Origin of the sequence: Aquincola agrisoli, from assembly GCF_036621135.1 — a bacterium.
GTDB classification, from domain to species: domain Bacteria; phylum Pseudomonadota; class Gammaproteobacteria; order Burkholderiales; family Burkholderiaceae_C; genus Aquincola; species Aquincola agrisoli.
Genome location: NZ_JAZIBG010000023.1, coordinates 1 through 54,165, shown reverse-complemented (window position 1 = coordinate 54,165; position 54,165 = coordinate 1). Strand labels below are relative to the sequence as shown.

Here is a 54,165-nt window from a genome sequence, read left to right as displayed (position 1 = left end):
CATCATCGCCATCCTGGGCATGGACGAACTGTCGCCGGAAGACAAGCTGGCCGTGGCACGCGCCCGGAAGATCCAGCGCTTCCTGTCGCAGCCGTTCCACGTGGCCGAAGTGTTCACCGGCTCGCCCGGCAAGTACGTGCCGCTGAAGGACACGATCAAGGGCTTCAAGGCCATCGTCGCCGGCGAGTACGACCACCTGCCCGAGCAGGCCTTCTACATGGTCGGCACCATCGAAGAAGCGGTCGAAAAAGCCAAGAAGCTGCAGTAAGCGAGGGCACCGACCATGGCTACCCTACACGTGGATGTCGTTTCGGCGGAGGAGCTCATCTTCTCCGGCGAGGCGAAGTTCGTGGCACTGCCGGGCGAAAACGGCGAGCTCGGCATCCTGCCGCGCCACACGCCGCTGATCACCCGCATCAAGCCGGGCGCGGTACGCATCGAGCGTGCCGACAACGGCGAGGAAGAGTTCGTTTTCGTGGCGGGCGGCATCCTCGAGGTGCAGCCCGGCACCGTCACGGTGCTGGCCGACACCGCCATCCGCGGCCACGACCTCGACGAGGCCAAGGCCAATGACGCGAAGAAGGCTGCCGAAGATGCGATGAAAAACGCCAAGAGCGACATCGATTTCGCTGCCGCGCAGAGCGAATTCGCGGCCATGGCAGCCCAGCTGGCGGCGCTGCGCAAGTTCCGCCGCAAGTAAGCCGTGCGGCGAGCTGCCCTTCCGGGGCAGCCCCAATAAAAAAGCGGGCCGAGGCCCGCTTTTTTCATGCCCCGGAACGAGGCGGCCGATCAGTTCGAGCGGCGGCGTGCGGTCAGGAAGCCGATGGCCCCCAGGCCGGCCAGGAACAGCGCGTACGTTTCGGGTTCCGGCACCGGCGTGACGGTCGATGCGAGCGAGTAGTAGCCCGTGCTCGCGCCGGACGTGCCGAACACCAGGTAAGAATAATCGCCGGCGGCAAGAGTTGCCGTAATCGGGGAGCTGAACGACCCTTCGGCGACCAGCCCGGAGGTGCTGTACAGCGCGAAGCTGCCGGTCAGGCTGGTCGAAGGCAGGACGTTCGTCAGGTAGGTCTCGACGCTCGACAGGCCCGACAACGAGAACGTGTAGGTGTCGAAGAACGAGCCCATGACCTGGGTCAGCGCGGACTCCGTCGCGGCTTCCACCCCGTCGGAGAACGAGTCGAACTGCTTCACCGACGCAGCGTTGGCTTGCCCGCAGGCCAGCACGACAGCGCCCAGTAGCAGGGTCTGCTTGAAAAATGGCTTCATGAAAGTGGCTCCTCCTGATGTGCCACTGCAACACCGGCCTGACCATCAGACCCGCACAACATTGCAGCAGCGGCATCACGCCGGTTGCAGTGCAGCAAGATCAGCGCCAGAGCCCCTGGTTACCCCCTAGTCCCATGGCAAGTGGAACAGGATGTATTTGCCGTCAGCCCACCCATGGCGAATCGGGGAGTTCGTTCGGCGTCCGTGCGCCGGGCTGCAGCGGGAACCGCTCGGTCAGAAGCCGGTCGACCTCGTCGATCGCGGCGTTCAGGCCCTCTTCGAAGCGGCCGGCGCGGAACGCTTCCCGCATGCCGCCGACGATCGCCTGCCATTGCGGCGCGTCGATCTCCCGGGCGGCCGCGCGGTCGGCGACCACTTCGATGGCGTGCTCGGCCAGCAGCAGGTAGATCAGCACGCCGTTGTTCTGCTCCGTGTCCCACACGCGCAGCTTGCCGAACAGCGTGATCGCCCGGGCGCGGGCGGGCAGGCCGCGCCAGAGGTAGGACAGCGGCAGCCCGGCCTCCACCGCGAGGCGAATCTCGCCGCTGTGCCGCTGTTCGCTGGCCTCGATGCGGGCCTGCAGGCGCCCCATTGCGGCATCGTCGAGCGCGCGGCGCACGTCGGACTCGTCCAGCAGGCGGTGCCGCAGCAGCCGGCGCCAGCGCGAAGTCTGCAAGGGGCGCTGTCCCGCCATCACCAGTCTCCCGAGGCGCCACCGCCGCCAAAATCGCCACCGCCGCCCGACGAGAACCCCCCGCCCCCGCCGCCGCCCCAGCCGCCCCCACCACCTCCACCGCCCCAGATGATGGGCGGAACGCCGGCCCGGCCGCCGCGCCGAACCCCGGAGGACGCCCGCCGCCCGGCGGAGGCGCCGATGCCGAACAGCCCGACCAGCACCAGGGCGAGCACCGCCGCGGCGCCGGCCAGCAGGGCGCTGGCCGAAATCCACCAGCCGATCCCGCCTGCCGCCGCCGCCGTCGCGACTGCGCCGAGCTTGCGCCCCATCACGCCGGTGAGCACGGCGCCGATGATCGGCACGGCGGCGAAGAAGAAGATGAGCAACTCCTCCCACTGCAGCCCGGGTTCGGCGCCGCTGCGGGCGCCCGGCTGCGGCGCGGGCAGGCCCTCGCCCTGCACGCGGGCGATCAGCGCGTCCACCGCGGCGTTCAGGCCGCCGGCGTAGTCGTCGGCGCGGAAGGCCGGGCGGATCCGCTGCTCGATGATCTGGCGTGCCGCCAGGTCGGGCACCGCACCCTCCAGCGACTTCGCCGGCGCGATGCGCACCTTGCGGTCGTCCTTGGCCACGACGAGCAGCAGCCCGTCGCCGACGTCGCGCCGGCCCAGCTGCCACGCGTCGCCCAGCCGCTGCGTGAAATCGGCGATGTCTTCGGGCAGCGTCGTGCGGACGATCACGATCACCATCTGCGGCCCGTGCTGCGCCTCGAACGCGGCGAGCTTGCCGTCGAGCGCCGCCGCCTGCGCGGCCGTCAGCGTGCCGGTCTGGTCGATGACCCGCCCGCTCAGCGCCGGAACGGGCTGCAGCGGCTGCGCATGCAGCCCGGCGGCCGGCCACGCCAGCAGCACCAGCAGCGCCAGCAGCGCGGCCAGCCCATGCCGGGCCGCCCTGGGGACGGCGTCGTACCGGCCGGAGCCGGGCAGGGCGGCGTGGAGCATCGGGTGCCTACTTGGATGCGGCGGGGGCCGCGGGCCGGCCGAAGTCCACCGTCGGCGGCGTGGAGATCTGCGCCTCGTTCTGCACCGTGAAGGTCGGCTTGACCTCGTAGCTGAAGACCTTCGCCGTCAGGTTGGTCGGGAAGCTGCGCGCCAGCACGTTGTATTCGGCCACCGACTTGATGTAGCGGTTGCGCGCCACAGTGATGCGGTTCTCGGTGCCTTCGAGCTGCACGCGCAGGTCCTGGAAGCCCTGGTTGGCCTTCAGGTTCGGGTACTGCTCCGACACCACGAGCAGCCGGCTCAGCGCGCCGCTCAGCTCGCCCTGCGCCGCCTGGAACTTCTGGAACGCCTCGGGGTTGTTGATCAGCTCCGGCGTGGCCTGGATCGACGTCGCCTTGGCGCGCGCCTCGATCACGCGCGTCAGGGTCTCCTGTTCGAAGTTCGCTTCACCCTTGACCGTGTTCACGATGTTGGGGATCAGGTCGGCGCGCCGCTGGTACTGGTTCAGCACCTCGCTCCAGCCGGCCTTGACCTCCTCGTCCAGCCGCTGGAAGTCGTTGTAGCCGCAACCCGAGAGCATCGCGGCGGCGCAGAGCACCGTGGCGGCCAGCGCGGCGCGGGAGCGTGGGGGGATCAGGTTCATGGGGGTTCCTCCTCCTGGGACGCCGGGATGCTAACGCCGTGCTGCATGCGGATGCACACCGCGCGGGGTCCATACTGCGCCGATGGACTCGCTGCAGAACGCGCTGCGCGGCGCGCAACACCCGCGTCCCGCGGCCCCCCTGGCACGGCGCGCGGTGGTGGCCGGCGCGGCAGGCGCACTGGGTGCCGCCGTGCTCGAGCAGTTGCTGGGGCGCGGCGGTTTCGCGGCGGTGGCGGTCACCACCCTGCAGCCCCTGCATCCGACGCCGCGCGGCATGGCCACGCTGCCCTGGCCCGGCGTCGTCCCGCACCTCGCGGCCTTCGGGGCGCAGACGGGGGTGATCGTGCTTGACGCGCCGCGGCTGGCGCATGGCCGGGAAGCGGCGCTGCACCGCCCGCTGCCGCAGGACCTGGCCGCCGTCGCAGCCGCGTTCCACCAGGGCGGGATCGACGACCTGCTCGTCGTGCTGCCGCACGATGCCGCCCGCGTGCCCGACGCGCTCAAGGCCGGCCTCGCCAACCTCGACGAGCAGGCCGTCGCATCGCTCGGCTTCCGCCACGTGGTCTTCATGCGTCCGGCGCGGGCGCCGCAGGAGGGCGCCGCCGACGGCGCGCTGCAGCGCGTGGCGCAGCTGATGCTGTCGCAACTGCGCTTCATGGTGCCGCAGCGGGACCGGCCGGTGCGCGCGGCCAAGGTCGCCGAGTTCGCGGCCGAGCTGGCGCGCGGCCTGGCTCAGGCGCCCGGCGGCACGCGGGTGGTGCCGGCCGAACTGGTGTGGCAGGCCTCGCAGCAGCGGGACGCGACCGCGCTGGCCCAGGCCTGGCTGGCCGGGGAGGCCCTGCCGCCGCCGCATGAGCGCGCCGAACGCATGTAGCCCCGGCGTCCGGCTGGCACGCGAGGGCGGCACCGATAATCCGCCGATGTTTGCCCCCCTGCTCAACGACAGCTTCCTGCGCGCCTGCCTGCGCCAGCCCACCGACCACACGCCCGTCTGGCTGATGCGCCAGGCCGGCCGGTACCTGCCGGAATACAACGCCACGCGCAGCCGCGCGGGCAGCTTCATGGGCCTGGCCACCAGCCCCGCCTACGCGACGGAAGTGACGCTGCAGCCGCTGGAGCGATTTCCGCTGGACGCGGCGATCCTGTTCTCCGACATCCTCACCGTGCCCGACGCGATGGGCCTGGGGCTGAGCTTCGCCGTGGGCGAGGGCCCGCGCTTTGCGCATCCGGTGCGCGACGAGGCGGCCGTCGATGCGCTGGCCGTGCCCGACATGGACAAGCTGCGCTACGTGTTCGATGCGGTCGCCTCGATCCGCAAGGCGCTGGCGGGCCGGGTGCCGCTGATCGGCTTCTCCGGCAGCCCCTTCACGCTGGCCTGCTACATGGTCGAGGGCGCGGGCAGCGACGACTACCGCCGCATCAAGACGATGTTGTACGCCCGCCCCGACCTGCTGCACCGCATCCTGGCCATCAACGCCGAGGCGGTGGCCCGGTACCTCAATGCCCAGATCGAGGCCGGCGCGCAGGCCGTCATGCTCTTCGACAGCTGGGGCGGCGTGCTGGCCGACGGCGCCTTCCAGGCCTTCAGCCTGGCCTACACCGAACGGGTGCTGGCAGCGCTCAAGCGCGAACACGAAGGCACGCGCATCCCCTGCATCGTGTTCACCAAGGGCGGCGGCGCGTGGCTGGAGCAGATCGCCGCTCTGGGCCCCGACGTCGTCGGCCTCGACTGGACGACCGACCTCGGTGCGGCCCGGGCACGTGTCGGGGACCGTGTCGCGCTGCAGGGCAACCTCGACCCGATGGTGCTCTTCGCCGGCGAGGACGCCGTGCGAGCCGAGGCGCGGCGCGTACTCGACCGCTTCGGTGACCCGCGTGGCGGCGGCCACGTGTTCAATCTCGGGCACGGCATTTCCCAGTACACGCCGCCCGAGGCCGTGGCGGTGCTCGTCGACGAGGTCCACCGCCATTCCCGTCAATGGCGCGGTGCAGCGTGAAGCGATTGCTTTTGCCTGAAAACCGCTCGAAATGGTCTGGAAGACTTGACTTATCCCCAAAAACGACCTGCCGGTCAGCGTCATTTTGGGGACGCGCGCGCTGGTCCCGGCGCGCGAGCACATGTGCTAAGTGATTGATTTTCTTGAATTTCACCGGCTGCCCCAAGAACAGGCAACCTAGGGTGGCCCCCAGGGGAATCAAGCATTTAGCGCGTCTGCCTCCAGCTTGTGCACAAAGATATCCACAGAAAGTCTGGGTAACCCCGTAGAAGCCCTGAGAGCGCAGCCGATCGTCGACGTCACCGCGGCAGGCCCATCGACAAAAAAAGTTCTCGGGGGCTTGACTTATCCCCATCGTGCTGGTCCCCACTTCGCAGCCTACGGCCGCCCGTCAGTTACCGCACAACTTTTATTCTCGATATCTAAGTTGTTGATTTGATTGAAAAAATGACGATGCCTCAAGAGCAGGCAATCTGGCGAAGATCCCCGGTGCATCAAGCAGTTAGCGCGGCTGCCTCCAGCTTCTGCACAAAGTTATCCACAGAAAACTGGGGCAACTTCAAAAAGCCGATGCCGATCAAGTACTTAGGGCAGGTCGATGTGGCGTCGGCCCGCCGCACGGCGCATCCCCCGGCCTGAAAGCGCTGCGAAGCCCTTGACTTATCCCCAAAAAGCAAGCCTGGGAAAGTCAGATGCTCGAACATCGCCGCCTGCCATCAGGAATACCCGAAAGCGCGCTAAGTTGTTGATTTTTCGAGCTTCGGCCTTTGCTGCAAGCTTGGGCAAACCAAGGGGAAGCCTTGGTGAATCAAGTATTTAGCGCGTCTGCCTTCAGCTTTTGCACATAGTTATCCACAGAAATTCTGGGCAACCGGTGAAAGTCTTTTGTCATCAAGAACTTAGGCGCGATCGGTGAGGTGGAACCGAGCTTTGCGATGCAAGTAGACCTCGTCACCGTCGCCGTCGCGGTGGAGACCCCGCAGCACACCGGGCTGGGCGCACCCCTCGACTACGCCAGCACCGCGCCCGGCTTGCCGCCCGGCACCCTGGTGCGTGTGCCGCTGGGCCGGCGCGAGGTGCCAGGCATCGTCTGGGAGCGCCCCCCAGGGGATGCGCCGCCCGAACTCAAGCCCGTGCGCGAGGTGCTGGCATCGCTGCCCCCGCTGGGCGACAGCTGGCGCCAGCTCGTGGGCTTCGCGGCGGCCTACTACCAACGGGGGCTCGGCGAGCTGGCGCTGGCCGTGCTGCCGCCCGAACTGCGCAAGCTGGACGACGTACAGCTCACCCGGCGCATCGCGCGCCTGCACCGGGCCGAGGCGCCCCCGGCCGCGGCGCCGGGCGATCCGCTGCACGGCCCCGCGCTGAACGACGAACAGCGCGCCGCCGTGGAAGCCATCGGCGCCGCGCCGGGCACCTACCTGCTGCACGGCGTCACCGGCAGCGGCAAGACGGAGGTCTACCTGCACGCCGCCGAGGCCGCGCTGGCGGCCGGCAGGCAGGTGCTGGTGATGGTGCCCGAGATCAACCTCACGCCGCAGCTCGAGGCGCGCTTCGCGGAGCGCTTCGCCGGCCGCCGGCTCGTCTCGCTGCACAGCGGCCTCACGCCGGCGCAGCGCCTGCGGCACTGGATGCTGGCCCACCTGGGCGCGGCCGACCTGGTGCTCGGCACCCGGCTCGCCGTGTTCGCTTCGTTGCCGCGCCTCGGACTGATCGTGGCCGACGAGGAGCACGACCCCTCCTTCAAGCAGCAGGAGGGGGCGAGGTACTCGGCGCGCGACCTGGCGGTGTACCGCGGCCACGTCGAAGGCGTGCCGGTGGTGCTCGGCTCCGCGACGCCGTCGCTCGAAACCTGGCAGCGGGTGCTCGAGGGGCGCTACCGCCGGCTTGCGCTGCCGCAGCGCATCGGCGGTGGCGTGCTGCCGCGGGTGCGGCTGTTCGACATGAACACCCTGCCGCGCCAACGCGGCAGTGCCGGCCCGGCGCTCGCGCCGCCCCTCGTCCAGGCCATCGCCGAACGCATCGAGCGCGGCGAGCAGAGCCTGCTGTTCCTCAACCGCCGCGGCTACGCGCCGGTGCTGCATTGCACCGCCTGCGGCTGGAAGAGCGGCTGCCCGCACTGCAGCGCCTGGCGCGTCTTCCACAAGGGCGACCGCAGCCTGCGCTGCCACCACTGCGGTTTCACCGAGCGCGTGCCGCGGGCCTGTCCGGACTGCGGCAACCTCGACATCGCGCCCCTCGGCCGGGGCACCGAGCGCCTGGAGGAGCAGATCGCCGAACTGCTGCCCGGTGCCCGCGTGGCGCGCATTGACGCCGACACCACCCGCACCAAGGGCTCGCTCGAAGCACAGCTCGGCGCAGTGCACGCGGGCGACGTCGACGTGCTGGTGGGCACGCAGATGATCGCCAAGGGCCACGATTTCCGCCGCATCACGCTGGTGGCGGCGGTCAACCCCGACAGCGCGCTGTTCGCCAGCGACTTCCGCGCGCCCGAGCGGCTCTTCTCGTTGCTGATGCAGGCCGCCGGACGCGCCGGCCGCGACGCGGAACAGGCGGCGCGCAGCGAGATGTGGGTGCAGACCTGGCACCCCCGGCACACGCTGTATGCGGCGCTGCGCCGCCACGACTACGAGGCCTTCGCCGCCGGCCAGCTGGAAGAGCGCCTGGCGGCGGGCCTCCCGCCCTTCGCCAGCCTGGCGCTGCTGCGCGCCGAAGCCCGGGAGGCGGCGGTGGCGCAGGCCTTCCTGCGCGCCGCGGCCGAGCGGGTCCAGGCGCAGGCCGAGTCGATGGGGGTGACGATCTACCCCCCGGTGCCGCCGCCCGTGGCACGGGTGGCCGACGTCGACCGCATGCAGATGCTGGTCGAGTCGCCGACGCGCGGCGCGCTCCAGCGACTGCTGGCCGGCTGGCTGCCGCAGATGCACACGCTGCGCGCGCAGCACAAGGGCGTGCTGCGCTGGGCGGTCGACGTCGACCCGCTGGCGATCTAGCCGAGAGCCGGCGGCGGTGCGGGCCTGGCTTCAGTCGATGAAGCTCGCCCGCACCAGCCGCCACTCCTGCTTGCCGCCGTCGAGCGTGACCGAGCAGCCCAGCGGCTGGGGCTCCGCGCCGGGTGCCAGCTCCGAGCGCGAGCGATCGCCCGTGCCGACGCCGCGGTAGACGCGGTCGAGGTACACCCGCAGCGTGCGCGTCGGGTGCGTGTTCTTCACCTGGATCTGCACGCCGTTGCGCGATACGCAGTTGGCGGTGAAGTCCTCGGCGAACTGGACGTAGCGGGCGGCCTCGCCGGCGGGCGGTTCGGCCTGCGCGGAGGCAACGGCCGGGACGGCGCAGGCCGAGGCGCAGGCCACGGCCAGCAGGTGCCGCGGCCAGCGGCGGCGGCAGGGGGCAGGCGGGGCATTCACATGCGGTCTCCTTCGGTGCCGGCCCGGGCGCGGCGGACGCCTCGGTTGCCGGCTCGGCCCGCCATCTTGCCTGCACCGCCGTGCCGATGCCGTGCGGCCATGCCATGCTTGCCGTCCACGCAAGGAGACGACGCATGACGCCCCCCGCACCGCAAGCCCTGATCTTCGACGTGTTCGGCACGCTCGTGGACTGGCGCAGCTCGATCGCCCGCGAGGCCGAGGCCCTGCTCGGCGCCCAAGGCGTGCAGGCCGACTGGCACGTCTTCGCCGACGACTGGCGCGACCAGTACCAGCCGGCGATGGAGGAGGTGCGCACCGGCCGCCTGCCGTTCAGCAAGCTCGACCTGCTGCACCGGCGCAACCTCGACGTGGTGCTGCAGGCCCTGGGCCTGGGCCATGTCGGCGAGGCCGTGCGCACGCGGCTCAACCTGGCATGGCACCGGCTCGATGCCTGGCCCGACGTGACGCCCGACCTCGCGCGCCTGCGCGAGCGCTTCCTGCTCGCGCCGTGTTCCAACGGCAACGTGTCGCTGATGGTCGACCTGGCGCGGCACAACCGCTGGCATTGGGACGCCATCCTCGGCGCCGAATTCGCGCGCGACTACAAGCCCAAGCCGGCCGTCTACCTGGCCGCGGCCGACGCGCTCGGCCTGGCGCCGCAGCAGGTGATGATGGTGGCCGCGCATTCCTCCGATCTCGCCGCCGCCGCACGTGCCGGCCTGCAGACCGCGTTCATCGCTCGGCCCGACGAACACGGCCCCGGCCTCGGCGAACACACGCCCACGGTGCCGGTGCGCATCGCGGTCCGGCGGCTGGAGGAACTGCTGCAGCTCTAGGCGCCGGACGCGGGGCCGCGGGCCCCGCGGGGCGCCGCTCAGTCCTTCAGCGCCGACAGGAACGACTGCAGCTCCGGCGTCTGCGGTGCGCCGAAGATCGCCTGCGGCGGCCCCATCTCGTGGATGCGGCCGGCGTGCATGAACACCACGCGGTCGGCCACCTTGCGCGCGAAGTTCATCTCGTGCGTCACCATCAGCAGGGTCATGCCCTCCTCGGCGAGCGATTCCACCACCCGCAGCACCTCGCCCACCAGCTCGGGGTCGAGTGCCGAGGTGATCTCGTCGCACAGCAGCACGCCCGGCTCCATCGCCAGCGCACGCGCGATGGCCACGCGCTGCTGCTGGCCGCCCGAGAGCTGGTCGGGGAAGGCGTCGAACTTCTCCGCCAGTCCCACGCGCTGCAGCAGCCGGCGCGCCAGCGCCTCCCCCTCGGTGCCGCCCCGCTTCTTCACCAGCGACGGCGCCAGCATCACGTTGCGTCCCACGCTCAGGTGCGGGAAGAGGTTGAAGCTCTGGAAGATCATGCCCACGTGCTGGCGCAGCGCGCGCATGGCCTTGGGGTCGTCGTAGCGCAGGTGCTGGCCGTCGACGGTGAGCGCGCCGTCCTGGAACTCCTCCAGCCCGTTGATGCACCGCAGCAGCGTGCTCTTGCCCGAGCCGCTCTTGCCGATGATGGCGATCACTTCGCCGGGTTGCACGGACAGGTCGATGCCCTTGAGCACCTCGTTCGTGCCGTAGCGCTTGCGCAGCGCGGTGATCTCGACGATGGGGCGGCGCGTGACGGCCGATGCCGCGGCCACGGCTTGCGGTTCAGCGAGCACGGTGCAGTTTCCTTTCGAGTTGGCGGCTCCAGGCCGAGATCGGGAAGCACAGCGCGAAGTACATCAGCGCCACGCAGGCATACACGGTGAACGGGCGGAAGGTGGCGTTGCTGATCATCGTGCCGGCCTTGGTCAGCTCGATGAAGCCGATCACCGAGGCGAGCGCGGTGCCCTTGACCACCTGCACCGCGAAGCCCACGGTGGGCGCGATCGCGATGCGCAGCGCCTGCGGCAGGATCACGTGGCGCAGTTGCTCGCCAAGCGACAGCGCCAGGCTGCCCGAGGCCTCCCACTGGCCCCTGGGGATCGAGTTCACGCAGCCGCGCCAGATCTCCGTGAGGTAGGCACTGGCGTACAGCGTGAGCGCCACGCCCGCCGCCGTCCACGTCGACACGTTGAGCCCGATCAGTGCGAGCCCGAAGTACGCGAGGAAGAGCTGCATCAGCAGCGGCGTGCCCTGGAAGAGCTGCACGTAGCCCCGCACGAAGCGGTCGGCACCCGGCCAGCGGGCGATGCGCGCCACCAGCAGCGCCAGCCCCACGAGGCCGCCGCCGACGAAGGCGATGAGCGACAGCGCCACCGTCCAGCGTGCGGCCAGCAGCAGGTTGCGCAGGATGTCCCACAACGAGAAATCGACCATGTCAACGTGCTCCGCTTCGGCCGAACAGGAAGCGCGGCCCCGCCCACTGCAGCAGGTGCCGCAGCGCCACGGCCAGTGCCAGGTACAGCACGGTCGCGACGATGTAGGCCTCGAACGCGCGGAAGTTGCGGCTCTGGATGAGGTTGGCGTAGTACGAGAGCTCCTGCGTGGCGATCTGCCCGCACACCGCCGAGCCCAGCATCACGATGACGATCTGGCTCACCTCGGCGGGCCACACCCGCTTCAGCGCCGGCGGCAGCACCACGCGCAGGTAAGTCTGCGCCGGCGTGAGCGCCAGGCTCGCCGCGGCCTCGAACTGGCCGCGCGGCGTGGCCTCGACGCCAGCGCGGACGATCTCGGTGGAGTAGGCACCGAGGTTCAGCACCATCGCGATCACCGAGGCCAGCTCGGGCGTGAGCTTCACGCCCAGGCTCGGCAGCCCGAAGAACACGAAGAAGAGCTGCACGATGAACGGCGTGTTGCGGATCAGCTCCACGTAGGTACCCATCGTCCAGGCCAGCCAGGCCGGCCCCTGCGAGCGCGCCCACGCGCCGAACACGCCCACGGCCAGGCCGATCAGCGTGGAGATGGCCGTGAGCATCACCGTCATGCCGATGCCGCGGGCGAGCATCGGCCAATCGACGAGCACGGCCAGGAAGTCGAGCTGCAGCATCGTGCGCCCTTTCTTCGTCGGGAGAGTGGGGCGCTTATTCGGGCAGCGCGCCGGCCGGGCGGCCGAGCCACTTCTTCGACATCGTGTCGAGCTCGCCCGAGGCCTTGGCCGCGGCGATGATCTCGTTGACCTTCGCCTTCAGCTTGTCCTCGCCCTTGGCGATGCCGATGAAGTTGGGCGAGTCCTTCAGCACGAACTTGTATTCGGCGTTCAGGCCCGGGTTGCGCACCATCATGTTGCCGGCCACCGAGGCGCCGGTCGCGATCGCCTGCGTCTGGCCCGAGACGAACGCGGCCACGGTGGCGTTGTTGTCCTCGAAGCGCTTGATGTCGACGTTCGACGGCGCGACCTTCGACAACTCCTGGTCCTCCATCGCGCCGCGGGTCACGCCCACCGTCTTGCCCACCAGGTCGGCCGGCGTCTTGATCGCGATGTTCTTCGGGCCGAACACGGCCTGGTAGAAGGGCGAGTAGGCAGCGGTGAAGTCGATCACCCGTTCGCGCTCCGGGTTCTTGCCCAGCGTGCTGATCACCAGGTCGGCCTTCTTGGTCTGCAGGTACGGGATGCGGTTGGCGCTGGTCACCGGCACCAGCTCGGCCTTCACGCCCAGCTTGGCGGCGATGAGCTGCGCCATGTCGATGTCCAGGCCCTGCGGCTTGAGGTCGGTGCCGACGAAGCCGTAGGGCGGGTAGTCGGTCGGGATCGCGATCGTGATGACCTTCTTCGTGGTGATGTCGTCGAGCGCGGTCTGCGCGGCGGCGGGCTGCGCGGCGCCCAGCACGAGGACGGCGGCCGCCGCGGCGGCGGCGAGGAAGGGACGGCGTTGCATGGTCAAGGCTCCTGCAGGTGGGATGGATCGAAAGCGGTGGGGGCCCCGGCCGCCGGCTCGGCGACCAGGTCGGTGAAGAGGCGCCGGCGCGGGCGCGGCTTGCGCGCGGCTGCCGGCGGGGCGGCCGCGTCGGCGGCCGCGTCGGCGGCGGGGTGCAGGGCCAGCGCCGAACGCAACTGCGCCAGCGGGTCGTCCTCGGCGGTGGCCTCGGCATGCAGGTGGTAGACCACGCTGCCCAGGTGCTCGCGCATGCGCTGCACCGCCAGCGGGATGTTGCCCGCTTCCAGGGCGGCCACGATCTGCACGTGTTCGGCGCACGATTGCCGCGCTTCGTGCGTGCTCTGGTAGAGCGTGGCGATCAAGGTGGTGCGTGCCGTCAGGTCCTTCAGGATGTCGGCCAGCAGCGAGTTGCCGGCGCAGTCGGCCAGGCACACGTGGAAGTCGCCGAGCAGCCAGCTGCGCTCGCCGGTGTCGGCCGCGGCGGCTTCGGCTTCCGTCTTCTCGATGGCGGCCAGCTCCTGCGCGAGGTGGTGCTTCAGCCGGCCGATGGCGCCGGCCGGCAGCGGCGCGGCCAGGGCCTGCAGCAGGCCGGTCTCGATGACCTCGCGCGCCTCGAAGGCCTCGCGTGCATCGTCGGGCGAAGGCTGCACCACGAACCAGCCGCGGCGCGAATTGACCTCGACCATGCCCCGCGCCGCCAGCCGCGCCAGCGCCTCGCGCACCAGCGTGCGGCTGACGCCGAACAGGTCCGCCAGCGGCTGCTCGCCCAGGCGCTGCCCGGGCGAGAGCTTGCGCGCGAGGATCGCGTCCACGATGCGGTCGGCGATCTGCTCGGGGCGGATGGCGGTATCGGGGGCGGCGGACAAGCGGCGTGCTCCGTGGCGGTGCGTGCGGGGTTGGTGCACACGGCTTGTATGCAAGGGTGGTGCCAGGCAGTGCCTGCGCGTGATCGGTGCACCTCGCAGGGCGCGCCGCGAGAATGCGCCGGCTCGATGAAGCATCAACAAACCCCGAGGGAATCCATGTACATGTCTAGAGGTGTCGTCTGCGCCGCGGCCGTTGTCCTGGCAGGTTGCGCGTCGGTCAACAAGCAGCCGGTGTCGGCCGGTGCGAAATCCGAGCTTCGCGATCAGCGCGTGGCGACGACGAAGCGCGCCGTCCCCGACTTCGCCGCCATGACCGCCGGCAAGGCGGCGTTCGCCGTGTTGGGCGCGTTGGCGATGATCAGCGAAGGCAACGGCATCATCGCCCGCAACAAGGTGGCCGATCCCGCGGATGCCATCGCGGCCGGGCTCGTGGCATCGCTGGCCGGCGGTTATTCGGCACGGGCGGCCGATCAACCTGTTTCAGTGGCCGTCGACGACGTGGCTGGCGTGGCCACCGCTGCGAACGGGGCGGCCCGGTTCATCGTGGACGTGCAGACGCTCAACTGGAGCTTCGGCTACTTTCCCAGCGACTGGACGCACTACCGCGTCATCTACACCGCCAAGGCACGCCTGATCGACGCCCAGAGCAAGTCGGTCGTCGCGGAAGGCTTCTGCAAGCAGATACCCGAAACGAACGAAGGTGCGCCGACCTATGACGAACTGCTGGCCGGGCAGGCGGCGCTGCTGAAGGCCAGGTTGGCGGCTGCCGGCGAGGCGTGCTTGCAAACGCTGAAGGCGGAGATGCTTTCGCTTTGACCGGCGGGGCTCGGCAGCATCGATGCGCGCTCGACAAGTGCTGGGCCGGTCGTGCTTGTCCGCAGGTACTGGCTGCGGCGAGGCGTAGCACGAATGTGCTATGTTTTGCCGACCTGTGAGTTGTTCCCGGAGACGGCCATGTCCACCACCACGATTCGGCTCGATGACGAGATGAAGATGCGCATCACCAAGGCGGCCGAGCGTGCCGGCAAGACATCGCATGCGTTCATCGTCGAGGCGATCGCGCAGACGGTGGAGCAGGCCGAGCGCAGCGATGAATTCCATCGTGTGGCCGACGAGCGCTGGGCGCGGATCGTGGCGACCGGCCAAACCAATTCATGGGAAGAGATGCGGGCGCAACTGCAGTCCCGTGCGCAGGAGATCGACCGACCGAAACCCGCCGCAAAGAAGGCTGCGCGCAAGGCGTCTCCCCCGAAGCCGGCCCGCGGTCAGGCCGGCCGATGACCCGTATCGAAGTGGCACCCGAAGTCGGGCAGGACTTCGACCGATTTTTCGAGCACGTCGCCCAGTTCGATCCAGGGGCCGCGGTGGCGCGGCTCGATGAACTCATGCGCGTAATCGACGCGTTGGCGACCAGCCCGCTCATCGGTCGTTCTGCGCGAGCCGGGCAACGCGAACTGGTGATCGGCCGTGTCGTGCGAGGCCATGTCGCGCTGTACCGGTACGTGCCCGAGATCGACACGGTGTTCCTGCTCGCACTGCGCAGCCAGCGGGAAGCTGGCTACAAGCACGGCGACTGAGGCGTCGCGCCATGGCGCGCACCGCCTCGCACGTTCAATCCGCCGCTTCCGCCCCCCGCACCGCCACCCATAGCACCCGGTTGGCCGGCGTCTTCACCCCCAGCCGCTCGCCCTGCCGCACCACGTAGCCGTTGAGGTGGTCGATCTCGGTGGGCTTGCCGCGGGCCAGGTCCTGTGCGGTCGACGAGCGTTGCGCCGGCATGGTCTGCGCGATGCGCAGCACGGCCTGCCACACCACCTCGTCTTCCAGCGTGGTCACGCCGCTGGCGTGGGCCACGGCCAGGCATTCGTCGACCAGGTCGCGCATCGTGGGCACCATGCCCGTCACCTGCACCAGCCGGCCGTAGGGCAGCTGGGTGAGGGCCGACAGCGCGTTGAACGCGCAGTTGAGGATGAGCTTGGTCCACAGCGCGGCCATCGCGTGGTCCGACACCTCCACCGGGATGCCGGCCGCGCCCAGCAGGGCCGCCACGCGGTCGCTCTGGGCCGACGGGCCGATCACCAGCTCGCCGCGGCCATGGTGCTTCACGTGGCCGGGGCCGGCCATCTCGGTGGCCACGTAGACCACCGCGGGCAGCACCGGGCGGCCCAGCGCGGCCTGCAGGCGCTCGGCGTTGTCGACGCCGTTCTGCAGGCTCAGCAGCACCGCGTCGGGCGCCAGGTAGGGTGCCATCGCCGCCGCGGCGGCGTCGGTGTCGGTCGACTTCACGCACACCAGCACCAGCGCGGCGCCCTGCACGCCGGCGGGCTCGGTGCTGCCCTGCACCGGCACCACGAACTCCACGCCGTCGGCGGTCGACAGGCGCAGGCCGTCGCGCTGCATCGCCTGCACGTGCTGCGGCCGGCCGATCATCGTGACGGCGTGGCCGGCCGCGGCCAGCAGCGCGCCGTAGTAGCAGCCGACGGCGCCGGCGCCCATCACGGCGATCTTCACGGGGGCGGTGGCCGCGGCGGCCTCGGCGGCGGTGGGCAGGGCGGTGTCGTTCATGGGGTGTATTCCACGGGATCGCGGTAGGCGGGTTCGTCGTGCATCGCCCAGTACGCGTCGTACAGGCGGGTGGTGGTGGGGCCGGGGTGCGCCAGGCGCAGCGGCTGGCCGTTGACCTTGGCGATGGGCAGCACGCCGCCGCCGGTCGAGCTGAGGAAGACCTCGTCGGCCGCCAGCACGTCGGCCACCGGCACGGGCTCCTGCCGCAGCGGGATGCCCAGCCGGTCGCACAGCTCGATGACGGTGCGGCGCGAGATGCCTTCGAGCACGCCGCGGTCGGGCGTGCGCACCACGCCGCCGCGCACGACGAAGATGTTGAAGCCCGGCCCTTCGGTGATGTTGCCGCGCTCGTCCACCACGCAGCTCGTGTCGCGGCCGCGGTCGTAGGCCTCGAACATCGACTGCACCAGGTCCAGCCAGTGGTAGTTCTTGACGGTCGGGTCGACCGACGCGGCCGGGATGCGCAGCCGCTCGCTGATGTGCATGTCGATGCCCGCGAGCTGCTTGTCGCGCGGGGCGATCCACACGAAGGGCAGTGCGTAGGCGTAGAAGCGGTTCTCGGCCAGGCGCGGGTCGCGCGCGCCGCGCGGCGGCACGCCGCGGGTGCACACCATCGCGACGTAGGCGTCCTTCAGCCCGCCGGCGCGCACGCAGCCATGCAGGATCTGGCGCACCTGCGCGCGGCTGTACGGGATCGTCATCCGCAGCTTGCCGAGGCTGGCGAAGAAGCGGTCGAGGTGGTCGTCGAGGCGGAAGAAGGCGCCTTGCCAGGTGCTGGCCACGTCGTAGGTGGCGTCGGATCGGGTGAAGCCCCAGTCGAAGAGCGAGATCTTGGCCTCCGACAGCGGCACGTAGCGGCCTTCGCAGAACGCCGCGCCGCCCTCGAAGCGGCCGGGGGCGGTGCTCCGTGCGTCATTCAGCGCGTCCATGCGTCCTCCGTGCGCTGGGGGTCCGTCGCCGGGGTTGGCGACGACGCTGGGAGGCGTGCGGCGCGTGCGGCACGGGCGGCGATCGGACGGTTCATCCTCGGGCTCCTCGGTGGCGGGCCGCCGCCGCAGGCGCAAGGGCCTTGGCGGTCAGCGGCTCAGGTGATGGCGGCGGTGCCAGTCTGCCAAGGATTCGTCGGGATACGTGTCGGCGATGCTGTCGTCGCGGTCCACCTGCAGCGCCACCCACGAGGGCTTGCTGCCCAGCATCATGTGCGTGACCACCGGGGGCGTGGGCAGCGGCGTGTCCACCGCGCCGGCATGCGGGTGCACCAGGTCGGGCCAGCTCGGGTCGTAGAGCCACAGCGCACTGCCGCACTCGCGGCAGAAGTGGCGCTGCCCGGTGCTGGTGCGGCCGTCCTCCATCCGGGCGCGGTACACGCCCAGGTGCTCGCGGCCTTCCACCTCCAGCGTGCGGAAGTCGGCGCCCAGGTTGATCGCGAAGCCGCCGCTGCCGGCGGTCTTGCGGCAGATGCTGCAGTAGCAGCGCATGAAGGGCACGGGTTCGTGCGACTCGACCGAGAAGCGCACGGCGCGGCAGTGGCAGGAGCCTTCGAGCAGCATGGCGGGACCTTTTTCAGGGGGCAGGGCAACTCCCTTGGCAGGCGCCGTGCCGCGCCGGGGGCCTGTCGCAAAAGGACACGACCGGGCGGGGCGGTGGCGCCGCGGGTGCGCCTCAAGGCAGGCGGACGAGGGGTGCCGCAGAGCCCCTGGGCACCGCGGGGCTGCCGACGCCGAGGGCCGACGCAGCAGCCCGCGCCATTCGCGACACATGGTGTGCGGCTTGGTCCACGACGCCCCGGCTGGAGGTGTAGATGGCCCGGTAGCGCACATGCCCGCCGCTTTCCCGGCGCGTGTCGCCCGCCACCGCGTCGACGGCCACTTCGTTCACCAGGCCGTCCATGTCGAGCAGGTCTTCGGTGTCCGCGTCGGTCACCAGCGGGTACTCGCCGGGGTGGGTCTTCTGGTGTTCGAGGATGCGCCGCTCGAGGGGCGAAAGCCGCATGCTTTGCGGGAGGGGCGGGAGTTGGCGGTTGGGCTGGCGTTGCCGATGCGCCTCCCACCGGGCCTCGCTCTGGCGCAGCGCGGCCTCACGCCGCTGCGCCTGCCGGATCTTGTCCAGGCGGTCCTGCGCGGTGATGGGACCCGTCATGTAGAAGGAAGCGTGGGAGTCGTGCACCAGGTCGTCGAACATGTGCTCGAACGCGGGCGTCGTCGGGCTGCGTGTCGCGATGCGGAAGTCCTGGTGCGCATCGCTCGTCTTCGCCGGCTCGACGGCCTGCCTGCAGAAATCCAGCTCGCTCTCCCAGAGGTCGATGCGGTCCTGGGCCGACGCGGCCTTGTAGCTGCCCAGGGTGGCGATGCCCGTGCCCGGTGCAGCCGGCAGGCCCGTCCGTGCCTGGGGCGTGCGCAGCCGCACCGACTCCCGCCACTGCCAGTAGCGCAGCATGTGCCCGCGGACCTGCTGCGCCAGCGGGCCGGCCGGCGCCCGGAGCGCGGCCAGGTAGGCCTTGAAGCGGGCGATGGTGTCGGGGTGGATCTGGAGGTCTTCGATCGCTCCCTGTCCCGCGGGCCCTTGCTGGCCGAGCTCTTCAAGGGTCATCAGAGGGACCCCCTCCTTGTAGGCCGCCATGTACATGTTGACGAGCGCCACCTGAGACAGCAGCCGCTGGCGCTCGCCCACCGCCTTGCCCTGGTCGCCCGGGGCGTAGCCGCCGCCCACGTCGGAATGCGCGCCCGGGAAGACGATCTCCGTGCAGCCGGGCGGGTACACCTCGCCGTCGCGGATGCTCGACAGCGGGAAGGCCTTGCGTATCTCGTGTGCCGCGACGTAGTGCACCGTGCGCCGTACCAGCGGCGTCGGGATCTCCAGCGTGCCATTGGCCCAGCCGCCGAAGCCTCGGAACGGGATGTAGCCCGCCGCGTCGGCCACGCCGACCGATGCCACGGTGTCGAACAGCCCGAGGAACTCCACCCGCAACGGGATGCCCGCGAGCTTGTGGCCGCGATCCAGCAGGTGGTGGAGGAAGAAGCAGAAGGCACGGGCCTGGGCAGCGCCGCGCGAGAAGCCGAAGACGCTGAGGTGGATCTGCGCGATGCGGGGCAGGCGCGGGCGGCCATCCTCCTTGGTCAGGGACGCCCGAAGCCGTTTGGCCAACATGGCGAAGGCCAGCCGCTTGCCGGCGAGGTTGTTGTCGGTCGTGCCGACGGCGTGCAGGGTGCTGGACGTGATCAGCGAAAGAAGTTCAGCCGGATCGACCAAGCGCTGCCCGCCGTGGCAACGCCGATGCACCGCATTGAGGAGTTGCACCAATGCCCAGTTGATGCGCGCATCCCCTCCCTTGCCCTGGCTCTTGCCTGACGGCAACTCCCCATACTCCCCGATGTCCTCAAAACGCGTGCCGACACCCGGGGCATAGAAGCTGAAATAGCCGTCCTCCCACGCATCTCGGGTGGCCCGGTACAGCACGGCCACGTTGCTGTGTGCGTTCAGGCCGCGGTCGCGTTCGAGGTTGTTGTTGGTGCCATCGAAGAAAAAGCTGACCCAGATGGGCACTTCGCATCGATCGGCTCGCGTGCCACCGTCCCCTAACAGTTGGAGGCGTGCCGCTGCCTCTTCGGTATTCAACGGCCGCACCTCGAACTCCGGCGCGTGCAGCGGTTCGACGCTCATCATCGTTCCTCCGGGGGGTTGGGATCACGCGGGTACGGGCGGCCGGAGGGGTGCTCAGAGTCGACCGGCAACGAGCGATAGACCCAGGCCTCGATCTGATCGTCCGGGAGGAAGAAGATCTGGATGTCCTCCAGCCGGTCGTACTTCTTCACCGGCACGGTCTTTTCGAGGGAGCGTTGGGTCCAGCAGCAGCGGCCTTCCTCCTCGATGCTCAGGTGCTTGCGGTAGGACCAGGGCCGCGTGTAGTGCCCGATGGTCCACTTGACCGTGACGGCGAGGCCAGGACGCCAGGTGCGGGGCAGCATCACGCAGCAACTGGTCTTGCCGCCGCCGCCATACGTCGGCAGGTTGGCCCCCCAGGCGCCGTCGACGAAGAAGTCCTGCACGCCCTCGCCGGTGTAGTTGATGCCGGTGATGGACACCCCGATGAGCGCGTCGGGGTCGGGCGGGGCAGGGCGGCAGGCGCAGAGCAGGCTCAGCAGAGCCGTCGCGGCGATGGCCATGCTGCGACGCGTTGGCGTGGTCGCCACGGGCTGCCGCTCGCAGGGATTGGGGGGTCGAGGTCCCGTGGCCATCATTCCTCCTCGGGCGGGCGCGGGTCGCGGGGGTAGGGCCGGCCGGACGGGTGGGCAGGGTCGACCGGCAACGAGTGGTGGACCCAGGCCTCGATCTGGTCGTCCGGGAGGAAGAAGATCTGGATGTCCTCCAGCCGGTCGTACTTCTGCACCGGCACGGTCTTCTCGAGGGAGCGTTGGGTCCAGCAGCAGCGGCCTTCCTCCTCGATGCTCAGGTGTTTGCGGTAGGACCAGGGCCGGGTGTAGTGGCCGATGGTCCACTTGACCTTGACGGTCAGGCCAGGACGCCAGGTGCGGGGCAGCATCACGCAGCAACTGGTCTTGCCGCCCCCGCCATAGGTCGGCAGGTTGGCCCCCCAGGCGCCGTCGACGAAGAAGTCCTGGACGCCCTCGTCGGTGTAGTTGATGCCGGTGATGGAGACCCCGACGAGCGCGTCGGGGTCGGGCGGGGCGGGGCGGCAGGCGCAGAGCAGGCTCAGCAGAGCCGTCGCGGCGATGGCCATGCTAAGAAGGTGCGTCGGCGTGATTACCTCGGGCCGCCGCTCGCAGGTGTTGGAGGGTCGAGGCTCGGCGTCCATCACTCCTCCTCAGGCGGGCGTGGGTCGCGGGGGTAGGGCCGGCCGGAGGGGTGGGCAGGGTCGACCGGCAGGGAGTGGTGGACCCAGGCCTCGATCTGATCGTCTGGGAGGAAGAAGATCTGGATGTCCTCCAGCCGGTCGTACTTCTGCACCGGCACGGTCTTTTCGAGGGAGCGCTCAGACCAGCAGCAGGCGCGCTGCTCCATGACGGGGATGTGCTTGCGCAGCTTGTAGGGCCGGGTGTAGTGCCCGATGGTCCACTTGACCGAGACGGCGAGGCCGGGGCGCCAGGCGCGGGGCAGCATCACGCAGCAACTGGTCTTGCCGCCGCCGCCATAGCTCGGCAGGTTGGCCCCCCAGGCGCCGTCGACGAAGAAGTCCTGCACGCCCTCGCCGGTGTAGTTGATGCCGGTGATGGACACCCCGATGAGCGCGTCGGGGTCGGGCGGGGCAGGGCGGCAGGCGCAGAGCAGGCCCGGCAGAGCCGTCACGGCGACGGCGATGCTGAGACGGCGCGCCGGCGTGGTCTTCACGGACCGCCGCTCGAAGGGGTTGGAGGGTCGAGGCTCGGCGTCCATCACTCCTCCTCGGGCGGGCGCGGGTCGAGGGGGTAGGGCCGGCCGGAAGGGTGGTCGGGGTTGGGTGGCGTGGCATCGAAGACCCAGATCTCGAGCTCGTCGTCCGGCAGGAAGAACACCTGCAACTTGGCGGGCTTGGCGTACTGCTGCACCGGCACGGTCTTTTCGAGGGAGCGCTCAGACCAGCAGCAGGCGCGCTGCTCCATGACGGGGATGTGCTTGCGCAGCTTGTAGGGCCGGGTGTAGTGGCCGATGGTCCACTTGACGGTGACGGTCAGGCCAGGACGCCAGGTGCGGGGCAGCATCACGCAGCAGGTGGTACCACCGCCCCCGCCATACGTCGGCAGGTTGGCTCCCCAGGCGCCGTCGACGAAGAAGTCCTGGACGCCCTCGTCGGTGTAGTTGATGCCGGTGATGGAGACCCCGATGAGCGCGTCGGGATCAGGCGGGGCGGGGCGGCAGGCGCAGAGCAGCACCGCGGCGGCGAGCGCCGGGGCCCAGGGCGTTGCGCAGGTCATGCCGGTGCCCCGGAGGCCAGCCACCCGATGCACTCGGCCACCAGGGCCGGCACGTCGTCCCGCGGCTTCGGCTGCCGCCACAACCAGCACTGCACCGCGTGGTACAGCTCGGACGGCCTTCGTGACTGCAGCAACTCGGGCCGGTGCAGGTGCACCTGCGACAACAGCAGGTCCGCCTCGCCGGCCTCGAGCAAGGCGCCCCACCGCGCCGCGTCCAACGGCCGGACCGGGGCGTCCGCCGGCGTGCCCTCCACGTCGGCCCAGCGCAGCAGGCCGTCTCGCGCGGGATACCAGATGCGCCCGGGGGCCGGCAGCAGGGTCGGCCCGGCGACCGCCGCCAGCAGGGCCAGGCCATCGGGCAGGCAGCGGGTGTCGGCCAGGTTCAGCAGGTACCGCGCCCCCGGCTCGTCGTCGGCGGCCACCTGCATCGCCTGGCACCACTGCGTGCGGATCGCTTCGGCGTCCGCGGCGCAGGCGATGAAGCTCAAGGCCGGCTTGTCGCGAAGCCGCCGCACGAGCTGCCGCGCAGCGCCGGCCGCGGCGGGCGGCAGCACCAGCAGCGGCCCGGCCTGTGCGAGGCGCTGGAACGGCCCTTCGTCGAACACGCCGCGGAAGGGGATCGCCTGCGCCTCCAGGTGCGCTGCGAGGCCGTCGTCGGCCGCGGCGTTCACTACGGCCAGCAGAGGCAGGCCGGGCCGATCCTGATTCAGGCGGCCGTGGTCGGCCAGCACCTGGTCGGCGAAGCCCTCCGCCAGCGGGTCCTGCGCGAAATAAAGGGGCGGGGCCATCAGCTCACCCGGATGAGGCGGCTGCCCGCCGCGGTGGCCGCCGCCAGGCACTCCAGGCACACATCCTCGACGTCCATGCGCCCCCACCAGGCCAGCGGCCCGTCTCCGACGCTGCCCGATCCCGCCCCCCAGTCCTGCGCGCCGCCCAGGTCGATGCCGCCGGCCTCGACGATGAGCTCGCGGTCGGCAGTGATGGTGAGCACGCCGTCCTGCGTGAGCTCGATGCGCGCGCCCTCGCTGGTGAGCAGCCCGCGTGCACCGCGGAACTCCAGCACCACGTCGCCCTGCGCCACAAACCGTGCGCTGCCCTCGCGCACCTGCACCTCGTCCGAACCGTGGCTGATGACGTCCACCCGCGCCCCGCCCTCGCCCGCACCCTGCGGCGCATGGCCCTCGGTGTGCCAGGCCAGGCCCTCGCGGGCGTACAGCCGCACCTGGTCCGCGCTGGCCAGCTCCAGGCAGCCCTGCGCACTGGCCAGCAGCGTGTGGGCCGCGGTGAGCTGCGGCCCCGGCGTCAGCTGTGCCCCCTGCGCCGCACTCGCGTACTGCAGCAGCGGCGCACGGCTGCGCGCCGCGTCCCGGCCGAGCTGCAGCGCCGGCGCCAGCGCGGCCAGCGTCCCGAGCCCGGCCTGCGCGGCCGCGTCGCTGCGCTGCTGCGCCGCGGCCAGCGCCCCCTGCAGGTCGGCGTGGCCCGGGTGGTGCAGCAGGTGCGCCGGCGCCGCGGGGGGTGCGCCGTCGTCGGCGAGGCGCCCGCGCACCTCGGCGGCATGGCTGGTCACCAGCAGTCCCTGCGCCGCGCGCAGCGTGGCCACCGCCTCGGTGCGCAGCTCCCAGCCGCGGCCGCGCAGCCGGCCCCGGCCGTCCGCCAGGTGGCCCAGCTGCAGCGCGCTGCGCGCCTGCGGGGTGGCGAGCTGCACATGCTCGCGGCCGCGGCGGTCCTCCAGCCGCAGCTGGTTGCGGGCCGCGGTGCGCAGCAGGTGGCGGCTGGCGTGGGCCGCGCCCACCGGGTCCGGGCGGCGGTGGTCGTGCAGCGCGCGGGCGCTCATCGGGGTGTCGGGGTGGCCGCCGTGGAAGCTCAGCAGCACCTCGGCGGCTTCGTGCAGCGGCAGGTGCCAGCCGTGGTCGGCCCCGGCATGGCTGCGCAGGTGGCGCACCGGGCGGCTGCTGGCGCCGGGCACCGGCTGCAGGTCGGCGGCGAGCGCGACCTGGTAGCGCCCGTGGGGATCGAGCCGTGCGTAGGGCTCGCCCCCGGCGCCGATGCACGCCTGCTCGAAGTCCAGCCGCGGTGCGGGCAGCGGCTCGGGCACCCAGCCCAGGGACGACCACGCGGCCTCGGGGCTGGCCTCGAAGCGCAGGCCGGCGCGCCCGGGGTCGGCGGGCGCGTCGCCGGCCAGCGCCGGCCCGACGTCGCTGCCGGCGTCCACCGCGGTGAGCAGCCAGCGGCCCTGCAGCGCCGCGGCCACGCCGCCGGCCTGCAGCGTGACGGTCTGGCCGCAGCGCCACAGGGCCGCGGGGCGGGTGGCCACCAGCAGCTGGCGGCGCTGGCGGTGGCGCTGGTCGCCCAGGCGGGCCTGGCGCGCGAGCCAGGCGGGCACGCCGAGCGCCTCGCCGTCGAAGACCAGCGCCTCGGCCCCGGGCAGGTAGGCCTCCCAGGTGCGGGGCGCGCCGCCGGGCGGCGGCGGGGCGTGGGGGTCCTCGGCCTCGGCCGAGAAGCTGCGGCCCTGGCGGGGATCGTAGGCGACGGTGCGGCTGCGCTCGGGGGCGCTGGCCAGGCGCAGCTCGGCGTCGAGCAGGTGGTCGGTGCCGGGCGCGGGCAGGCCGGTGGGCGGCGCGAAGGCCAGCGGGGCCGCGTGCGCGGCGCGCGCGCCCAGGCCTGCGCTGCCGATGACCAGGCGCTCGCCTTGCGTGGCATCGGGCTCGCACCACAGGCCCAGGCCTTCGTCGGCGAGGATGCGCTGCACGAAGCGCAGGTCGCTCTCGAAGTCGGCGCGCCCGGGCTCGCGCGACTGGGTGCGCTGGCGCCAGCGGGCCAGCGGGGGCAGCGCGCGCAGTTCGGCCGCGAGGCCGTGCTCGGCGAGCACGGCGGTGGCGATCTCGGTGCAGGTGCGGCGCTGGAAGACCCGGCAGCGCCGGGTGCGTGCCAGGGCGGCGACGCCGGGCTCGAGCTGCAGGCGGTGGGCGACGCCGTCGGCCGAGGCGCGGCCGCGGCCAAGCAGGGCGATGCGCCCGTGCAGGCCGGCGAAGCCCGCCCCGCAGCGCTGCCAGAAGACGGCGGCCTGGCCGAGCAGGTCCGCGGGCAATGGCGCGGGGCACTGCAGCGTCAGCGTGAGCTGCCAGGGCTCGTGCAGGCGCTGCCGGTAGTGCCAGTGGGTGACGTGGCCCGCGGCGCCGGCGCCGGGGCCGCCCAGCGCCAGGCCCACGGTGGCGGCATCGGCGGCGCCGGTGGCCAGCCGCTCCCGCACGGCGGCCAGCAGCTCGGCGGCCGACCAGCGCGGCGGTGCGCGGTACACCGTCGACTCCTGCATTTGCGCCTCCCGGACGAATCCGAACCACACTCAATGTATGTGAAGCTGCAAATTTGATTCAGCGAATTCGGCGGAATCGGCGGGTCATTTCGAGCGATGGCCGAACGGCGTCATCCCACCTTGAACGCCGCGGCCAGCAGCGAGAAGGTGCCGAAGGCCAGCACGGTGGAGCACATGATGATCCGCGCGACGCGGCCGTTGTCCGCGCCAAAGCGTTCGGCGAGCAGCGAGACGTTGCTTGCGCTCGGCAGGGCCGCGGCCAGTGTCAGCGCGGTGAGCTGCAGGTCCGTCAGCGGCAGCCCTGCCGCCTGCGCCGCGCGGCCCAGGCTCCATACCAGCAGCGGATGCACGACGAGCTTGATCAGCGCCACCGGCAGGTAGCGCCGCACCGGCGTGCGGGTGTGTGCATGCTGCCCGGCGTGCCAGAGCACCGCGCCGATCGTGAACAAGGCCACCGGCGTCGCGGCGTCGCCCAGCATGCGGATGATCGAGTCAACCGGGCCGGGCAGCGCGAGGCCGCTCGCCCCGGCCACGGCGCCGGCCGCGATCGCCCAGGGCAGCGGGTTCGAGGCCACACCGCGCAGCGCCCTCAGCGCGGCGGCGCGCCGGCCCTGCCCGCTGGCCTCGTGCGCCTGCGCGAGCGCGATGCACAGCGACGAGGTGAACACCATGTCGGTCAGCATCGTGCTGATGACCGGCCCGGCCGCGGCCTGGCCCAGCAGGGTGGCCACGAGCGGCACGCCCATGAAGCCGGAGTTGGGGAAGGCGGCCACCAGGGCGCCGAAGGCGGCGTCCTTCAGGTGCACGTGCGCCGAGCGGGTGAGCCATACCGTGCCGAACACGATGACCAGCGCACTCACTGCGTACACGCCCAGCACCACCGGGTTCAGCAGCTCGGCCACCGGCAGGCTGCGGCCGGCGCGGAACAGCATGCACGGCAGCGAGAAATACAGGACAAACGCATTGAGCCCGGAGACCGCGCTCTCGGGCAGCACGCGCTGCCGCGCGGCCAGGTAGCCGCACAGCACCAGCGCGAAGAACGGGATCGTGACGGCGAAGATCTGCTGCATGGCGCACCGGCCCGGGAGGGGGCCGAGTGTGCCAGCGGCGCCGGCCGTTTCGGCGGCGCAAAACGCCCGCTTTCGCAAATGCGAATGGCGCGGCGGCCGGTCGCACGCGATGCTATGGGCCATGACTGCTCCCCTGGATGACTTCAGCCCCTGGGTCGGCCGCAGCGAACGGCGCACCGACCTGATCACCGCCGCGCCGCTCGCCGCGCTGGCCGCCACCCTCGACCGCGAGGACCCGGCGCCGCAGGCCGGCACCTCCGTGCCCCCGCTGTGGCACTGGATCTACTTCACGCCGCAGGCGCTCGCCCGCGACATCGGCGACGACGGCCACGCCAGGCGCGGCGGCTTCCTGCCGCCCGTGCCGCTGCCGCGGCGCATGTGGGCCGGCGGACGGCTCGCGTTCCACCAGCCGCTGAAGGTGGGCGAGCCGGCGGTGCGCACCTCCACCATCACCGAGGTGCAGACCAAGTCGGGCCGCAGCGGCTCGCTGGTCTTCGTCACGGTGCGGCACGATTACGCCGGCGCCGCCGGCCCCGCCCTCACCGAGGAGCACGACATCGTCTACCGCGACGCGCCGCAGCCCGGGGCGCCGGTGCCGCAGCCGCAGGCCGCGCCGGCCGATGCCGCCTTCGAGCGCGAGATCGTGCCCGACCCGGTGCTGCTGTTCCGCTACTCCGCGCTCACCTTCAACGGCCACCGCATCCACTACGACCAGCCCTACGTCACGCAGGTCGAGGGCTACCCGGGCCTGGTCGTGCACGGGCCGCTGATCGCGACGCTGCTGCTGGACAACCTGCGCCGCCAGCGGCCCGGGGCCGGGGTCCGGCGCTTCGAGTTCAAGGCTGTGCGGCCGATCTTCGACATCCACCGCTTCCATGTCTGCGGCAGGCCCGACGGCGACGGGCGGTTCGCGCTGTGGGCGCGTGACCACGAGGGCCTGCTGGCGATGCAGGCCACGGCCGAACTCTCATGACCCGGACCCGCCCGAGATGAACCACCACACCCCCGACGAGCACCAGGACATCCGCGACGCCGTGCGCGCGCTCTGCGCGGAGTTTCCCGACGAATACCACCGCCGGATCGACGAGCAGCGCGCCTATCCGGAGGCCTTCGTCGATGCGCTGACGCGGGCCGGCTGGCTGGCCGCGCTGATCCCGCAGGAGTACGGCGGCTCCGGCCTCGGCCTGACCGAAGCCTCGGTGATCATGGAGGAGATCAACCGCTCGGGCGGCAACTCCGGCGCCTGCCACGGCCAGATGTACAACATGGGCACGCTGCTGCGCCATGGCAGCGCGGCGCAGAAGCAGCGCTACCTGCCCCGGATCGCCACCGGCGAGCTGCGCCTGCAGTCGATGGGCGTGACCGAGCCGACCACCGGCACCGACACCACCCGGATCAAGACCACGGCGGTCAAGAGGGACGGCCGCTACGTCGTCAACGGCCAGAAGGTCTGGATCTCGCGCATCCAGCATTCCGACCTGATGATCCTGCTGGCGCGCACCACGCCGCTGGCTGACGTGAAGAAGAAGAGCGAGGGCATGTCGATCTTCGTGGTCGACCTGAAGGAGGCGGTCGGCAAAGGCATGGAGGTGCGGCCGATCCCGAACATGGTCAACCACGAGACCAACGAGCTGTTCTTCGAGAACCTGGAGATCCCTGAGGAGAACCTCATCGGCGAGGAGGGCCAGGGCTTCCGCTACATCCTCGACGGCCTCAACGCCGAGCGCACGCTGATCGCGGCCGAATGCATCGGCGACGGCTACTGGTTCATCGACCGCGTGACGGCCTACGTGAAGGACCGCGTCGTCTTCGGCCGCCCGATCGGGCAGAACCAGGGCGTGCAGTTCCCGATCGCCGAGAGCTACATCGAGGTGGAGGCGGCCAACCTGATGCGCTGGAAGGCTTGCGCGCTGTTCGACGCGCAGCAGCCCTGCGGCGCGCAGGCGAACATGGCGAAGTACCTCGCGGCCAAGGCGAGCTGGGAGGCGGCGAACGCCTGCATCCAGTTCCACGGCGGCTTCGGCTTCGCGAACGAATACGACGTGGAGCGCAAGTTCCGCGAGACGCGGCTCTACCAGGTGGCGCCGATCTCGACCAACCTGATCCTGTCCTACGTCGCCGAGCACCTGCTCGGCCTGCCCCGGAGCTTCTGAGCATGGCCCGGACCCTGCCGTTGAAAGGCATCACCGTCGTCACGCTGGAGCACGCGATCGCGGCGCCCTTCTGCACGCGGCAGCTCGCCGAGCTGGGCGCCCGCGTGATCAAGGTCGAACGGCCGGGCGTCGGCGATTTCGCGCGCGGCTACGACGAGCGTGTCAACGGCCTGGCTTCCCACTTCGTGTGGACGAACCGCTCGAAGCAGAGCGTCACGCTCGACCTGAAGCACCCGCAGGCGGGCGCTGTGCTGGCGAGGCTGCTCGCGCGGGCCGACGTGCTGGTGCAGAACCTGGCGCCCGGGGCCGCGGCGCGGCTGGGCCTGTCGTTCGAGGCGCTGCATGCCAGGCATCCCCGGCTCATCGTCTGCGACATCTCCGGCTACGGCGACGATCCCGAACGCCCGGGCGCCTACCGCGACAAGAAGGCCTACGACCTGCTGATTCAGAGCGAATCGGGGTTCGTGTCGATCACCGGCTCGCCGGACGAGCCCGCCAAGGCCGGCTGCTCGATCGCCGACATCGCCGCCGGCATGTACGCGTACACCAACATCCTGGCCGCGCTGATCGAGCGCGGCCTCACCGGGCAGGGCCAGCGCATCGACGTGTCGATGCTGGAAGCGATGGTCGAGTGGATGGGCTACCCGCTGTACTACGCCTACGGCGGCGCCGCCCCGCCGCCGCGGGCCGGGGCGGCGCATGCCACCATCTACCCGTACGGTCCGTTCCCCGCCGGCGACGGCCGCAGCGTGATGCTGGGGCTGCAGAACGAGCGCGAGTGGCAGGCCTTCTGTGCCCAGGTGCTGCTGCAGCCGGCGCTGGCCACCGACGAGCGCTTCTCCTCCAACGGCCGGCGCGTGCAGGCCCGCGAGGCCCTGCATGCGCTGATCGTCGAGGCCTTCGCGCCGCTGACCGCCGAGCAGGTGGTCGAGCGGCTGGACGCCGCCCAGATCGCCAATGCCGCCGTCAACACGATGGCCGACGTGTGGGCGCATCCGCAGCTCGCCGCCCGCGGCCGGTGGACGGAGGTGGGCACGCCCGCGGGCGCCGTGCCCGCGCTGCTGCCGCCGGGTGTCGCCGGCCCCGAAGGCGCCGCCATCGGCCCCGTGCCCGCGCTGGGCGAACACACCGACGCGGTGCTCGCCGAACTCGGCTACGGCCCCGGCGACATCGCGCGCTTGCGCGCCGAGCACGCCCTCTGAATCCTCTGCAAGGAGAACCTCCCATGACGTCCGCTGGTGCCGACCCCACCGGCATACTCGCCGCGTTTGCCGCCGGCCTGGCGTTCGATGCCATTCCCGCGCCAGTGCTGCGCCGCGCCGAAGACCTGATGCTCGACTGGTTCGGCTCCACGCTGGCCGGCAAGGGCGCGCGTCCGGTCGAGAGCCTGGTGCGCTTCCATACGCAGATGGGCCCGTCCGACGGGCCGAGCGAGGTGCTGGTGCACCGCACCCTGTCCAGCCCGCTGGCGGCCGCGATGGCCAATGCGGCGGCCTCGCACTTCGCGGAACAGGACGACGTGCACAACGGCTCGGTCTTCCACCCCGCCACCGTCGTGTTCCCGCCGGCGCTGGCAGTGGCGCAGGCGCTGGGCCGCAGCGGGGCGGCGCTGCTCACCGCCGTGGTCGCGGGCTACGACGTCGGCATCCGCGTCGGCGAGTTCCTGGGCCGTTCGCACTACCGCACCTTCCACACCACCGGCACCGCGGGGTCGATCGCCGCGGCCGCGGCCGTGGGGCGGCTGCTCGGGCTCGATGCGGCGCAGATGCGGCATGCCTTCGGCTCGGCCGGCACGCAGGCGGCAGGCCTGTGGGAGTTCCTGCGCGACGCGGCCGACTCCAAGCAGCTGCACACCGCGCATGCCGCCGGCACCGGCCTCACCGCCGCCTACCTCGCGGCCGACGGCTTCACCGGCGCACGCCACATCCTCGACGGCCCGCAGGGCATGGCGGCCGGCATGTCGAGCGACAGCGACCCGTCCCGCCTGACCGACGGCCTGGGCACCCGCTGGGCGCTGGCCGAGACCTCGTTCAAGTTCCATGCGTCCTGCCGCCACACGCATCCGGCGGCCGATGCGCTGCAGCGCGTGATGCACGCGCACCGGCTGGCCGCCGGCGACATTGCCCGCGTGACGGCGCGGGTGCACCAGAGCGCGATCGACGTGCTCGGGCCGGTGATCGATCCGCAGACGGTGCACCAGGCCAAGTTCTCGATGGGCACGGTGCTGGGCCTCATCGCGGTGCACGGCCACGCCGGCCTCGCCGAGTTCGACGCGCACTACCGTGCCGCGCCGGTGGTGGCGTTCCGCGACAAGGTGCGGATGCAGCTCGATCCCGAGGTCGACGCCGCCTACCCCGCGCGCTGGATCGGCCAAGTCGAGGTCGAGACGGTCGACGGCCGCCGGTTGTCGGCCCGCGTCGACGAACCCAAGGGCGACCCGGGCAACACGCTCAGCCGTCCCGAGCTGGAGGACAAGGCCGTGCGCCTGGCCGCGTATGGCGGCGGCGCCACCGAAGCCGAGATGCGCGGCGTGATCGCGGCGATCTGGTCGCTGGCCGACGCACCTCTGGTGCCGCGCCTGCTCGCGCCATGACCGCGCGCTGGTACCTGTTCGTGCCGGCGGACCGGGCCGGCGCGATGGCCGCTGCCGTGCGGCGCTGAGCCGGCGCTCAGCGCCGAGGGCCGATCAAGGCAGCCAGGTCACGCCGTAGTAGCTGTTGACGCGGCGGCCGTAGTCCGGGTCGTACACGGGCACGTCCGTTTCGGTGTACTTCGGCGCGCCTTCGAGCTGGCTCTTGCTGATGGGCACCACGTAGCCGTCCTTCGTGGTGTCGTACTTCAGCACGCTCCACGGCAGCGGATAGCGGTCGGTGCCGATGCCGAGGAAGCCGCCGAACTCGAGCACGGCATACCGCACCTGGCCGCTGCGCTTGTCGATCATCAGGTCGTCGATCGAGCCGAGTTTTTCGCCGGCCTCGTTGTACACGGTGGTGCCTTCGACGCGGTCCGAGGAAATGACGTCGCCGGATTCGTAGGCATAGCTGGGATTCATGGCCGTCTCCTGTCTGGGTGCAAAAGAAATCGCCCGGCGTACCGAGCTGTTCCAGTTGTACGTCGCCAGGGTGGACGGGGCGATCGGACCGTGCGCCGGCTGCGCGTAGGAGCATGTCCCGGCTAGGCGGGCGCCGCGCCGCGTGCGTCCTCGTCGAGCAGCGCGACCAGGTCGCGCGCGAAGGGCGGCAGCGTCTCGAGGTTGCGGACGCAGACCTGCAGCTCCCGCAACGCCCACGCGTCGCGCAGCGGCACCCGCACGATGGCCATCGTGTGGGCATGCCGGCGTGCCGCGGAATCGGGCAGCACGCCCACGCCGATGCCGGCTTCGATCATCCGGCATGCGGCCTCGAAGTTGCCGACCTCGATGCGCAGGCGCAGCGAGCGCTGCAGTCCGTCGCAGATCTGCCGCAGGAACCCGTGCAGGGCGCTTGCCTCCGTCAGCCCGACGTGGGGCAGCGCCAGGCTGTCCGCGAAGTCCACGCTCGCCTCGCCGGCCAGTGGGTGGCCGGCCGGCACCACCAGCACGAGGCGGTCGCTGCGGTACGGGCGGGTCTGCAGGTTCTCGGTGCGGACGTTGCCGGCCACGATGCCGATGTCGGTCTGCCCCTCGGTCACGGCGCGCACGATGTCGTGGCTCAGCCGCTCGCGCAGGTCGACGCTGACGTCCGGGTGGGCCTGCAGGTAGCGGTGCAGCACGGGTGGCAGGTATTCGCCGAGCGCCGTGGTGTTGGCGTAGATGCGCAGGTGGCCCTTGATGCCCTCGGCGTATTCCTGCAGGTCGTCGCGCAGGTGCTCGATCTGCGCGAGCACCACGCGGGCATGGTGCACCAGCGCCTGGCCGGGGGGCGTGAGCGTCACGCCCTGGCTCGTGCGCAGCAGGAGCTTGGCGCCGACGCTCTCCTCCAGGTGCTTGATGCGCGTGCTCGCGGCGGGCACCGACAGGTGCACGGCCTCGGCACCGCGCGTGAGGCTGTTGCACTCGGCCACGCGCAGCATCAGGCGCAGGTCGGTGAGGTCGAAATGCAGGGCCGTGCGCACGCGGTCAGCGGGCGAGGGGCAGCTGGTCGAGGCGGTCGACGAAGCCGTCGGCATCGACGCCGCGCACCGGTTCGCCGTGGTTGTAGCCGTAGGTCACCAGCACCACCGGGCAGCCGGCGGCGCGGGCCGCCTGCGCGTCGTTGGCGGAGTCGCCCAGCATCAGCGTGCGCGCGGGCGGGGTGCCGAGCACCTCGCAAGTCTTCAGCAGCGGCAGCGGGTCGGGCTTCTTGCGCTCGAAGCTGTCGCCCCCGAACACCGCGCCGAAGTAGCCGTCGAGGCCCTTGGCCGCCAGCAGCGGGCGGGCGAAGGCGAGCGGCTTGTTGGTCAGGCAGGCCAGCCGCAGCCCGGCCTCGCGCAGGCGCTGCAGCCCCTCGGCGACACCGGGGAACACGGTGGCATGCTCGCCGTTGATCGCGAGGTAGTGGGCCTGGTAGCGGGCCCACGCCGCGTCGAACTGCTCCGGGCGGCCCCCGGCATGGGCCAGCGTCTGGCGCAGCAGGTGCTCCGAGCCCTTGCCGATGGTGCGCTCGACGAAGGCGCGGTCGACCGGCGGCAGCGCCAGGTCGGCCAGCATGCGGTGGAGGGCGACGACGAAGTCGCCGAGCGTGTCCACCATCGTGCCGTCGAGGTCGACGATGGCGGCTTGCAGCGTGCGGGGATCGAGGGAAGGCATAGGCGACGACCATAACCGACCGACCCCGGGCCGGCCGGCGATGTCCTACGGCGCCATCGGCGTTTGCGAGGCATGCGCATGCGCCCCCGGCTGGCGCAGCCGGCGCGGCGGGCCGCCTAGGCTTGTGAGGTGTTCTTCACCCGACTGGATCGATGATGTCTTTCCCGGCCCCCACCTCTCTTGCAGCGGCCTGCGTGCTGGCCGCCTGCGTGTCGACCGCCGCCTGGGCCGCCGAGCCGGCGTCCGGCGGCAAGGCCCGGGCGCTGTCCGAGCAGGAGCGGGCCGCCTGCGTGGACGGCCGTTCCCACCAGGACCGCGCGACCTGCCTGCGCGAGGCCGGCGCGGCCCAGGACGAGCGCCGCCGGGGCACCCTCGACGACGGCCAGGCCGGGCGCTACGACGCCAATGCGATGAAGCGCTGCGACGCGCTGCCCGCTGCCGACCAGGCGGACTGCCGCAGCCGGGTGCGCGGAGAGGGGCTGCAGAGCGGGAGCGTGAAGTCGGGCGGCGTCTACAAGGAGACGGTGACGCGCACCGTGGGCCCCGCGGCCGTGCCGTCGGCGGCCTCCGCGGCCTCGTCGCCGGCGTCCGACCCGCCGAAGGTGCGCTGAGAACGCGCGGCGGGCCTGCCGGTCAGGCCAGCTCGGCCCGCATCGCGTCGATCACCGCCTTGTAGTCTGGCTGGCCGAAGATTGCGCTGCCGGCCACGAAGGTGTCCGCGCCCGCATCGGCCACGCGGCGGATGTTGTCGACCTTGATGCCGCCGTCCACCTCCAGGCGGATCTCGCGGCCGGAGGCGTCGATCAGCTTGCGGGCCTGCTCGACCTTGCGCAACGCGCTGTCGATGAAGCTCTGCCCGCCGAAGCCGGGGTTCACGCTCATGATCAGGATGAGGTCGACCTTGTCGATCACCCACTCCAGCACGTCCAGCGGCGTGCCGGGGTTGAAGACCAGTCCGGCATGGCACTTCTCGGCGCGGATGAGCTGCAGGGTGCGGTCCACGTGCGCGCTGGCCTCGGGGTGGAAGCTGATGAGGTCGGCGCCGGCCTTGGCGAAGGCCTGGGCCAAGGCGTCGACCGGCTCCACCATCAGGTGCACGTCGATCGGCACCGGCGTGCCGTCGGCCTGCGCGGCGTGCTTGCGCAGCGCCTGGCACACCATCGGTCCGAAGGTCAGGTTGGGGACGTAATGGTTGTCCATCACGTCGAAGTGGATCCAGTCGGCGCCGGCGGCGATGACGTGGCGGACCTCTTCGCCCAGGCGGGCGAAATCGGCCGAAAGAATGCTGGGGGCAATGCGGTGGGTGGGCATCGCGGCATTGTCTTACGGCACTTCCGCCGCCGGCCGTCCGGGCATGAAAAAGCCGGCCCGGGGGCCGGCTCTTCGTCGGGCGGTGCGCGCCGGGGGCGGCGTCAGGCGGCCTTGCCGGGGCGGCGCCGGGTGGCGAACACACCCAGCAGCGCCATGCCGGCGAGGGCCAGCGAGCCCGGCTCCGAGACCCGGCCGGTGGTGGGCGGCGTAACGGCGTCGGCGACGACGCTCAGCACCTTCACGTAGTCGGAGAGCGAATCGGCGGTCTTGCCGTTGGCGCTGGCCGAACTGCCGGCGAGCGTCGAGTTGTAGGCGGCCAGCAGCCACCAGCTCGAGCTGGCCCCGGCGGCGTTGACGTTCGTCGTGGTCTTGCCGATGTCGTTGTAGTTGCCCACCAGCGACCAGCCGTTGGTGATCAGCTCGCCCACCCGCAGGCCGGTGAGGTCGCCGGCCGCGAGCGGGTTGGTGCTGCCGGTGTAGCGCAGCAGCGTGATGTCGGAGTCGTTGCTGAAGTAGCCGAGCGTCAGCTGCCGCAGGATCACGCTGCTGGAGAAGCTCAGCAGCATCACGTCGGTGCCGGTGTTGTTGTCCATCGCATGCTGCGGCGAGGTCACCGTGAGGCCTTCGGTGCGCGACTTCACGCCGAAGCCGTAGCCGCCGTTGTCGTCGACGAAGGCGGTGGCGAAGGTGCTGCCGCTGCTGGTGCCGACGGAGTAGCCGCTGACGGTCAAGGCCGGGTTGCCGCCGCCGCACGCCCAGCTGTTGCCGTAGTTGTTGGCGTTGCTGCTGTTCTGGCTGCACACACCAGGCTGCTGGAAGCCCCAGGTCATGGCCGCGAACGAGGCCGGCGCGAGGCACGCCGCGCCCAGGGCGACGGCGGCAGTCAGCAGATGCTTGGTGGTGATCATGGCAAGGCCCCTGTGATGTTTGGTAACGCTGATTGCAAGTTGTGTGCCGTTTGGTTTTTTACTGGCGTGACAACGGTTTACGGGTTTTTGGCGGTGTCGGATCGACGCAGGTGTAAAGCGGACCGACGCCTGGATCAGTTCAATGTGCGCCGCAGCGCCTGCGCCTGCGCTGCGCCGTCGAAGGCCACGCTGCTGCGCAGCACGGCGTCGATCTCGGCCCGGGCCTCGTCGCGGCGGCCGATCTGGGCCAGCACCGTCGCCAGGTGCACGCGGATGTCGGGGTTGTCGGGTGCGCGCAGGCGTGCGTCGCGCAGCAGTTGCAGCGCGCGGTCGGTCTGGCCGGCCTGGAAGGCGGCCCAGCCCGCGGTGTCGATCACGTCCGCGTCGGTCGGGCTGGCCGCCAGCGCGCGCTCGGCCACCTGCAGCGCCGACGGGTCCTTCAGCTTGAGCAGCACGTTGGCGAGGTTGTTGAGTGCACGTGCATCGGCAGGCGCCAGCTTGAGCAGCGCTTCGTAGCTGGCGCGGGCCGCGGCGAACTGGCCGGCGCGCGCCTGCCCGTCGGCCAGGGCCCGCAGCGCCGTCCGGTCCTTCGGCTGGGCCTTGACCCATTGCTCCAACGTGGGCAGGGCGGTGCGGGCGCCGTCGGGCTGGCTGCCCAGCGCGCTGAACAGGCGGATCGCCGTCTCGGTGGACGGCTCGACCTGGTGGGCGCGCCGGTACTGCTCGATGGCGGCGGCCGGCTGCTGGCGGGCCATCGCCACATCGGCGAGCAGGCTGTGGCCGACCGCGCGGCGCGGCGCTTTCTGGATGATGCGGCGCGCCGCAGCGTCGGCCGCCGGGATGTCGCCGCGGCGCAGCGCCAGGTCCGCCTGCAGGGCGAGCGCGGGAAGGTGGTCGGGCTGGTTCGACAAGGCCTTCTGCAGGCTGTAGTCGGCGCCCTCCGGGTTGCCGGCGGCCATCTGCAGGTTGGCGATCTCCACCTGCACGGGGGCGTCGTAGTTGGCGATGCGCGTGGCCGTGGCCAGCGTGTTGCGGGCCGCCACCGGGTCGGCGAGCAGCAGGCGCACGCGGGCATCGGCCAGCAGCACGGCCAGGTTCTGCGGCGCCTTGGCGTGCAGGCGGCGCAGCGGCTCGAGCGCCGCCTCCGGCTGGCCCGCCTGGAGGTGGAGGTGGACCAGCGACAAGCCGGGGCGCACGTCGCGGCCGTCGGTGGCGGCCGCCGCCTTCTCGAGCCAGCGCCGCACTTCCACGGGCTGGCCGCGGCGCTCGGACAGGGTGGCCATCTCGAGCATCGCGTCGACGTTCTTCTCTTCGCGGCCGATCAGCGCGGCCAGCCGCTTCGCCGCGGCATCGAACTGGCCCTCGGCGGCATCGAGCCGCGCCAGGTTGAGCTGCGGCGGCTGCAGCCGCTGGTCGAGGCGCAGCGCCTGTTCATAGGCCTTGCGGGCGCCCGCGGCATCGCCGCTGCGCTGGCGCGCGGTGCCGAGCAGGTTCTGGAAGCCGGCGCTGGCGGGCTGTTGCTGCACCAGCCCTTCGGCGAGCGCCAGCGCCTTGCCGGACTGCCCCTTGAGCAGGTAAAGCCCGACCAGCGACACCGCGGCCTGCGTCTGGTGCGGGTCCTTCTGCAGCGCGGCCTCCAGTTCGGCCATCGCGCTGGCCGACTGGCCGCTGCCGATCAGGCTGAGGCCCAGCGCCGTGCGGAACTCGGGGGCGTCGCGCGTCGCCAGGGCTTCCTGCATGAGGTCTGCCGCGCGTGCGTGCTGGCCGCGCGCCATCAGCGTGGCGGCCAGCAGGGTCAGCGCCTGGCCGTCGCCGGGCGTGGCCTTGAGCTGTGTCTCCAGCAGCACGATGGCGCGGTCGGTGTTGGCCTCGTCGAGGTAGATCTGCGCCAGCAGCTTGGAGACCGCGCTGGCCCCGTGCATGCGCTGGAAGAGCTCCAGGTAGGGCTTGGCCTTGGCCCGCTCGTTCAGGCCGAAGTGCGCCAGGCCGTTGAGCATCAGTACCTGCGGCCGGTAGCGGATGTAGTCGAGCGGCACGGGGTCGATGAGGTCCGTGACCTGCCGCAGCGCCAGCTGGGCGGCGGGAAGGTCGCCGCTGCGTTCGGCCAGCAGCGCCCGCATGTACGCGCCGCGCGGCTCGCGTGGCGACAGGCGCTGCAGTTCGGCCACGTCGGCGCGGGCCTCGGCGTCCTGGCGCAGGTCGAGGTAGAGGCCGGCGCGGATCACGCGGGCCTCGACGTGCTGGGGCGCGAGCTGCAGCGCCTGGCCGTAGGCCGCCAGTGCGCCGCGCAGGTCGCCTTGCAGATGGACGATCGAGCCCTTCTGGTACCAGGCCTCGGCGGACTTCGGCGCCAGGGCGAGCGCGCGCTCGACGGCGATCGTCGCCTCCGCCAGCTGCCGCGTGCGCAAGCGGATCGGCACCTCGGCCAGCCAGCTGTCCGCCGACTGGGGCAGCAGCAGGCGCGCCTGCTGCACGGCCTTCAGCGCCTCGTCGGCCTCGCCCATGTCGGAGGCGGCGGCGGAGCGCAGCAGCAGCAGCGGCGCCTGCACCTCGACCGGCAGGCCGGTGGGCGCGAAGCGCGGATGGCGCAGCAGCTCGGGCTGCTTGCCCTGCGCGATCAGCGATTCGGCCAGCGGCACGATCACCTCGGCGCGGCTGACCCCCAGGCGCAGGGAGTCGAGGAAGGCCACCTCGGCCGTGGCCGCCTCGCCGTTGGCGAGCAGCGACTTGCCGAGCAGCACGTGCACCTGCAGCAGGTTCTTGTCGATCTGCAGCGCGTTCTTCAGCTGGATGATCGCGCCCTTGACGTCCTGCTTCTCGTAGCGCGACAGCGCGTCTTCGTAGTAGCGGGCGGCCTTCGGATCGGCGACCGCCAGCGCCGGGGTGCAGAGCGTGCACGCCGCCGCGAAGGCCAACGGGGGAAGCCAGGCACGGGCGGTGCGGAACAACGGACTGCGGGGCATGCGGTGACGCTCGGGGCGTGCCTTGTAAGTAACTGCAAGTTAATCGTAGCGACGCGCTTCCCTCTTGAGGGTGGGGTGCCCCGTGAACGGGCGGTGGGGTGTGCATTAGTGGTGCGGCACCCCTTGAAGACGGGGGGCTCCTAAAATGGCGGCGATGGCCCACCCCGAGTTCCGCTGCACCGTGCGTCTGCAATACCTGCCCGAGCAATCGCAGGACGGCCACCACGCGTTCGCCTACACGATCCACATCACCAACAGCGGCGACATCGCCGCGCAGCTCATCGCGCGGCATTGGGTGATCACCGATGCCTCCGGCCACGTGGAGGAGGTGCGCGGGCTGGCCGTCGTCGGCAAGCAGCCGCTGCTGGCGCCGGGCCAGAGCTTCGAGTACACGAGCTGGACCCGCATCCCGACCGCGCAGGGCACCATGCGCGGCACTTTCTTCTGCATGACCGAGCAGGCCCACCCGTTCGAGGTGGAGGTGCCCGAGTTCATGCTGGCCCAGCCGCAGCAACTGCATTGACGGCGGGCGGCACAGCGTGTCGGCTGCCAAACCCACGATCGCCTGGGACCTGACGGCGCTGCTCAACGCGGCGGACGCGCGCGCCGGCCAGGCCGAGCGCCACATGTGGCTCGTGCGCCTGATGGAGTGGCTGCGCCACGCGCCGACGCGCCGCGAAGTCGCCGGCACGGCCGAGCGCACGACGCCGATGCCGCTGCTGCGGCTGCGCCACCTGCTGCGCGTGCTCGACCAGAGCCCCGAGCACAAGGCGGCCGTGCAGGGCATGCTGCAGTCGTTCTGGCGCGAGATCGACGCGGTCGCGCTGCTGGCGGACTTCGGCTTCTCGCACCGCATGGCGCTGCGCAGCGAGCTGTGGCAGCGGGTGCGCGCCGAGCTGCTGCCCGGCTCGCCGGCCACCGGCGACCTGGCGAGCCTCTTCCCGCTGCTGTTCGTTGGCGGCGACGCGGCGTGGATCGAGCAGCTCGACGACGCGCTGCTGGCGCGTGTCGCGGCGCTCGCCATGCCGGCGCACGACCCGGCCGACGCCGGTGCGCTGCCCGCCGGCCACTGGCGCCAGACGCTGCTGGACGCCACCACCATCCTCGTCAGCGCCGTGCAGGCGGCCGGCTTTTCGCCGCCGCTGCGCCAGCGCATGAGCCGGGCGCTGCTGGTGTCGGAGCCGTTCCGCCAGCTGCCGCTGGCGGCCGAGCGCGTGCGCGAGGCGGTGCTGGCCGGCGAGCGCGAGGCCGCGCTGCAGGCCGCCCGCTACCTGCGCGCGCTGCTCGACACCTGCCGCCGCGCCACCGACAGCATCGTCGACCACCTGGAGGAATACGGCGTCTCGGTCGACATCGTGTTCGAGATCGACCAGCTGCACGAACGCTGCCGCCGCGTCGAGCAGCTGCTGGGCTGCGTGCTGGCCGAGGCGCCGGCGCGCGACGTGCGGCACCTCGTCGCCACGCTCGTGCAGGTGGCGGGCCGGCGGCGCGGCGTGCGCAACCTGATGGCCCGCCACTACTCGCAGCTCGCGCGGCAGGTGGCCGAGCGCAGCGCGGAGACCGGCGAGCACTACATCACCCGCTCCCGCGAGCAGTACCGCAACATGCTGCACCGCGCGGCCGGCGGCGGCCTGGTGATCGCCGGCACGACCTACGTCAAGTTCGGCGTTGCCGCGCTGGGGCTCTCGGCGTTCTGGGGCGGTTTCTGGGCCGGCGTCAACTACGCGGCCAGCTTCGTGCTGATCATGCTGCTGCACTGGACGGTGGCGACCAAGCAGCCCGCGATGACGGCGCCGGCCATGGCCTCCAAGCTGAGCGAGGTGCGCGACGCCGCCCGCACCCGGGGCGAGGCCGACGATGCCGCCGCCGTCGAGGCCTTCGTCGACCAGGTGGCGCAGCTCATCCGTTCGCAGGCCGCCGGCATCATCGGCAACCTGGCGCTCTGCGCGCCGCTGGTGCTGGGCGTGCAGCTGGCGTGGCGCGCGGCGTTTGGCGAGCCGCTGGTCGGGCCGCGCGAGGCCGAGTACGTGCTGCACTCGCTGACGCTGCTCGGGCCGACGGCGCTCTACGCCGCCTTCACCGGCGTGCTGCTCTTCGCCAGCTCGCTGATCGCCGGCTGGACCGAGAACTGGTTCGTCTTCCACCGGCTCGACGGCGCCATCGCCTGGAACCCGCGCATCGTCGCGCGGCTGGGCGCGGCGCGGGCGCAGCGCTGGGCCGCCTGGTGGCGCGCCAACATCTCCGGCCTCGCGGCCAACGTGTCGCTCGGCTTCATGCTCGGCGTGTTGCCGGTGGTGTTCGCGTTCTTCGGCCTGCCGATCGAGGTGCGGCACGTGACGCTGTCGACCGGCCAGCTCGCCGCGGCGGTGGGGGCCGAAGGCTTCGGCATCCTGCGCAGCGCGCCCTTCTGGTGGTGCGTGGCCGGCATCGCGGTGACCGGCGTGCTCAACCTGACCGTCAGCTTCTGGCTTGCGTTCAAGGTGGCCATGCGCTCGCGCGGCATCCGGGTGCGCGAGCGCAAGCACATCTATGCGGCCATCCGCCGCCGGCTGCTGTCGCAGCCGCTGAGCTTCTTCCTGCCGCCGCGGTGAAGGCGCACGGCAGCGCAGGGGGTCAGGGGGCCGGCGGCTCGTCGGCGTCGTGCCGGCGCTCGCCGCGCCGGCGGCCGGAGAACATGGTCCACCAGACGATGAAGATCAACAGCACCAGCGCGCCCAGCGCTTCCAACAGAATCAACCACATGCTGCGAGCTTACCGAACGATGCGCCGCGGCCTGGCGGCCGGCGTGTGCGCCGTGCTGGCGGCCTGCTCCACGCCGCCCTTGCAGGAGCCCGCGGGCAGCGTGCCGCCGCCGCCGCCGGGCGAGCGCTTGCCCGCCGGCGTGGTCGAGCGTGCCGGCGCCCGCTGGATCCCCGCGGCCTGGACGGACCTGCCCGACTGGGAGGCCGACCGCACGGCCGAGGCCTGGGCGGCCTTCGTGCGCGGCTGCGAGCGCCCGGCGCCCGGCTGGAGCCGGCTGTGCGCCGAGGCGCTGCTGGCCGCGCCCGTGCCCGACGACACCGCGGTGCGCGCCTGGTTCGTGCAGCGCCTGCAGCCCTACCGCGTCGAGCCGCTCGACCGGCCCGAGCCCGAGGGCCTCATCACCGGCTATTTCGAGCCGCTGGTCGAGGCGAGCCGCCAGCCCCGCGGCGGCTTCCGCATCCCGCTGCACATGTCGCCGGCCGACCTGGCGCAGCGCAAGCCGTACTGGACGCGGCAGCAGATCGACACGCTGCCCGTCGCGCAGGCGGCGCTCCGCGGGCGCGAGATCGCCTACGTGGCCGACCCGCTCGACGCGCTGGTGCTGCAGATCCAGGGCTCGGGCCGGCTGCGCATCACCGAGCCCGACGGCCGCCAGCAGGTGGTGCGCGTGGCCTTCGCGGGGCACAACGACCAGCCCTACAAGTCGGTCGGCCGCTGGCTGATCGACCAGGGCGAGCTGCGCGCCGACGCCGCCTCGTGGCCGGCGATCCGCGAATGGGCGCGGCGCAACCCGCGGCGCGTCAACGAGATGCTGTGGAGCAACCCGCGCACCGTCTTCTTCCGCGAGGAGCCGCTGCCCGACCCCACGGCCGGCCCGCGCGGCGCGCAGGGCGTGCCGCTGACGCCGGAGCGCTCGATCGCCGTCGATCCGCGCAGCGTGCCCTACGGCACGCCGGTGTGGCTGGACACCACCGAGCCGCTGTCCAGCACGCCGCTGCGGCGGCTCGTGATGGCGCAGGACACCGGCAGCGCCATCGTCGGCGCGGTGCGGGCCGACTATTTCTGGGGCCCCGGCGAGATGGCCGAGCAGCAGGCGGGCCGCATGAAGCAGCGCCTGCGGATGTGGGTGCTGGCGCCGCGGTGAGCCGGCGCCGCCGGCTTCAGCGCGCCGCGTGGTCGGCGGCCACCTGCTTGAGCGCGCCGGTCATCGCGGCGTAGACGTCGACCCAGGCGGCGCGCGTCTCGTCGTCGAAGGCCGGGCCCAGGCCCTGCTCCAGGGTCTTCAGCAGGGCGCCGCCCACGGCGTCGTAGTCCTCGTCGCGCAGGCCGAAGAGGCCAGCATGGCGCTGCCCCAGGCCATGCACCACGGGCTCGAGCGTCCCGGGCTCCCAGAGCTGGCGGATCGTCTCGCCCACCGCCTGCAGCAGCTTCTCGCCCTGCACGTCGGCATGGCCTTCCAGCAGCGACTGCAGCGTCGGGTGCATCTGCGACAGGTGCTCATGGAAGAGCGCGGCCGCCTGCGGGGCCATCGGTTCCACGAGGTCGAAACTCTCCTTGACGAGTTGGATCGTGTAGTCGTTCATGGCGGTGCGCTCCCGAAAAGAGTGCGCGGCCCATCGCCGCACCAAAAGTGATGCAAATGCTATGCCGCCCCGGCGCGGTGCAGGTCTGTCAGCTCGGCGTCAGGCCGCCCGCAACGGCGCGCCTTCAGCGTGCGCGGCGCACCCATCTCGGCCCCAGCACGTTGAGCGCGAGCCCGCCCAGCACCAGCGCGGCTGCGCCCAGCTTCCACGGCTGCAGCGGCTCGCCCAGCACCAGCGCCGAGGTGCCCATGCCGAAGACCGGCACCAGCAGCGCCATCGGCGAGACGGCGGCCGCCGGGTGCCGGGCCAGCAGCCACGCCCAGCAGACGTAGCCGAAGAGCGTGTTGCCGACCGACTGCCACACCACCGCGGCCCAGGTCACCGCGTCGGCGTTCGCCAGGCTGTGGCGCATCAGCGCGGGGCCTTCGAGCAGCAGCGACGTGAGCAGCAGCGGCGGCACCGAGAACAGGCTGGCCCACACCACGAAGGCCAGCATGTTCACCGGCCCCGCGGCCTTGGCCACCAGGTTGCCGCTGGCCCAGCACAGCGCGGCGGCCAGCACCATGGCCAGTCCCGCTGCGGTGGTCTGTGCGTCGGTATGGGTGGCGATGACGACCAGCCCGCCGGCTGCCAGCGCCAGGGCCAGCGCCTGCAGCACGTTCAGCCGCTCGCGGTGCAGCAGCATCGACAGCGCGATGGTGAAGAACACCTGCGTCTGCACCACCAGCGAAGCCAGGCCGGGCGTGATGTCGGCGCGCATCGCCACCATCATCAGGCCGAACTGCCCGGCGCCCACCAGCACGCCGTAGGCCGCCAGCAGCCGCCAGCGCACGGCAGGCCGCGGCAGGAAGAAGATGGCCGGCAGCACTGCGAACACGAAGCGCAGCGTGGCCAGCAGCAGCGGCGGCAGCTTCGCCAGCGCGATCTTGATGACCACGAAATTGGTGCCCCACACCGCGACGATCGCCACGGCCAGGAGCAGGTGCAGCAGCGGCAGCGCACGCGCGCTGGCGGGGGCGGGGGCGCTAGCGCGGGGAGGCGCCGGGCGGGGGCTGTCCGTGGCCATGGGCTACTTCTTCTTGTGCAGGTGCGCCAGCGGCAGCGCGGCGCCGGACTTCACCTCGCCGAGCGAGAAGCTCGTGTGGATGTCCTTCACGTTGGGCAGGTTGAGCAGTGTCTCGGTCGCGAAGCGCGAGAAGGCGTCGAGGTCGGTGGCCATCACCTGCAGCTCGAAGGTGCCCGCGCCGCTGATGTAGTGGCAGCCGATCACCTCCGGCAGGCCGCGCAGCGCGGCCTCGAGCACCTTGGTGGCGGAGCCGGTGCTGCGCTCGGCATCCACCCGCACGAACGCGAACACGCCGAGGCCGATGCGGCGGCGGTCAATCTCGGCCCGGTAGCCGGTGATGAAGCCCTGCTCCTCCAACCACTTGACGCGCCGCCAGGTGGGCGCCGCCGACAGGCCGATGCGCGCGGCCAGCTCCGCGTTGGACAGGCGTGCGTCGCGCTGCAGCTCGTCGAGGATCGCGACGTCGTAGCGATCGAGCTCGCTGCCGTGGGGGTCTTCGTCCGCCGGGGTGGATGGGGTTTTCCCTGATTTGACGGATCGCGATGGCATCGTTTGCATCAAAGCTTTATTGAAGAAAGATTGTTGCTCAAACAAGGCTCACATCGGCAAACAACGCAAACACTTCGCAGACCGTGAAATCTACACTGCCTGCAACCCCGGCGCCCTGGGCCACGAGCCCGGGCCGCCTGCCGTTCCAAGCCATCGCCACCGGAGTACCGCCGCATGAACGCACCCCTGCCCGAAGCCATCCGCCGCGCGCTCGAGACGGTCAGCCTCGACGACAAGTACGCGCTGGCCACCGGCCGGGCCTTCATGAGCGGCGTGCAGGCGCTGGTGCGGCTGCCGATGCTGCAGCGCACGCGGGATGCGGCGGCCGGCCTCAACACCGCGGGCTTCATCAGCGGCTACCGCGGCTCGCCGCTCGGCGGCTACGACCAGGCGCTGTGGGCCGCGCGCGAGCACCTGAAGGCGCAGAACATCGTGTTCCAGCCCGGCGTGAACGAGGAACTGGGCGCCACCGCGGTGTGGGGCACGCAGCAGCTCGACCTGTTCCCGCAGAGCAGGAAGTTCGACGGCGTTTTCGGCATCTGGTACGGCAAGGGCCCGGGCGTGGACCGTTGCTCCGACGTCTTCAAGCACGCCAACATGGCCGGCACGGCCCAGCACGGCGGCGTGATCGCCATCGCGGGCGACGACCACATCAGCAAGAGCAGCACCGCGCCGCACCAGAGCGACCACATCTTCAAGGCCTGCGGGCTGCCGGTGTTCTTCCCGTCGAGCGTGCAGGACATCCTCGACATGGGCCTGCATGCCTTCGCGATGAGCCGCTTCTCGGGCGTGTGGTCGGGCATGAAGACGATCCAGGAGGTGGTGGAGTCGTCGGCCTCGGTGTCGGTCGACCCCGACCGGGTGAACATCGTGCTGCCGGAAGACTTCGTGATGCCGCCCGGCGGCCTGCACATCCGCTGGCCCGACGCGCCGCTGGAGCAGGAAGCGCGGCTGATGGACTACAAGTGGTACGCGGCGCTCGCGTACATCCGCGCCAACCAGCTCAACTACAACGTGATCGCCGGCCCGCAGGACCGCTTCGGCCTCATCGCCAGCGGCAAGGCCTTCAACGACACCCGCCAGGCGCTGGCCGACCTGGGCCTGGACGACGACACCTGCCGCGCGCTGGGCGTGCGGCTGCACAAGGTCAACGTGGTGTGGCCGCTGGAAGCCACCATCACGCGCGACTTCGCGCAGGGCCTGCAGGAGATCCTGGTCGTCGAGGAGAAGCGCCAGGTCATCGAATACCAGCTGAAGGAAGAGCTCTACAACTGGCGCGCCGACGTGCGGCCCAACGTGCTGGGCAAGTTCGACGAGCCCGAGGGCGACCTCACCGGCGGCGAATGGGCCATGCCCAACCCGAGCGAGAACTGGCTGCTGCGCGCCAAGGCCGACCTCACGCCCGCCCTCATCGCCAAGGCGATCGCCAAGCGGCTGAAGAAGCTGGGCGTGCCGGACGACGTCGCCGCGCGCATGGATGCGCGGCTGGCCGCCATCGACGCCGCCGAGCGCACGCTGCTGGTGGTGAACAGCGGCACGCCCACCGGCGACCGCGCGCCGTGGTTCTGCTCCGGCTGCCCGCACAACACCAGCACCCGCGTGCCCGAAGGCTCGCGCGCGCTGGCCGGCATCGGCTGCCACTACATGGCCACCTGGATGGACCGCAGCACCGTCACCTTCAGCCAGATGGGCGGCGAAGGCGTGGCTTGGACGGGGCAGGCGCCCTTCACCACCGACGCGCACGTGTTCGCCAACCTGGGCGACGGCACCTACTTCCACAGCGGGTTGCTGGCCATCCGCCAGAGCATCGCCTCGGGCGTGAACATCACCTACAAGGTGCTCTACAACGACGCGGTGGCGATGACCGGCGGCCAGCAGGTGGGCGAGCGGCCCGAAGGCCACTCGGTGCTGCAGATCATGAAGAGCCTGGACGCCGAGGGCGTGGCCAAGACCGTGATCGTGACCGACGAGCCGCAGAAGTACGACGGCGTGAGCCTGCTGCCCGGCGTGACGGTGCACCACCGCGACGAGCTCGACCGCATCCAGCGCGAGTTCCGCGAGTTGAAGGGCACCACGGCCATCATCTACGACCAGACCTGCGCCACCGAGAAGCGCCGCCGCCGCAAGCGCGGCAAGCTGGCCACGCCCGACAAGACGGTGGTGATCAACGATTTGGTGTGCGAGGGCTGCGGCGACTGCTCGGTGCAGAGCAACTGCCTGAGCGTGGAACCGGTGGAGACGGAGTTCGGCCGCAAGCGCCGCATCAACCAGAACACCTGCAACAAGGACTACTCCTGCCTGAAGGGCTTCTGTCCGAGCTTCGTCACGGTGGAAGGCGGGCAGCTCAAGAAGCCCAAGAAAGAAAAGAAGGGTGACTTGTCGGCGCTGCCGCCCATCCCCGAGCCCGCGCTGCCGCTGGCGGAGCAGGCCTGGGGCATCGTCGTCGCCGGCGTCGGCGGCACGGGCGTCATCACCATCGGCCAGCTGCTCGGCATGGCCGCGCACCTGGAAGGCAAGGGCGTCATCACGCAGGACGCGGCGGGCCTGGCGCAGAAGGGCGGCGCGACCTGGAGCCACATCCAGATCGCCAACCGCGCCGATGCGATCTACACCACCAAGGTCGACACGGCCAAGGCCGACCTGGTGATCGCCTGCGACCCGATCGTCGGTGCGAACAAGGCGACCATGGCGGTGCTGGCGCCGGGCCGCAGCTACGTGGCGCTGAACACCCACGGCGCGCCCACGGCCGCCTTCGTGAGCAATCCGAACTGGCAGTTCCCCGGCGGCCGCTGCGAGACGGCCCTGGCCGAAGCGGTGGGCGCCGGCCACCTCGGCGCCTTCGACGCCGACCAAGTCGCGGTGCAGCTCGTCGGCGATTCGATCTACACCAACCCGCTGATGCTGGGCTACGCCTGGCAGCAGGGCCGCATCCCGCTGGGCCATGCCGCGCTGATGCGCGCGATCGAGCTGAACGGCGTGCAGGTCGACAACAACAAGGCCGCCTTCGAATGGGGCCGGCGCTGCGCCCACGACCTGGCCGCGGTGCAGGCGCTGTTCCAGGCTGCGCAGGTGATCCAGTTCGTCAAGAAGCCGTCGATCGACGAGCTGGTCGGCAAGCGCTTCGATTTCCTCGTGCGCTACCAGAACGAGGCCTACGCGCAGCAATACAAGGCGTTCGTCGAGCGCGTGCGGGCGGTGGAGGCCCAGGCGGGTGCCGGCACGCGGCTCACCGAAGCCGTGGCGCGCTACCTGTTCAAGCTGATGGCCTACAAGGACGAGTACGAGGTGGCGCGCCTGCACACCGACGCCGCCTTCGCCGCCAAGATCGACGGCATGTTCGAAGGCGACTACAAGCTGGTGCACCACCTGGCGCCGCCGATGTTGGCCAAGCACAACGAGCGCGGCGAGCTGGTGAAGCGGCCCTTCGGTCCGTGGATGCACAAGGCCTTCGGCGTGCTGGCCAGGCTGAAGGGCCTGCGCGGCACGGCGCTCGATCCGTTCGGGCGGACGCAGGAGCGGCGCACCGAGCGGGCGCTGATCGGCGAGTACCAGCAGTGCGTGGAAGAACTGCTGGCCGGGCTGACGCCGGAAAAGCTGCCGCTGGCGATCGAGATCGCGCGCATCCCGGAAGAGATCCGCGGGTACGGGCACGTGAAGGCGCGGCACCTGGCGGCGGCGCGCGGCAAATGGGAAGGGCTGATGCGCCAGTGGCGCAACCCGGCGATCGCGGCGGCGGCTTCGCGGCAGGTGGCTTGAGGGGGGCGAGGCGCGTCAGAGCTGATCGAGCGGGCTGCGCACGCCGCGGCCGCCTTTGTTGAGCACGTGCGTGTAGATCATGGTGGTCGACACGTCGGCGTGGCCCAGCAGTTCCTGCACCGTGCGGATGTCGTAGCCGGCCTGCAGCAGGTGCGTGGCGAAGCTGTGGCGCAGCACATGCGGCGTGCAGGGCTTGTCGATGCCGGCACGCCGCGCGGCAATGGACACGGCGCGCTGCACCGACTGTTCCAGCAGGTGGTGGCGCCGCCGCTGCCCGCTGCGTGGATCGTTCGACAGTGAGGGGCTGGGGAACGCGTACTGCCAGCCCCAGGCGCGGGCGGCGTTCGGGTACTTCACCGCCAGCGCATCGGGCAGGTAGACGGCGCCCAGGCCTTGTGCCAAGTCGGCGTCGTGCAGCGCATGGGCTTTCTCCAGTTGCCGCTGCAGCGCAGTGATCAGGTTTTCGGGCAAAACCGTTACGCGATCCTTGTTGCCCTTGCCTTCGCGAACCACGATTTCGCGGCGATCGAACTCGATGTCCTTCACGCGCAAGCGCAGCGCTTCGAGCAGGCGCATGCCCGTGCCGTAGAGCAAGGAAGCGACGAGCCACATCGTGCCGTCGAGCTCGTTCAACATGGCCCGGCTTTCATGCGGTGTCAAAACCACAGGCAGCCGTCGCGGAACGCGCGCGGCCGTAATTCCTTCCAGCCATGGAAGATCAATTTTGAGAACCTCCTTGTAGAGAAATAGAACGGCCGCCTTGGCCTGATTCTGCGTAGAGGCGGAAACGTTGTTCTGTGTCGCCAGCGATGAAAGAAAACTTTCTACTTCCACCGCGCCCATATCCCGCGGATGCTTTTTCCTGTGAAAGAGGATGAAACGACGTATCCAGCCTGTGTACGCTTCTTCCGTGCGAATGGAGTAGTGCAGCGTCCGAATGCGGGTGCGTACTTGGTCGAGCAGCTTCGGCTCGTTTGGGGTGCTTGATGGGGTGGCGTTTTCGAGCGCGGAAGAGGCGGGGTGCATCCGCGAATTTTTAGGCGGCCTAATGCGAATCAGCCATCCTCTGTTTTGATGAGATCGTGAGGGTGGCGTCGGGTGCGGCCCGTTGACTTAGGCCGCATGTGGCGCCTAGCATCGTGAGGTCTAAATCTAGTTAGAGTTCACCCACCAAAATCAGTATGGCTGACGTACCTAAGTACTACATAAAGGGCAACCTATCGGAGAGACAGATTGAAGCCGACGTTGCTTCATTCTTTGGCTGGTGCACACCACCGGAGGTGGACAGCCCTTTTCGATTGCTCGATGTCGATGAACAACGCACTGGAGCTGACAGGCTATACGACCGGGCAACAGCGATCTACATGCAGTTCAAGAAGTCTGCCGGACTAAAGTCCACATCCGTTGTGAAGCCCTCTATTCGGAAAGGCAGAAGTCCACTCGAAGATATTCGCGAGTTCCGTGCGCGCCACGATCTCGAACAAGATCCAACACTCTTCTTCCAGCTCAGGGAAAAGGCAAAAAACGCACATGACCTTCAGCACAACATCCTGTTCGAATACGAACGCCCTCCGTGGTCTCGTGCAATCTACGTAGCGCCGCTTCTACTGGACAAGACGGCCTACCACTCAGCATTGAATAGCTCTACGGATAGATTCCTGCTCGACCCGTTTTACTATCGAATACGCCACTCGATTTACCAGAGACACTGGATTAGCCATTTCGCGGCGATTCCCTTCTTACGAGAGCATGTCTCAATACCACCGCATGAACGCGTAGCCGATCACAATCACTTTTACGCGTACTCCGTGACCGGCCTGGATATAAGCTGGCACTCTCCAGCCATCATTGATCGGGAGCCAAATCGCCTGTCAGACTTTGCCGTTTCGCTTTTTCGCACAGCGGCAACTGATAAGGAGTCAATGCTGCCCAAGCATGCGCTGGCTGATCAAATCTCGAAGATCAGTTCCAACTTCGGCTTCCAGGACGAGAGAAACAATCCCGATGAGTCGCCCATCGAATATTTAGGTCGGCATGGTCGGTGGTTGCGAGAGGCACATGGGATCCGTCAGTTCATTCTTCTTGGCGCTTCGCAACGCCTCGAAGATCTGCGCAGTGAGCTCTAACCCTTCCATCGAGAGGACGTCACAAGGCTACGCCCTTGCGCCGCCTCTCATGTCAAACGTTGGGCATCACAGGCACCTTTCGCTAGGAGCGTAATAGCATGAGTATCGGGTGGTTCGTTGACGGCTCTTTTCTTTATAAGACGTATCCCGGTCAGTTTGACTACATCAAGCTGAGGCTACAGATTGAGCAAGCTCTTTCAGACACCATTGATGAGGCGTACTACTTCAATAGCGATGATGATCCACCGCGCGCTACGAGATTTAATAACTTTCTAATGATCCCGCCGCCAGCGGGCCCTGGTTTGCGGGTGAAAATGTACTGGCTCAGCAAGAAGAAGTTATTCTGGCCGGACCGACTTGGCGGAGGTCCGGTCTTGCATCCTGCTGATCCTTCTGTCCAGTACGAGCTGGTAAGCCAGAAGGCTGTCGACGTTGGTTTGGCATTTCATATGGTTCGATCCTTCAATAAGCGTCACTGGACCAAACTAGTCCTCTGTGCCGGCGATGGTGACTTTCATGAGCCGGTCCAGAATCTTGTAGAAGCTGAGAACGTGGAGCTTTATCTCGTTGGAAGCCAGGCGCGAACATCGCCAGATCTATTGCCCTACGCACGCGGCGTCTTTGAGGTCGATAAGGAGCCTTGGCTTTCAGCAATCCGTCGGTGATGCCTAACCATTCGTTCAACCGGAAGCAGTGGGGCATGCCGCCGTTTGGGGCTCCATTTCATTCTGCCCCAAACGTCGTCATACCCCACTGCTCCGGTTAACTCGGACGTTAGGCCGCAAATCCAACCGACAGATGACTGCCTCCGACATCATTGCAACATGCTCCGTAGCTGTGGCTACGCTTGCATTCGTCGCTACGGCATATCAAGCATGGGTCGCCCGCCACCACAACCGACTGAGCGTTCGCCCACATCTAGTTTGGCACATTGCTAGAAAGAACTCATTGGCCGGCGCGGGAATCATATATTCAGTGAAAAACTTGGGGCTGGGTCCAGCCATAGTCACTGAACGATACTTCACAAAGGATGATATTCGTTTCGTTCCCCCTGGCCTTCAAACGGATGAAGTCTCTGACTTTTTGAAGTACGTCATTGGGCAGAAGTTTAACTATAAGCTGAACACCTTTGGACTGCCCGGCAAAGGGTCCGCCATTCCAGCGCAAGGTGAAGTAGTCATCGCTGACGTGGATTTCCCCGGCCAATCGCTCTCGCAAGTTGCAGTCAATGAGGAAATCGCTGGAAAGATCGCATTTCATTTAACGTACAAATCACTCTATGACGAAGCACTTGAACTGCACGCCGAGTGAGTTGCGGCCTAACCATTCGCTCAACCGGACCCATTGCGGCATGCGGCTAAAGGCCTGCCACTTCTTTCTGGGCCTCTAGCCACATACCGCAACGGTCCGGTTATCAAACGTTAGCCGTCTCAAACTATGCCCACAACGTTTCGGTCCGATAGCGACAGTGACTTCGGTTGCCTCGAGGAATTCCTCAAGGAGGGGCAGTTTGGAACCTTGCACGACGAATCTCAACACTTAGCGCAGCAGGATCTTGCTTTCTTGCAGGCTGTTATCGACGCCACCGCTGACAAGATGGCCTGGATCTCAGACTCTGTGCGCCAGAGCATTCGGAAGCAGGAAGATGTTCAGCTTCCAACTCGGTATGACTCACCGTTGCAATTTCGCATCCTTGAGGGTCTCGTCTCGAAGGTTAAATCCGCCGCGCGGGACCTGGGACTAAGCACCGAGGAGTTCCCTCACTTCGCGTGCATACCGACCGGCAGAGTCAACGCGAGTGCCGTTTCCCTACCCGGTTCGAGCAGACCATTTCTTCTATTTGACTCCCAACTCTTTCTCTATTGCCACCTCTTTGCCAAAACGTTTGCAAGATGCCTCCCAATCCTTGGCCGAGAAGGAATGCTTTCCTTCTCCACTGAGCTGCCTGAGGTGAAAAGGCGGCTTGAGAGCGCCCCGGACATTGTGGAGCATCTAGAAGACCTCCTTGCCGCGTACACGTCCACAGGTGCGCCTTCAAACTCGAAGCCTTACCCGCTCGAGTCAGACTACCTTCAGCTTGTGACGATCCTTCGTGAGGGTATGGAACTCTTTGTCGTCGCACACGAAATTGGGCATGTATATGCAGGGCACTTGTCCGACCTGCTTAAGGGCTTGGGGCTGAATGCGGTTAGTTCCGAAGCCTGGAGCTCGTCCCATCGCCAAGAGCACGAAGCCGACATTCTTGGCCTCGCTCTTACCCTTCGCGCGAGCGGCTATGACGCCGCATTGGCATATGTCGGCGTCGAACTTTTCTTCGTATCGCTAGACATGGCAGATCGGTATGCATATGCTGCTCGGCAAGGTAACGACGACCTCTTTCAGACGTCACCCTCGTCGACACATCCGTCGAATGAGGATCGACGAGAAGCGCTGAGAATCGCGTTGGTGCAGTTCGTATCGCCTATCGAACAGGCGGAGTCAGCGAAGGCGATGGCTTCAAACTACGAGGCGATTGCAAAGCACCTTTGGGCGGCGCTCAAGACGGCTAACCCTTCCTTCAAGCGGACTGGCCTTCGGCCCGCCGCTTAAGTCGTTAAGCTTCACGAACGCCATGCCGCGCCAGTTCTACTCAATTCGCAAAGGCACGAATCCCAATCTGAAGGGTTTGCCGCTACGGGATACGCTCGGTCTGTTCGTACGCCTCTTTATTCAGATGCGAACTGACGGATATTTCGATGAGTCATTTGGCTACACGTGCGTGGATGCAGGAGAAGTGGATGGAAAGGTGCGCGATCCTGAACTGGAGATGCTCCTCACAATCCGAAAGACAGGTCTGTGGCCGATCCACGAAAAGGCATTGTTTTACACCGAAGATGACTTTTTCGACGTTCTAGAGTTTCTGCATCAGTACGTCTCCAAACCGATAGATGGAACCATGCATTCCTACAATCAGTGTGGAATGCATTGGGAGACCTTCAATAAGGTTCAGGGACAACACGACTTCAGGGTGAAAGTTAACGCTGTTCTTGCCCACTACGAGCATCGGTTCGAAATTTCATCAGATGGCGAAGTTCTTCATAAGCCTGAGGCTGGATTCGAGCCAATTTTCGAAGCCGATCTTCCTGCGAAAGACCAGAATGTCCTTTCGCGTGTCACGGCTGCTGCCTTACGCTATCGCAGGCATGGATCCACAGTCGATGACAGACGTCAGGCCGTGCGCGACCTTGCAGATGTTCTCGAATATCTGAGACCTCAAGTCAAGAGCCTACTTACAAGTGCCGACGAAAAGGATTTGTTCAACATTGCCAACAACTTTGGCATCCGTCATCACAACGATAAGCAGCGGACAGCCTACGATGCTGGAATTTGGCTTAGCTGGATGTTCTATTTCTATCTTTCCACAATCCACGTCGTTCTGCGCAAGATCGAACCCGAGACACGCAAGTGAAGCCTAACCATTCGCTCAACCGGACCCGTTGCGGCATGCGGCTAAAGGCCCGCCATTTCATTCTGGGCCTTTAGCCACATACCGCAACGGTCCGGTTAGCTCAAACGTTGGCATCATGAAGTTTCGCTCGCTGTTGCTTGGGGTTGAGGCTTTGGTGTTTGGCGGGCCGATCACGGCTGCCGCCGCATATGTTCTGCCCGTGCTGCTTTCATTTGGCATTGCAGTTGGCATTTCGAGGCCGGTCTCTCTGGTGGCAGTGATTGCTTCGCTGGCTGGGTGTGTATGGGCG

Annotated in this window: 56 protein-coding genes (1 of these 56 only partly in view); 23 read left to right on the top strand and 33 right to left on the bottom strand. The window is 69.6% G+C overall.

Annotation, left to right across the window (positions count from 1 at the left end):
* Nucleotides 1-268, top strand: the final stretch of a protein-coding gene (gene atpD / locus V4F39_RS09995) for a F0F1 ATP synthase subunit beta (RefSeq protein ID WP_332289201.1). The gene continues 1,139 nt to the left of window position 1, outside the view; only the last 268 of its 1,407 coding nucleotides appear in the window; its start codon lies off the left edge, out of view; the stop codon is at nt 266-268.
* A 15-nt stretch (nt 269-283) separates the two neighbouring features.
* Complete coding sequence (locus V4F39_RS09990; protein ID WP_332289200.1) at nt 284-700, top strand: F0F1 ATP synthase subunit epsilon; 417 nt, start codon at nt 284-286, stop codon at nt 698-700.
* An 89-nt stretch (nt 701-789) separates the two neighbouring features.
* Here V4F39_RS09990 and V4F39_RS09985 read toward each other — a convergent pair whose 3' ends face one another.
* The 4 genes from V4F39_RS09985 to V4F39_RS09970 all read right to left on the bottom strand — a co-directional run bounded on the left by V4F39_RS09985 (nt 790) and on the right by V4F39_RS09970 (nt 3,586).
* Nucleotides 790-1,269: an FxDxF family PEP-CTERM protein gene (locus V4F39_RS09985; RefSeq protein ID WP_332289199.1), complete on the bottom strand. Its 480-nt coding sequence runs from the start codon at nt 1,267-1,269 to the stop codon at nt 790-792.
* Between the two features lie 163 nt (nt 1,270-1,432).
* Nucleotides 1,433-1,963, bottom strand: a complete 531-nt coding sequence (locus tag V4F39_RS09980) for a TPM domain-containing protein (RefSeq protein ID WP_378235178.1) — start codon at nt 1,961-1,963, stop codon at nt 1,433-1,435.
* A complete protein-coding gene (locus tag V4F39_RS09975) occupies nt 1,963-2,943 on the bottom strand; it encodes a TPM domain-containing protein (RefSeq protein ID WP_332289197.1) in 981 nt (326 codons plus the stop codon). The genes V4F39_RS09980 and V4F39_RS09975 overlap by 1 nt, the downstream gene beginning before the upstream one ends.
* A 7-nt stretch (nt 2,944-2,950) precedes the next feature.
* On the bottom strand, nt 2,951-3,586 hold the full coding sequence (locus V4F39_RS09970) for a LemA family protein (RefSeq protein ID WP_378235177.1): 636 nt from the start codon (nt 3,584-3,586) through the stop codon (nt 2,951-2,953).
* Between the two features lie 82 nt (nt 3,587-3,668).
* On the opposite strand from V4F39_RS09970, the gene V4F39_RS09965 reads away from it, so the two are divergent.
* Together V4F39_RS09965 and hemE are read left to right on the top strand one after the other, a co-directional pair.
* Complete coding sequence (locus tag V4F39_RS09965) at nt 3,669-4,460, top strand: hypothetical protein (RefSeq protein ID WP_332289196.1); 792 nt, start codon at nt 3,669-3,671, stop codon at nt 4,458-4,460.
* A 46-nt stretch (nt 4,461-4,506) separates the two neighbouring features.
* Nucleotides 4,507-5,583, top strand: coding sequence for a uroporphyrinogen decarboxylase (gene hemE, locus V4F39_RS09960; RefSeq protein ID WP_332289195.1), 1,077 nt, complete (start codon nt 4,507-4,509; stop codon nt 5,581-5,583).
* Nucleotides 5,584-6,077: 494 nt separating this feature from the next.
* Here hemE and V4F39_RS09955 read toward each other — a convergent pair whose 3' ends face one another.
* Nucleotides 6,078-6,287 carry a hypothetical protein gene (locus V4F39_RS09955; RefSeq protein WP_332289194.1) on the bottom strand — a complete coding sequence of 70 codons (210 nt, stop codon included), beginning with the start codon at nt 6,285-6,287 and terminating at the stop codon, nt 6,078-6,080.
* 231 nt (nt 6,288-6,518) lie between these two features.
* On the opposite strand from V4F39_RS09955, the gene V4F39_RS09950 reads away from it, so the two are divergent.
* Nucleotides 6,519-8,570 (top strand): primosomal protein N', encoded by a 2,052-nt coding sequence (locus V4F39_RS09950; RefSeq protein WP_332289193.1) that lies wholly within the window; start codon nt 6,519-6,521, stop codon nt 8,568-8,570.
* A 30-nt stretch (nt 8,571-8,600) separates the two neighbouring features.
* On the opposite strand, the gene V4F39_RS09945 is transcribed toward V4F39_RS09950, so the two are convergent.
* Complete coding sequence (locus V4F39_RS09945; protein WP_332289192.1) at nt 8,601-8,984, bottom strand: hypothetical protein; 384 nt, start codon at nt 8,982-8,984, stop codon at nt 8,601-8,603.
* 134 nt (nt 8,985-9,118) lie between these two features.
* On the opposite strand from V4F39_RS09945, the gene V4F39_RS09940 reads away from it, so the two are divergent.
* Nucleotides 9,119-9,820, top strand: coding sequence for a haloacid dehalogenase type II (locus V4F39_RS09940; protein ID WP_332289191.1), 702 nt, complete (start codon nt 9,119-9,121; stop codon nt 9,818-9,820).
* A 38-nt stretch (nt 9,821-9,858) separates the two neighbouring features.
* On the opposite strand, the gene V4F39_RS09935 is transcribed toward V4F39_RS09940, so the two are convergent.
* From V4F39_RS09935 to V4F39_RS09915, 5 genes are read right to left on the bottom strand one after another with little or no spacing between them, the layout of a single operon-like run.
* The gene (locus tag V4F39_RS09935) at nt 9,859-10,641 is read right to left on the bottom strand and encodes an amino acid ABC transporter ATP-binding protein (RefSeq protein ID WP_332289190.1); all 783 of its coding nucleotides are present in this window, start codon (nt 10,639-10,641) and stop codon (nt 9,859-9,861) included.
* Nucleotides 10,631-11,281, bottom strand: coding sequence for an amino acid ABC transporter permease (locus tag V4F39_RS09930; RefSeq protein ID WP_332289189.1), 651 nt, complete (start codon nt 11,279-11,281; stop codon nt 10,631-10,633). Before V4F39_RS09930 ends, V4F39_RS09935 begins: the two co-directional genes overlap by 11 nt.
* Nucleotide 11,282: 1 nt before the next feature.
* Nucleotides 11,283-11,954, bottom strand: a complete 672-nt coding sequence (locus V4F39_RS09925) for an amino acid ABC transporter permease (protein WP_332289188.1) — start codon at nt 11,952-11,954, stop codon at nt 11,283-11,285.
* 34 nt (nt 11,955-11,988) lie between these two features.
* A complete protein-coding gene (locus V4F39_RS09920) occupies nt 11,989-12,783 on the bottom strand; it encodes a transporter substrate-binding domain-containing protein (protein ID WP_332289187.1) in 795 nt (264 codons plus the stop codon).
* Between the two features lie 2 nt (nt 12,784-12,785).
* The gene (locus tag V4F39_RS09915; RefSeq protein ID WP_332289186.1) at nt 12,786-13,649 is read right to left on the bottom strand and encodes a GntR family transcriptional regulator; all 864 of its coding nucleotides are present in this window, start codon (nt 13,647-13,649) and stop codon (nt 12,786-12,788) included.
* A gap of 126 nt (nt 13,650-13,775) precedes the next feature.
* Here V4F39_RS09915 and V4F39_RS09910 point away from each other — a divergent pair, with 126 nt between their 5' ends.
* From V4F39_RS09910 to V4F39_RS09900, 3 genes are all read left to right on the top strand, one after another.
* Complete coding sequence (locus tag V4F39_RS09910) at nt 13,776-14,465, top strand: hypothetical protein (protein WP_332289185.1); 690 nt, start codon at nt 13,776-13,778, stop codon at nt 14,463-14,465.
* 138 nt (nt 14,466-14,603) lie between these two features.
* The gene (locus tag V4F39_RS09905) at nt 14,604-14,930 is read left to right on the top strand and encodes a ribbon-helix-helix protein, CopG family (RefSeq protein ID WP_332289183.1); all 327 of its coding nucleotides are present in this window, start codon (nt 14,604-14,606) and stop codon (nt 14,928-14,930) included.
* The gene (locus tag V4F39_RS09900) at nt 14,927-15,226 is read left to right on the top strand and encodes a type II toxin-antitoxin system RelE/ParE family toxin (RefSeq protein ID WP_332289182.1); all 300 of its coding nucleotides are present in this window, start codon (nt 14,927-14,929) and stop codon (nt 15,224-15,226) included. Before V4F39_RS09905 ends, V4F39_RS09900 begins: the two co-directional genes overlap by 4 nt.
* A 34-nt stretch (nt 15,227-15,260) precedes the next feature.
* On the opposite strand, the gene V4F39_RS09895 is transcribed toward V4F39_RS09900, so the two are convergent.
* The 11 genes from V4F39_RS09895 to V4F39_RS09845 all read right to left on the bottom strand — a co-directional run bounded on the left by V4F39_RS09895 (nt 15,261) and on the right by V4F39_RS09845 (nt 26,506).
* Nucleotides 15,261-16,214 carry a ketopantoate reductase family protein gene (locus V4F39_RS09895; protein ID WP_378235176.1) on the bottom strand — a complete coding sequence of 318 codons (954 nt, stop codon included), beginning with the start codon at nt 16,212-16,214 and terminating at the stop codon, nt 15,261-15,263.
* Nucleotides 16,211-17,143, bottom strand: a complete 933-nt coding sequence (locus V4F39_RS09890; protein ID WP_332289181.1) for an aminotransferase class IV — start codon at nt 17,141-17,143, stop codon at nt 16,211-16,213. Before V4F39_RS09890 ends, V4F39_RS09895 begins: the two co-directional genes overlap by 4 nt.
* Nucleotides 17,144-17,290: 147 nt before the next feature.
* Nucleotides 17,291-17,764: a GFA family protein gene (locus tag V4F39_RS09885; protein WP_332289180.1), complete on the bottom strand. Its 474-nt coding sequence runs from the start codon at nt 17,762-17,764 to the stop codon at nt 17,291-17,293.
* 112 nt (nt 17,765-17,876) lie between these two features.
* Entirely contained in the window at nt 17,877-19,874 is a 1,998-nt protein-coding gene (locus V4F39_RS09880) for a T6SS phospholipase effector Tle1-like catalytic domain-containing protein (RefSeq protein ID WP_332289179.1), read from the bottom strand.
* Nucleotides 19,874-20,404 (bottom strand): DUF3304 domain-containing protein, encoded by a 531-nt coding sequence (locus V4F39_RS09875; protein ID WP_332289178.1) that lies wholly within the window; start codon nt 20,402-20,404, stop codon nt 19,874-19,876. The genes V4F39_RS09880 and V4F39_RS09875 overlap by 1 nt, the downstream gene beginning before the upstream one ends.
* A 44-nt stretch (nt 20,405-20,448) precedes the next feature.
* The gene (locus V4F39_RS09870) at nt 20,449-21,027 is read right to left on the bottom strand and encodes a DUF3304 domain-containing protein (RefSeq protein ID WP_332289177.1); all 579 of its coding nucleotides are present in this window, start codon (nt 21,025-21,027) and stop codon (nt 20,449-20,451) included.
* Nucleotides 21,027-21,605 carry a DUF3304 domain-containing protein gene (locus V4F39_RS09865; RefSeq protein WP_332289176.1) on the bottom strand — a complete coding sequence of 193 codons (579 nt, stop codon included), beginning with the start codon at nt 21,603-21,605 and terminating at the stop codon, nt 21,027-21,029. The genes V4F39_RS09870 and V4F39_RS09865 overlap by 1 nt, the downstream gene beginning before the upstream one ends.
* Nucleotides 21,605-22,123 carry a Tli1a family immunity protein gene (gene tli1a / locus V4F39_RS09860; protein ID WP_332289175.1) on the bottom strand — a complete coding sequence of 173 codons (519 nt, stop codon included), beginning with the start codon at nt 22,121-22,123 and terminating at the stop codon, nt 21,605-21,607. Before tli1a ends, V4F39_RS09865 begins: the two co-directional genes overlap by 1 nt.
* Nucleotides 22,120-22,911 carry a DUF4123 domain-containing protein gene (locus tag V4F39_RS09855; RefSeq protein ID WP_332289174.1) on the bottom strand — a complete coding sequence of 264 codons (792 nt, stop codon included), beginning with the start codon at nt 22,909-22,911 and terminating at the stop codon, nt 22,120-22,122. Before V4F39_RS09855 ends, tli1a begins: the two co-directional genes overlap by 4 nt.
* Complete coding sequence (locus tag V4F39_RS09850; RefSeq protein WP_332289173.1) at nt 22,911-25,436, bottom strand: contractile injection system protein, VgrG/Pvc8 family; 2,526 nt, start codon at nt 25,434-25,436, stop codon at nt 22,911-22,913. Before V4F39_RS09850 ends, V4F39_RS09855 begins: the two co-directional genes overlap by 1 nt.
* 110 nt (nt 25,437-25,546) lie before the next feature.
* Nucleotides 25,547-26,506, bottom strand: coding sequence for an AEC family transporter (locus tag V4F39_RS09845; protein WP_332289172.1), 960 nt, complete (start codon nt 26,504-26,506; stop codon nt 25,547-25,549).
* A 121-nt stretch (nt 26,507-26,627) separates the two neighbouring features.
* Between V4F39_RS09845 and V4F39_RS09840 the strand changes: the two genes are divergently transcribed.
* The 4 genes from V4F39_RS09840 to V4F39_RS09825 are packed head-to-tail and all read left to right on the top strand — an operon-like array spanning nt 26,628 to nt 31,252.
* Nucleotides 26,628-27,479 (top strand): HTD2 family dehydratase, encoded by an 852-nt coding sequence (locus V4F39_RS09840; RefSeq protein WP_332289171.1) that lies wholly within the window; start codon nt 26,628-26,630, stop codon nt 27,477-27,479.
* 16 nt (nt 27,480-27,495) lie between these two features.
* On the top strand, nt 27,496-28,659 hold the full coding sequence (locus V4F39_RS09835) for an acyl-CoA dehydrogenase family protein (protein WP_332289170.1): 1,164 nt from the start codon (nt 27,496-27,498) through the stop codon (nt 28,657-28,659).
* A gap of 2 nt (nt 28,660-28,661) precedes the next feature.
* Nucleotides 28,662-29,861 (top strand): CaiB/BaiF CoA transferase family protein, encoded by a 1,200-nt coding sequence (locus V4F39_RS09830; protein WP_332289169.1) that lies wholly within the window; start codon nt 28,662-28,664, stop codon nt 29,859-29,861.
* A 23-nt stretch (nt 29,862-29,884) separates the two neighbouring features.
* The gene (locus tag V4F39_RS09825) at nt 29,885-31,252 is read left to right on the top strand and encodes an MmgE/PrpD family protein (protein WP_332289168.1); all 1,368 of its coding nucleotides are present in this window, start codon (nt 29,885-29,887) and stop codon (nt 31,250-31,252) included.
* Between the two features lie 93 nt (nt 31,253-31,345).
* On the opposite strand, the gene V4F39_RS09820 is transcribed toward V4F39_RS09825, so the two are convergent.
* The 3 genes from V4F39_RS09820 to gph all read right to left on the bottom strand — a co-directional run bounded on the left by V4F39_RS09820 (nt 31,346) and on the right by gph (nt 33,424).
* Complete coding sequence (locus V4F39_RS09820; protein ID WP_332289167.1) at nt 31,346-31,711, bottom strand: PRC-barrel domain-containing protein; 366 nt, start codon at nt 31,709-31,711, stop codon at nt 31,346-31,348.
* A 122-nt stretch (nt 31,712-31,833) separates the two neighbouring features.
* On the bottom strand, nt 31,834-32,739 hold the full coding sequence (locus V4F39_RS09815) for a LysR substrate-binding domain-containing protein (RefSeq protein ID WP_332289225.1): 906 nt from the start codon (nt 32,737-32,739) through the stop codon (nt 31,834-31,836).
* A 16-nt stretch (nt 32,740-32,755) separates the two neighbouring features.
* Entirely contained in the window at nt 32,756-33,424 is a 669-nt protein-coding gene (gph, locus tag V4F39_RS09810) for a phosphoglycolate phosphatase (protein ID WP_332289165.1), read from the bottom strand.
* Nucleotides 33,425-33,579: 155 nt separating this feature from the next.
* Here gph and V4F39_RS09805 point away from each other — a divergent pair, with 155 nt between their 5' ends.
* Nucleotides 33,580-34,035, top strand: a complete 456-nt coding sequence (locus V4F39_RS09805; protein ID WP_332289163.1) for a hypothetical protein — start codon at nt 33,580-33,582, stop codon at nt 34,033-34,035.
* Nucleotides 34,036-34,057: 22 nt separating this feature from the next.
* Here the strand turns inward: V4F39_RS09805 and rpe are convergent, their stop codons facing one another.
* The 3 genes from rpe to prsT form a co-directional block, all read right to left on the bottom strand.
* Complete coding sequence (rpe, locus tag V4F39_RS09800) at nt 34,058-34,735, bottom strand: ribulose-phosphate 3-epimerase (RefSeq protein WP_332289162.1); 678 nt, start codon at nt 34,733-34,735, stop codon at nt 34,058-34,060.
* A gap of 101 nt (nt 34,736-34,836) precedes the next feature.
* Nucleotides 34,837-35,643: an exosortase-dependent surface protein XDP1 gene (gene xdp1, locus V4F39_RS09795; protein WP_332289161.1), complete on the bottom strand. Its 807-nt coding sequence runs from the start codon at nt 35,641-35,643 to the stop codon at nt 34,837-34,839.
* Nucleotides 35,644-35,777: 134 nt separating this feature from the next.
* The gene (prsT, locus tag V4F39_RS09790; protein ID WP_332289160.1) at nt 35,778-38,606 is read right to left on the bottom strand and encodes an XrtA/PEP-CTERM system TPR-repeat protein PrsT; all 2,829 of its coding nucleotides are present in this window, start codon (nt 38,604-38,606) and stop codon (nt 35,778-35,780) included.
* Between the two features lie 154 nt (nt 38,607-38,760).
* On the opposite strand from prsT, the gene apaG reads away from it, so the two are divergent.
* Together apaG and V4F39_RS09780 are read left to right on the top strand one after the other, a co-directional pair.
* A complete protein-coding gene (apaG, locus tag V4F39_RS09785) occupies nt 38,761-39,129 on the top strand; it encodes a Co2+/Mg2+ efflux protein ApaG (RefSeq protein ID WP_332289159.1) in 369 nt (122 codons plus the stop codon).
* A 16-nt stretch (nt 39,130-39,145) separates the two neighbouring features.
* Entirely contained in the window at nt 39,146-41,197 is a 2,052-nt protein-coding gene (locus V4F39_RS09780) for a site-specific recombinase (protein ID WP_332289158.1), read from the top strand.
* Nucleotides 41,198-41,219: 22 nt separating this feature from the next.
* Here V4F39_RS09780 and V4F39_RS09775 read toward each other — a convergent pair whose 3' ends face one another.
* Entirely contained in the window at nt 41,220-41,348 is a 129-nt protein-coding gene (locus V4F39_RS09775) for a flagellar basal body-associated FliL family protein (RefSeq protein WP_332289157.1), read from the bottom strand.
* On the opposite strand from V4F39_RS09775, the gene mltA reads away from it, so the two are divergent.
* Nucleotides 41,347-42,492, top strand: coding sequence for a murein transglycosylase A (mltA, locus tag V4F39_RS09770; protein WP_332289156.1), 1,146 nt, complete (start codon nt 41,347-41,349; stop codon nt 42,490-42,492). The genes V4F39_RS09775 and mltA overlap by 2 nt on opposite strands.
* Nucleotides 42,493-42,508: 16 nt before the next feature.
* Here mltA and V4F39_RS09765 read toward each other — a convergent pair whose 3' ends face one another.
* The 3 genes from V4F39_RS09765 to V4F39_RS09755 all read right to left on the bottom strand — a co-directional run bounded on the left by V4F39_RS09765 (nt 42,509) and on the right by V4F39_RS09755 (nt 44,546).
* Nucleotides 42,509-42,931, bottom strand: coding sequence for a globin domain-containing protein (locus V4F39_RS09765; protein WP_332289155.1), 423 nt, complete (start codon nt 42,929-42,931; stop codon nt 42,509-42,511).
* A gap of 124 nt (nt 42,932-43,055) precedes the next feature.
* Nucleotides 43,056-43,928, bottom strand: coding sequence for an EamA family transporter (locus V4F39_RS09760; protein ID WP_332289224.1), 873 nt, complete (start codon nt 43,926-43,928; stop codon nt 43,056-43,058).
* Nucleotides 43,929-44,000: 72 nt separating this feature from the next.
* Nucleotides 44,001-44,546, bottom strand: a complete 546-nt coding sequence (locus V4F39_RS09755; protein ID WP_332289154.1) for an Lrp/AsnC family transcriptional regulator — start codon at nt 44,544-44,546, stop codon at nt 44,001-44,003.
* A gap of 174 nt (nt 44,547-44,720) precedes the next feature.
* On the opposite strand from V4F39_RS09755, the gene V4F39_RS09750 reads away from it, so the two are divergent.
* Nucleotides 44,721-48,302, top strand: a complete 3,582-nt coding sequence (locus tag V4F39_RS09750; protein WP_332289153.1) for an indolepyruvate ferredoxin oxidoreductase family protein — start codon at nt 44,721-44,723, stop codon at nt 48,300-48,302.
* Between the two features lie 15 nt (nt 48,303-48,317).
* Here the strand turns inward: V4F39_RS09750 and V4F39_RS09745 are convergent, their stop codons facing one another.
* Complete coding sequence (locus V4F39_RS09745; RefSeq protein WP_332289152.1) at nt 48,318-49,328, bottom strand: integron integrase; 1,011 nt, start codon at nt 49,326-49,328, stop codon at nt 48,318-48,320.
* 155 nt (nt 49,329-49,483) lie between these two features.
* On the opposite strand from V4F39_RS09745, the gene V4F39_RS09740 reads away from it, so the two are divergent.
* The 5 genes from V4F39_RS09740 to V4F39_RS09720 all read left to right on the top strand — a co-directional run bounded on the left by V4F39_RS09740 (nt 49,484) and on the right by V4F39_RS09720 (nt 53,876).
* Entirely contained in the window at nt 49,484-50,428 is a 945-nt protein-coding gene (locus tag V4F39_RS09740; RefSeq protein WP_332289151.1) for a hypothetical protein, read from the top strand.
* A 98-nt stretch (nt 50,429-50,526) separates the two neighbouring features.
* A complete protein-coding gene (locus V4F39_RS09735; protein WP_332289150.1) occupies nt 50,527-51,093 on the top strand; it encodes an NYN domain-containing protein in 567 nt (188 codons plus the stop codon).
* A 133-nt stretch (nt 51,094-51,226) separates the two neighbouring features.
* Entirely contained in the window at nt 51,227-51,739 is a 513-nt protein-coding gene (locus tag V4F39_RS09730) for a hypothetical protein (protein ID WP_332289149.1), read from the top strand.
* Between the two features lie 609 nt (nt 51,740-52,348).
* Complete coding sequence (locus V4F39_RS09725) at nt 52,349-53,017, top strand: M48 family metalloprotease (protein WP_332289148.1); 669 nt, start codon at nt 52,349-52,351, stop codon at nt 53,015-53,017.
* A 22-nt stretch (nt 53,018-53,039) separates the two neighbouring features.
* The gene (locus V4F39_RS09720; protein ID WP_332289147.1) at nt 53,040-53,876 is read left to right on the top strand and encodes a hypothetical protein; all 837 of its coding nucleotides are present in this window, start codon (nt 53,040-53,042) and stop codon (nt 53,874-53,876) included.
* The last annotated feature ends 289 nt before the right edge of the window (nt 53,877-54,165 follow it).

What these genes read in the sequence shown, in the direction of transcription:
- V4F39_RS09985 (WP_332289199.1), bottom strand. Translation starts at nt 1,269, where the DNA reads ATGAAGCCATTTTTCAAGCAGACCCTGCTACTGGGCGCTGTCGTGCTG.
- V4F39_RS09765 (WP_332289155.1), bottom strand. Translation starts at nt 42,931, where the DNA reads ATGAACGACTACACGATCCAACTCGTCAAGGAGAGTTTCGACCTCGTG.
- apaG (WP_332289159.1), top strand. Translation starts at nt 38,761, where the DNA reads ATGGCCCACCCCGAGTTCCGCTGCACCGTGCGTCTGCAATACCTGCCC.
- V4F39_RS09870 (WP_332289177.1), bottom strand. Translation starts at nt 21,027, where the DNA reads ATGGACGCCGAGCCTCGACCCTCCAACACCTGCGAGCGGCGGCCCGAG.
- xdp1 (WP_332289161.1), bottom strand. Translation starts at nt 35,643, where the DNA reads ATGATCACCACCAAGCATCTGCTGACTGCCGCCGTCGCCCTGGGCGCG.
- V4F39_RS09850 (WP_332289173.1), bottom strand. Translation starts at nt 25,436, where the DNA reads ATGCAGGAGTCGACGGTGTACCGCGCACCGCCGCGCTGGTCGGCCGCC.
- tli1a (WP_332289175.1), bottom strand. Translation starts at nt 22,123, where the DNA reads ATGACCTGCGCAACGCCCTGGGCCCCGGCGCTCGCCGCCGCGGTGCTG.
- gph (WP_332289165.1), bottom strand. Translation starts at nt 33,424, where the DNA reads ATGCCTTCCCTCGATCCCCGCACGCTGCAAGCCGCCATCGTCGACCTC.
- V4F39_RS09975 (WP_332289197.1), bottom strand. Translation starts at nt 2,943, where the DNA reads ATGCTCCACGCCGCCCTGCCCGGCTCCGGCCGGTACGACGCCGTCCCC.
- V4F39_RS09920 (WP_332289187.1), bottom strand. Translation starts at nt 12,783, where the DNA reads ATGCAACGCCGTCCCTTCCTCGCCGCCGCCGCGGCGGCCGCCGTCCTC.
- V4F39_RS09910 (WP_332289185.1), top strand. Translation starts at nt 13,776, where the DNA reads ATGAAGCATCAACAAACCCCGAGGGAATCCATGTACATGTCTAGAGGT.
- V4F39_RS09835 (WP_332289170.1), top strand. Translation starts at nt 27,496, where the DNA reads ATGAACCACCACACCCCCGACGAGCACCAGGACATCCGCGACGCCGTG.
- V4F39_RS09775 (WP_332289157.1), bottom strand. Translation starts at nt 41,348, where the DNA reads ATGTGGTTGATTCTGTTGGAAGCGCTGGGCGCGCTGGTGCTGTTGATC.
- V4F39_RS09845 (WP_332289172.1), bottom strand. Translation starts at nt 26,506, where the DNA reads ATGCAGCAGATCTTCGCCGTCACGATCCCGTTCTTCGCGCTGGTGCTG.
- V4F39_RS09740 (WP_332289151.1), top strand. Translation starts at nt 49,484, where the DNA reads ATGGCTGACGTACCTAAGTACTACATAAAGGGCAACCTATCGGAGAGA.
- V4F39_RS09855 (WP_332289174.1), bottom strand. Translation starts at nt 22,911, where the DNA reads ATGGCCCCGCCCCTTTATTTCGCGCAGGACCCGCTGGCGGAGGGCTTC.
- rpe (WP_332289162.1), bottom strand. Translation starts at nt 34,735, where the DNA reads ATGCCCACCCACCGCATTGCCCCCAGCATTCTTTCGGCCGATTTCGCC.
- V4F39_RS09940 (WP_332289191.1), top strand. Translation starts at nt 9,119, where the DNA reads ATGACGCCCCCCGCACCGCAAGCCCTGATCTTCGACGTGTTCGGCACG.
- V4F39_RS09745 (WP_332289152.1), bottom strand. Translation starts at nt 49,328, where the DNA reads ATGCACCCCGCCTCTTCCGCGCTCGAAAACGCCACCCCATCAAGCACC.
- V4F39_RS09895 (WP_378235176.1), bottom strand. Translation starts at nt 16,214, where the DNA reads ATGAACGACACCGCCCTGCCCACCGCCGCCGAGGCCGCCGCGGCCACC.
- V4F39_RS09880 (WP_332289179.1), bottom strand. Translation starts at nt 19,874, where the DNA reads ATGAGCGTCGAACCGCTGCACGCGCCGGAGTTCGAGGTGCGGCCGTTG.
- V4F39_RS09730 (WP_332289149.1), top strand. Translation starts at nt 51,227, where the DNA reads ATGACTGCCTCCGACATCATTGCAACATGCTCCGTAGCTGTGGCTACG.
- V4F39_RS09805 (WP_332289163.1), top strand. Translation starts at nt 33,580, where the DNA reads ATGTCTTTCCCGGCCCCCACCTCTCTTGCAGCGGCCTGCGTGCTGGCC.
- V4F39_RS09925 (WP_332289188.1), bottom strand. Translation starts at nt 11,954, where the DNA reads ATGCTGCAGCTCGACTTCCTGGCCGTGCTCGTCGATTGGCCGATGCTC.
- V4F39_RS09820 (WP_332289167.1), bottom strand. Translation starts at nt 31,711, where the DNA reads ATGAATCCCAGCTATGCCTACGAATCCGGCGACGTCATTTCCTCGGAC.
- V4F39_RS09890 (WP_332289181.1), bottom strand. Translation starts at nt 17,143, where the DNA reads ATGGACGCGCTGAATGACGCACGGAGCACCGCCCCCGGCCGCTTCGAG.
- V4F39_RS09955 (WP_332289194.1), bottom strand. Translation starts at nt 6,287, where the DNA reads ATGTTCGAGCATCTGACTTTCCCAGGCTTGCTTTTTGGGGATAAGTCA.
- V4F39_RS09970 (WP_378235177.1), bottom strand. Translation starts at nt 3,586, where the DNA reads ATGAACCTGATCCCCCCACGCTCCCGCGCCGCGCTGGCCGCCACGGTG.
- prsT (WP_332289160.1), bottom strand. Translation starts at nt 38,606, where the DNA reads ATGCCCCGCAGTCCGTTGTTCCGCACCGCCCGTGCCTGGCTTCCCCCG.
- V4F39_RS09980 (WP_378235178.1), bottom strand. Translation starts at nt 1,963, where the DNA reads ATGGCGGGACAGCGCCCCTTGCAGACTTCGCGCTGGCGCCGGCTGCTG.
- V4F39_RS09950 (WP_332289193.1), top strand. Translation starts at nt 6,519, where the DNA reads ATGCAAGTAGACCTCGTCACCGTCGCCGTCGCGGTGGAGACCCCGCAG.
- V4F39_RS09750 (WP_332289153.1), top strand. Translation starts at nt 44,721, where the DNA reads ATGAACGCACCCCTGCCCGAAGCCATCCGCCGCGCGCTCGAGACGGTC.
- mltA (WP_332289156.1), top strand. Translation starts at nt 41,347, where the DNA reads ATGCTGCGAGCTTACCGAACGATGCGCCGCGGCCTGGCGGCCGGCGTG.
- V4F39_RS09755 (WP_332289154.1), bottom strand. Translation starts at nt 44,546, where the DNA reads ATGCCATCGCGATCCGTCAAATCAGGGAAAACCCCATCCACCCCGGCG.
- V4F39_RS09990 (WP_332289200.1), top strand. Translation starts at nt 284, where the DNA reads ATGGCTACCCTACACGTGGATGTCGTTTCGGCGGAGGAGCTCATCTTC.
- V4F39_RS09905 (WP_332289183.1), top strand. Translation starts at nt 14,604, where the DNA reads ATGTCCACCACCACGATTCGGCTCGATGACGAGATGAAGATGCGCATC.
- V4F39_RS09830 (WP_332289169.1), top strand. Translation starts at nt 28,662, where the DNA reads ATGGCCCGGACCCTGCCGTTGAAAGGCATCACCGTCGTCACGCTGGAG.
- hemE (WP_332289195.1), top strand. Translation starts at nt 4,507, where the DNA reads ATGTTTGCCCCCCTGCTCAACGACAGCTTCCTGCGCGCCTGCCTGCGC.
- V4F39_RS09885 (WP_332289180.1), bottom strand. Translation starts at nt 17,764, where the DNA reads ATGCTGCTCGAAGGCTCCTGCCACTGCCGCGCCGTGCGCTTCTCGGTC.
- V4F39_RS09735 (WP_332289150.1), top strand. Translation starts at nt 50,527, where the DNA reads ATGAGTATCGGGTGGTTCGTTGACGGCTCTTTTCTTTATAAGACGTAT.
- V4F39_RS09965 (WP_332289196.1), top strand. Translation starts at nt 3,669, where the DNA reads ATGGACTCGCTGCAGAACGCGCTGCGCGGCGCGCAACACCCGCGTCCC.
- V4F39_RS09900 (WP_332289182.1), top strand. Translation starts at nt 14,927, where the DNA reads ATGACCCGTATCGAAGTGGCACCCGAAGTCGGGCAGGACTTCGACCGA.
- V4F39_RS09725 (WP_332289148.1), top strand. Translation starts at nt 52,349, where the DNA reads ATGCTTTCCTTCTCCACTGAGCTGCCTGAGGTGAAAAGGCGGCTTGAG.
- V4F39_RS09825 (WP_332289168.1), top strand. Translation starts at nt 29,885, where the DNA reads ATGACGTCCGCTGGTGCCGACCCCACCGGCATACTCGCCGCGTTTGCC.
- V4F39_RS09840 (WP_332289171.1), top strand. Translation starts at nt 26,628, where the DNA reads ATGACTGCTCCCCTGGATGACTTCAGCCCCTGGGTCGGCCGCAGCGAA.
- V4F39_RS09930 (WP_332289189.1), bottom strand. Translation starts at nt 11,281, where the DNA reads ATGGTCGATTTCTCGTTGTGGGACATCCTGCGCAACCTGCTGCTGGCC.
- V4F39_RS09720 (WP_332289147.1), top strand. Translation starts at nt 53,040, where the DNA reads ATGCCGCGCCAGTTCTACTCAATTCGCAAAGGCACGAATCCCAATCTG.
- V4F39_RS09865 (WP_332289176.1), bottom strand. Translation starts at nt 21,605, where the DNA reads ATGGACGCCGAGCCTCGACCCTCCAACCCCTTCGAGCGGCGGTCCGTG.